The sequence below is a fragment of the Luteimonas mephitis DSM 12574 genome (assembly GCF_000422305.1).
Taxonomy (GTDB): domain Bacteria; phylum Pseudomonadota; class Gammaproteobacteria; order Xanthomonadales; family Xanthomonadaceae; genus Luteimonas; species Luteimonas mephitis.
The window spans coordinates 1-57,201 of the sequence record NZ_KE383817.1 but is presented as its reverse complement, the minus strand read 5'-3'; the positions used below and the strand labels follow the sequence as shown (position 1 = coordinate 57,201).

At 67.5% G+C, this 57,201-nt stretch carries 47 protein-coding genes and 2 tRNA genes (1 of these 49 only partly in view); 26 read left to right on the top strand and 23 right to left on the bottom strand.

The features are described 5' to 3' along the window. The 3 genes from rimM to rplS form a co-directional block, all read left to right on the top strand. Nucleotides 1-467, top strand: the 3' portion of a protein-coding gene (gene rimM / locus H570_RS0113955; RefSeq protein ID WP_051176438.1) for a ribosome maturation factor RimM. Its footprint begins 61 nt before the window's first position; the window shows 467 of its 528 coding nt (coding positions 62-528); the start codon falls outside the window, past its left edge; it ends in the stop codon at nucleotides 465-467. Nucleotides 468-653: 186 nt separating this feature from the next. Further along, nucleotides 654-1,415, top strand: coding sequence for a tRNA (guanosine(37)-N1)-methyltransferase TrmD (gene trmD / locus H570_RS0113950; protein WP_027081278.1), 762 nt, complete (start codon nucleotides 654-656; stop codon nucleotides 1,413-1,415). A gap of 139 nt (nucleotides 1,416-1,554) precedes the next feature. Next, nucleotides 1,555-1,968, top strand: a complete 414-nt coding sequence (rplS, locus tag H570_RS0113945; RefSeq protein ID WP_027081277.1) for a 50S ribosomal protein L19 — start codon at nucleotides 1,555-1,557, stop codon at nucleotides 1,966-1,968. A gap of 186 nt (nucleotides 1,969-2,154) precedes the next feature. Here the strand turns inward: rplS and H570_RS0113940 are convergent, their stop codons facing one another. Beyond that, nucleotides 2,155-3,603 (bottom strand): MATE family efflux transporter, encoded by a 1,449-nt coding sequence (locus H570_RS0113940; protein WP_027081276.1) that lies wholly within the window; start codon nucleotides 3,601-3,603, stop codon nucleotides 2,155-2,157. A gap of 101 nt (nucleotides 3,604-3,704) precedes the next feature. On the opposite strand from H570_RS0113940, the gene H570_RS0113935 reads away from it, so the two are divergent. Next, nucleotides 3,705-4,142, top strand: a complete 438-nt coding sequence (locus H570_RS0113935) for an RNA-binding S4 domain-containing protein (RefSeq protein WP_036136432.1) — start codon at nucleotides 3,705-3,707, stop codon at nucleotides 4,140-4,142. Nucleotides 4,143-4,160: 18 nt separating this feature from the next. On the opposite strand, the gene H570_RS0113930 is transcribed toward H570_RS0113935, so the two are convergent. The 7 genes from H570_RS0113930 to mutS form a co-directional block, all read right to left on the bottom strand. Then, complete coding sequence (locus H570_RS0113930; protein WP_245559620.1) at nucleotides 4,161-5,870, bottom strand: cbb3-type cytochrome c oxidase subunit I; 1,710 nt, start codon at nucleotides 5,868-5,870, stop codon at nucleotides 4,161-4,163. Continuing rightward, nucleotides 5,867-6,841: a c-type cytochrome gene (locus tag H570_RS19525; RefSeq protein WP_027081273.1), complete on the bottom strand. Its 975-nt coding sequence runs from the start codon at nucleotides 6,839-6,841 to the stop codon at nucleotides 5,867-5,869. Before H570_RS19525 ends, H570_RS0113930 begins: the two co-directional genes overlap by 4 nt. Next, a complete protein-coding gene (locus H570_RS17695) occupies nucleotides 6,838-7,110 on the bottom strand; it encodes a hypothetical protein (protein ID WP_036136517.1) in 273 nt (90 codons plus the stop codon). Before H570_RS17695 ends, H570_RS19525 begins: the two co-directional genes overlap by 4 nt. Before the next feature lie 364 nt (nucleotides 7,111-7,474). Further along, a complete protein-coding gene (locus H570_RS0113915; protein ID WP_027081272.1) occupies nucleotides 7,475-8,944 on the bottom strand; it encodes a catalase in 1,470 nt (489 codons plus the stop codon). A gap of 170 nt (nucleotides 8,945-9,114) precedes the next feature. Next, nucleotides 9,115-9,744, bottom strand: coding sequence for a DUF937 domain-containing protein (locus H570_RS0113910; protein WP_027081271.1), 630 nt, complete (start codon nucleotides 9,742-9,744; stop codon nucleotides 9,115-9,117). Nucleotides 9,745-9,800: 56 nt separating this feature from the next. Beyond that, nucleotides 9,801-10,502 carry an MOSC domain-containing protein gene (locus H570_RS0113905; RefSeq protein WP_027081270.1) on the bottom strand — a complete coding sequence of 234 codons (702 nt, stop codon included), beginning with the start codon at nucleotides 10,500-10,502 and terminating at the stop codon, nucleotides 9,801-9,803. Then, a complete protein-coding gene (mutS, locus tag H570_RS0113900) occupies nucleotides 10,499-13,075 on the bottom strand; it encodes a DNA mismatch repair protein MutS (RefSeq protein ID WP_027081269.1) in 2,577 nt (858 codons plus the stop codon). Before mutS ends, H570_RS0113905 begins: the two co-directional genes overlap by 4 nt. Nucleotides 13,076-13,388: 313 nt before the next feature. On the opposite strand from mutS, the gene H570_RS0113895 reads away from it, so the two are divergent. The 11 genes from H570_RS0113895 (at nucleotide 13,389) to H570_RS0113845 (ending at nucleotide 26,854) form a co-directional block, all read left to right on the top strand. After that, nucleotides 13,389-16,013 (top strand): TonB-dependent receptor, encoded by a 2,625-nt coding sequence (locus H570_RS0113895; protein WP_027081268.1) that lies wholly within the window; start codon nucleotides 13,389-13,391, stop codon nucleotides 16,011-16,013. 161 nt (nucleotides 16,014-16,174) lie between these two features. Further along, nucleotides 16,175-16,672 (top strand): CinA family protein, encoded by a 498-nt coding sequence (locus H570_RS0113890; protein WP_027081267.1) that lies wholly within the window; start codon nucleotides 16,175-16,177, stop codon nucleotides 16,670-16,672. Between the two features lie 25 nt (nucleotides 16,673-16,697). Beyond that, a complete protein-coding gene (gene lexA, locus H570_RS0113885; RefSeq protein ID WP_027081266.1) occupies nucleotides 16,698-17,354 on the top strand; it encodes a transcriptional repressor LexA in 657 nt (218 codons plus the stop codon). 181 nt (nucleotides 17,355-17,535) lie between these two features. Continuing rightward, nucleotides 17,536-18,567 (top strand): recombinase RecA, encoded by a 1,032-nt coding sequence (recA, locus tag H570_RS0113880; protein ID WP_027081265.1) that lies wholly within the window; start codon nucleotides 17,536-17,538, stop codon nucleotides 18,565-18,567. 16 nt (nucleotides 18,568-18,583) lie between these two features. Beyond that, on the top strand, nucleotides 18,584-19,111 hold the full coding sequence (locus tag H570_RS0113875; protein ID WP_027081264.1) for a regulatory protein RecX: 528 nt from the start codon (nucleotides 18,584-18,586) through the stop codon (nucleotides 19,109-19,111). A 148-nt stretch (nucleotides 19,112-19,259) separates the two neighbouring features. Next, complete coding sequence (alaS, locus tag H570_RS0113870) at nucleotides 19,260-21,911, top strand: alanine--tRNA ligase (RefSeq protein ID WP_027081263.1); 2,652 nt, start codon at nucleotides 19,260-19,262, stop codon at nucleotides 21,909-21,911. A gap of 150 nt (nucleotides 21,912-22,061) precedes the next feature. Then, entirely contained in the window at nucleotides 22,062-22,286 is a 225-nt protein-coding gene (csrA, locus tag H570_RS0113865) for a carbon storage regulator CsrA (protein ID WP_027081262.1), read from the top strand. A 55-nt stretch (nucleotides 22,287-22,341) separates the two neighbouring features. Beyond that, nucleotides 22,342-22,434, top strand: a tRNA-Ser gene (locus H570_RS0113860). A gap of 142 nt (nucleotides 22,435-22,576) precedes the next feature. Beyond that, nucleotides 22,577-22,653, top strand: a tRNA-Arg gene (locus H570_RS0113855). Nucleotides 22,654-23,447: 794 nt separating this feature from the next. After that, the gene (locus tag H570_RS17690) at nucleotides 23,448-25,052 is read left to right on the top strand and encodes a right-handed parallel beta-helix repeat-containing protein (RefSeq protein WP_051176437.1); all 1,605 of its coding nucleotides are present in this window, start codon (nucleotides 23,448-23,450) and stop codon (nucleotides 25,050-25,052) included. Nucleotides 25,053-25,255: 203 nt separating this feature from the next. After that, a complete protein-coding gene (locus tag H570_RS0113845) occupies nucleotides 25,256-26,854 on the top strand; it encodes a TIGR03013 family XrtA/PEP-CTERM system glycosyltransferase (protein WP_245559619.1) in 1,599 nt (532 codons plus the stop codon). Between the two features lie 44 nt (nucleotides 26,855-26,898). Here H570_RS0113845 and H570_RS17685 read toward each other — a convergent pair whose 3' ends face one another. Further along, nucleotides 26,899-27,813, bottom strand: a complete 915-nt coding sequence (locus H570_RS17685; protein ID WP_084500274.1) for a glycosyltransferase — start codon at nucleotides 27,811-27,813, stop codon at nucleotides 26,899-26,901. On the opposite strand from H570_RS17685, the gene H570_RS0113835 reads away from it, so the two are divergent. After that, on the top strand, nucleotides 27,782-28,846 hold the full coding sequence (locus H570_RS0113835; RefSeq protein ID WP_051176434.1) for a polysaccharide deacetylase family protein: 1,065 nt from the start codon (nucleotides 27,782-27,784) through the stop codon (nucleotides 28,844-28,846). The two genes, H570_RS17685 and H570_RS0113835, sit on opposite strands and share 32 nt — an antisense overlap. Before the next feature lie 42 nt (nucleotides 28,847-28,888). Here the strand turns inward: H570_RS0113835 and H570_RS0113830 are convergent, their stop codons facing one another. Genes H570_RS0113830 through H570_RS0113810 form a run of 5 tightly spaced genes read right to left on the bottom strand, consistent with a single transcriptional unit; the run spans nucleotide 28,889 to nucleotide 33,659 of the window. Further along, a complete protein-coding gene (locus H570_RS0113830) occupies nucleotides 28,889-29,947 on the bottom strand; it encodes a GNAT family N-acetyltransferase (RefSeq protein WP_027081259.1) in 1,059 nt (352 codons plus the stop codon). Nucleotides 29,948-29,949: 2 nt separating this feature from the next. After that, entirely contained in the window at nucleotides 29,950-30,918 is a 969-nt protein-coding gene (gene nadE, locus H570_RS0113825) for an NAD(+) synthase (RefSeq protein ID WP_027081258.1), read from the bottom strand. Between the two features lie 19 nt (nucleotides 30,919-30,937). Next, a complete protein-coding gene (prmC, locus tag H570_RS0113820; RefSeq protein ID WP_027081257.1) occupies nucleotides 30,938-31,831 on the bottom strand; it encodes a peptide chain release factor N(5)-glutamine methyltransferase in 894 nt (297 codons plus the stop codon). Beyond that, nucleotides 31,828-33,396 (bottom strand): class I adenylate-forming enzyme family protein, encoded by a 1,569-nt coding sequence (locus H570_RS0113815; protein ID WP_027081256.1) that lies wholly within the window; start codon nucleotides 33,394-33,396, stop codon nucleotides 31,828-31,830. The genes prmC and H570_RS0113815 overlap by 4 nt, the downstream gene beginning before the upstream one ends. Further along, nucleotides 33,396-33,659, bottom strand: coding sequence for an acyl carrier protein (locus H570_RS0113810; RefSeq protein ID WP_027081255.1), 264 nt, complete (start codon nucleotides 33,657-33,659; stop codon nucleotides 33,396-33,398). The genes H570_RS0113815 and H570_RS0113810 overlap by 1 nt, the downstream gene beginning before the upstream one ends. Before the next feature lie 256 nt (nucleotides 33,660-33,915). Between H570_RS0113810 and H570_RS17680 the strand changes: the two genes are divergently transcribed. After that, nucleotides 33,916-35,097 carry a PQQ-dependent sugar dehydrogenase gene (locus H570_RS17680; protein ID WP_084500269.1) on the top strand — a complete coding sequence of 394 codons (1,182 nt, stop codon included), beginning with the start codon at nucleotides 33,916-33,918 and terminating at the stop codon, nucleotides 35,095-35,097. Nucleotides 35,098-35,172: 75 nt separating this feature from the next. Here H570_RS17680 and asnB read toward each other — a convergent pair whose 3' ends face one another. Together asnB and H570_RS17675 are read right to left on the bottom strand one after the other, a co-directional pair. After that, nucleotides 35,173-37,179, bottom strand: a complete 2,007-nt coding sequence (asnB, locus tag H570_RS0113800) for an asparagine synthase (glutamine-hydrolyzing) (RefSeq protein ID WP_156899994.1) — start codon at nucleotides 37,177-37,179, stop codon at nucleotides 35,173-35,175. 44 nt (nucleotides 37,180-37,223) lie between these two features. Beyond that, a complete protein-coding gene (locus H570_RS17675; RefSeq protein ID WP_051176433.1) occupies nucleotides 37,224-38,378 on the bottom strand; it encodes a glycosyltransferase in 1,155 nt (384 codons plus the stop codon). Between the two features lie 522 nt (nucleotides 38,379-38,900). Between H570_RS17675 and H570_RS0113790 the strand changes: the two genes are divergently transcribed. Then, nucleotides 38,901-39,533, top strand: coding sequence for a hypothetical protein (locus tag H570_RS0113790; protein WP_027081253.1), 633 nt, complete (start codon nucleotides 38,901-38,903; stop codon nucleotides 39,531-39,533). A gap of 7 nt (nucleotides 39,534-39,540) precedes the next feature. Here the strand turns inward: H570_RS0113790 and H570_RS0113785 are convergent, their stop codons facing one another. Genes H570_RS0113785 through H570_RS0113760 form a run of 6 tightly spaced genes read right to left on the bottom strand, consistent with a single transcriptional unit; the run spans nucleotide 39,541 to nucleotide 46,433 of the window. Further along, nucleotides 39,541-40,650, bottom strand: a complete 1,110-nt coding sequence (locus H570_RS0113785) for a GNAT family N-acetyltransferase (protein WP_027081252.1) — start codon at nucleotides 40,648-40,650, stop codon at nucleotides 39,541-39,543. Between the two features lie 2 nt (nucleotides 40,651-40,652). Then, nucleotides 40,653-41,780 (bottom strand): GNAT family N-acetyltransferase, encoded by a 1,128-nt coding sequence (locus tag H570_RS0113780; protein WP_084500265.1) that lies wholly within the window; start codon nucleotides 41,778-41,780, stop codon nucleotides 40,653-40,655. 41 nt (nucleotides 41,781-41,821) lie between these two features. Continuing rightward, nucleotides 41,822-43,885 (bottom strand): NAD-dependent epimerase/dehydratase family protein, encoded by a 2,064-nt coding sequence (locus H570_RS0113775; protein ID WP_027081250.1) that lies wholly within the window; start codon nucleotides 43,883-43,885, stop codon nucleotides 41,822-41,824. Between the two features lie 11 nt (nucleotides 43,886-43,896). Continuing rightward, complete coding sequence (locus H570_RS0113770; RefSeq protein ID WP_169447786.1) at nucleotides 43,897-45,099, bottom strand: glycosyltransferase; 1,203 nt, start codon at nucleotides 45,097-45,099, stop codon at nucleotides 43,897-43,899. Further along, the gene (locus H570_RS18360) at nucleotides 45,092-45,700 is read right to left on the bottom strand and encodes a class I SAM-dependent methyltransferase (RefSeq protein WP_051176432.1); all 609 of its coding nucleotides are present in this window, start codon (nucleotides 45,698-45,700) and stop codon (nucleotides 45,092-45,094) included. The genes H570_RS0113770 and H570_RS18360 overlap by 8 nt, the downstream gene beginning before the upstream one ends. A gap of 19 nt (nucleotides 45,701-45,719) precedes the next feature. Continuing rightward, nucleotides 45,720-46,433, bottom strand: coding sequence for a J domain-containing protein (locus H570_RS0113760; RefSeq protein ID WP_027081248.1), 714 nt, complete (start codon nucleotides 46,431-46,433; stop codon nucleotides 45,720-45,722). Between the two features lie 127 nt (nucleotides 46,434-46,560). On the opposite strand from H570_RS0113760, the gene H570_RS17665 reads away from it, so the two are divergent. The 8 genes from H570_RS17665 (at nucleotide 46,561) to H570_RS0113720 (ending at nucleotide 55,829) form a co-directional block, all read left to right on the top strand. After that, complete coding sequence (locus tag H570_RS17665) at nucleotides 46,561-47,649, top strand: polysaccharide deacetylase family protein (RefSeq protein WP_245559617.1); 1,089 nt, start codon at nucleotides 46,561-46,563, stop codon at nucleotides 47,647-47,649. 16 nt (nucleotides 47,650-47,665) lie between these two features. Further along, nucleotides 47,666-48,979, top strand: a complete 1,314-nt coding sequence (locus H570_RS0113750) for an O-antigen ligase family protein (RefSeq protein ID WP_027081247.1) — start codon at nucleotides 47,666-47,668, stop codon at nucleotides 48,977-48,979. Continuing rightward, a complete protein-coding gene (locus H570_RS0113745; protein WP_027081246.1) occupies nucleotides 48,976-50,529 on the top strand; it encodes an oligosaccharide flippase family protein in 1,554 nt (517 codons plus the stop codon). Before H570_RS0113750 ends, H570_RS0113745 begins: the two co-directional genes overlap by 4 nt. After that, entirely contained in the window at nucleotides 50,526-51,869 is a 1,344-nt protein-coding gene (locus tag H570_RS0113740; protein WP_027081245.1) for a phenylacetate--CoA ligase family protein, read from the top strand. The genes H570_RS0113745 and H570_RS0113740 overlap by 4 nt, the downstream gene beginning before the upstream one ends. A gap of 13 nt (nucleotides 51,870-51,882) precedes the next feature. Next, entirely contained in the window at nucleotides 51,883-52,983 is a 1,101-nt protein-coding gene (locus H570_RS0113735) for a glycosyltransferase (protein WP_027081244.1), read from the top strand. A gap of 67 nt (nucleotides 52,984-53,050) precedes the next feature. Then, entirely contained in the window at nucleotides 53,051-53,701 is a 651-nt protein-coding gene (locus H570_RS0113730; protein ID WP_027081243.1) for a polysaccharide deacetylase family protein, read from the top strand. 179 nt (nucleotides 53,702-53,880) lie between these two features. Further along, complete coding sequence (locus tag H570_RS0113725) at nucleotides 53,881-55,047, top strand: hypothetical protein (protein WP_027081242.1); 1,167 nt, start codon at nucleotides 53,881-53,883, stop codon at nucleotides 55,045-55,047. Nucleotides 55,048-55,049: 2 nt separating this feature from the next. Continuing rightward, nucleotides 55,050-55,829 (top strand): glycosyltransferase family 2 protein, encoded by a 780-nt coding sequence (locus H570_RS0113720; protein WP_051176431.1) that lies wholly within the window; start codon nucleotides 55,050-55,052, stop codon nucleotides 55,827-55,829. A 58-nt stretch (nucleotides 55,830-55,887) separates the two neighbouring features. Here H570_RS0113720 and H570_RS19170 read toward each other — a convergent pair. Then, the coding region (locus tag H570_RS19170; protein ID WP_036136424.1) for a hypothetical protein at nucleotides 55,888-57,201 on the bottom strand (1,314 nt) is incomplete at its 5' end.

Here is a 57,201-nt window from a genome sequence, read left to right as displayed (position 1 = left end):
CGTTTGGCGTGCGTGGCGAACTGAAGCTCGAGTCGTTCACCGAACCGGCCAACGCGATCCTGCGCTACCAGCCATGGATCCTGCGCGATGCGCAGGGTCGGGAACGCGAACTGGCCGGCGCGCGTGGACGCCTGACCGCGAAGGGCATCGTCGCGACGTTCCCGGAAGTCGTTGATCGTGACGCCGCCGAGGCGCTGCGCGGCAGCGAAATCTGGGTGGCGCGTTCGGCGCTGCCGCCGCCGAAGCCCGGCGAGTATTACTGGGTCGACCTGGAAGGACTGCGCGTGGTCAACGTCCAAGGCGTCGACTTCGGCCGCGTTTCGCACCTGTTCTCCACCGGCGCCAACGACGTGCTGGTGGCGGAAGGCGAACGCGAGCGGATGATTCCCTTCCTGCAGCCGGATTACATCGTCTCCATCGATTTCGACGATGGCGTGGTCACCGTCGACTGGGACGCCGAGTTCTGAGGGGTCGGGATTGGTGGCTGAGGATGGGTGATTCGTGATTCGCAAGGGCGGGCTCGACACCAGTTTCTTCTGCCGCCGGCTGTTCACAGATTTTGGCGAGAGATCGCGTCTGCAATCGTCCCGCAAAAGCCGAGTCGGCGTTTGCGAATCCCCAATCCCCAATCCCCAATCCCCAATCCCTGCTCCATGCGCATCGACATCGTCAGCCTGTTCCCCGAATTCGTCGCCCAGGTCGCCGGCCATGGCGTCGTCGGGCGTGCGCAGGAGCGCGGGCTGCTGTCGCTGCACGGCTGGAATCCGCGCGACCACGCCGAGGGCAACTATCGTCGCGTCGATGACCGCCCGTTCGGCGGCGGCCCTGGCATGGTGATGCTGATCGACCCGCTGCGCGCCTGCCTTGCCGCCGCACGCGCGGCCGATCCGGCGCCTGGGCGCGTGGTCTACCTCAGCCCGCAGGGCCGGCCGCTGACCCAGACGAAGGTCCGCGAACTGGCTGCCGAGCCGCGCGTGATCCTGCTGTGCGGTCGCTACGAGGGCGTCGACGAACGCCTGCTGGCGGCCGAAGTGGACGAGGAAATCTCGATCGGCGACTACGTGCTCTCGGGTGGCGAATTGGCCGCCGCGGTGGTGGTCGACGCGGTGGCACGGCTGCAGGAGGGCGCCCTGAACGACGCCGAATCCGCGGTCCAGGACAGCTTCGAGGGCGATGGCCTGCTCGACTGCCCGCACTACACCCGCCCGGTCGAGCACGCCCTGGGCAGGGTCCCGGAGGTGCTGCTGTCCGGCAACCACGCCGAAATCGCCCGCTGGCGCCGCCAGCAGGCGCTGGGCAGGACCTGGCTGCGGCGTCCGGACCTCGTCGACCGCGAGGCCCTGTCCGCGGCGGATCGGCGGCTGCTGGAGGACTTCCTCGGCGCGGCCGGCGATGGCCCCGGCACGCCCACGTAACCCCGTAGCGCGCAAGGGAAAATTGCCGCTATAATTGCGCGCTTAGCTCCACCCATGCCAAGACGCGGGTCCACGTGCACTCGCGCTACAACAACGCCTTCAAGGCATTCCCAACAGGCAAGCAACCCAGGTCATCGTCATGAACAAGCCTTCGCTCAACACGCTGCTGCAGAATTTCGAAACCGAACAGGCCCAGCGCAAGCTGCCCGACTTCGGTCCCGGCGACACGGTCATCGTCAACGTCAAGGTCAAGGAAGGCAACCGCGAGCGCGTGCAGGCCTACGAGGGCGTGGTCATCGGCAAGAAGAACGCCGGCCTCAACTCCGCCTTCACCGTGCGCAAGATTTCGCACGGCTTCGGCGTCGAGCGCGTGTTCCAGAGCCACAGTGCCGCGATCGACTCGGTTGAAGTCAAGCGCCGCGGCGCCGTGCGCGCCGGCAAGCTGTACTACCTGCGCGGGCTGGAAGGCAAGAAGGCGCGCATCAAGGAAGACCTGGCCGGCAACGCCAAGGCGCGTGCCGCCGCGGCTGCCGCCGCTGCCGCTGCCGAGTAATTCCTCCGGCATCGCTGCACGAACGGCCACCCTCGGGTGGCCGTTTTCGTTTGCACTGTTCTCCGCCGTGAAAACGGTGGCAACCGATTCCCGGCTATTCGCAAGAGCGGCGGAAGCCGCTATGCCTTGCACGGGGAAGGCGTCGCGGTTTCCGCCGCCCTTGCGGCCGCATGTCGCCTGCCGCCGTCATGATCGCGGCCCCTGGTCCGCCACCGGCGAAGGCGCCTGCGACGGCACTTCCGAAGGCACTGCGATTGCATCCGGATCCGGCTCGAGCATCTTCGCCTGGCGCCAGTTGCCCCAGCGGTAGTACGCCATCGACATCAGCATCGAGCACAGCGCGCTGACCGGAAAGCTCCACCAGATCGCGTCGATGCCCAGCGCCGGCTGCAGCAGGTCGGCGAACGGGATGCGGATGCCCCACATCGCGATGCCCAGGATCACCAGCGGCGGGATCACCGCCCCGGTGGCGCGAACGACGCCGGAGATGACGAAGCTCACGCCGAAGAACAGGAACGACCACACCGCGATGTGGTTGAGGTGGCGGCCGTGTTCCAGCGCCGCGCTGCCGTCGGGCAGGAACAGTGACAGGGTGGTGTGGTCGAACAGGATCACCGGCGCGATCAGCAAGCCGGTCATCAGGAAGTTGAACGCGGTGCCGGTGCGCGCCGTGGCGTTGACCCGGTCCCAGCGCCCGGCGCCGACGTTCTGCGCCGCCATCGACGAGCACGCCGCGCCGATCGCCATCGCCGGCATCTGGATGTAGGTCCACAGCTGCAGCGCGGCGCCATAAGCGGAGGCGTAGTCGACGCCATGGGCATTGACCATGCTGATCATCATGATCATCGCCAGCGAGATCACGATCATCTGCAGGCCCATCGGCACGCCCTTGATCACCAGTGCGCGGAGAATCGCCGGGTCGGGCCGGTAGACAGCGCTCTCATGCCGGCTGATCCACAGCGGATGGCGGCGATGGCGCAGCCACAGCAGCATCGCAGCCAGGCTGACCAGGTTGGCGACCAGCGTCGACATTGCCGAGCCGGCGATGCCCATCTCCGGCAGCGGGCCGATGCCGAAGATCAGCAGCGGGTTGAACACGATGTCCAGCAGCACCGCCAGCATCAGGAACACGAACGGCGTGCGCGTATCGCCCGCACCGCGCAGGATCGCCGACAGGAATGCGAACATGTACAGGAACGGCACCGCCATGAAGATGATGCGCAGGTAGGCCTCGGCCAGCGGCAGTGCCGCGGCCGGCGTCGCCATCCACACCAGGATATGCCGCGACAGCGGCAGGCCGGCGAAGGCGATCGCCAGCGACACGAGGAAGAAGAACGTCGCGCTGGTGCCGATCACGCGCTTGGCCTGCGCGGTGTTCTTCGCGCCGATCGCCTGCGCGACCAGGATGGTCGCGGCCATGCCGACGCCGAACACCGCGCCGATCAGGAAGAACATGATGTTGTTGGCGTTCGCGGTCGCGGTGAGCGCCTCCTCGCCGAGGAAGCGGCCCACCCAGATCGCGTTGACCGAGCCGTTGAGCGACTGCAGCACGTTGCCGGCCATGATCGGCAGCGCGAACACGAACAGGGTGCGGCCGATGGGGCCCTGGGTGAGGTCACGGGATGGTTTCGTCATCGCAACATCTTGTCAGACTTGCGTGATGCATCCGTGCGCGGATCGGCGATGGGGGCCTGGCCCCGGGGACGACGGCCCGCGGTGGCTATAAGATCGTGCCGATGCCACGTCAAAGCGACCGCGCGCAACGCAAGCCGGGCGATCCCGCCGCGCCACGAGGCGTGCGGCTGGATCTCTGGCTGTGGGCGGCGCGCTTCTTCAAGACCCGAAGCCTGTCCCGGCAGGCGATCGAGACCGGCAAGGTCGAGGTCGACGGGCAGCGCACGAAGGCATCGCGCGAGGTAAAGCCCGGGGATGCGATGACGATCGTGCGCAACGACGGGACCTTTGCCATCGAAGTCGTGGTCGTCAGCGACAGGCGCGGCCCTGCCGCAGCCGCGCAGGCGCTGTACCGCGAATCCGAACAATCCCGGCTTGCACGTGAAGCCCGCCGCGATGAACTGCGCGCGGGGCGCGCCGGCTACAGGGCGCCGGAGGGCAAGCCCGACAAACGCGCCCGGCGATTGATCCGGGCGCTCGGCGACCTTGATGCATCGTAAGGCGATGCAGGCGCCGTACTATCCCGCCTGGCCCAGCGCCTGGCTTGAGGGGCCGTCGAGGATGGTTGCGGGTTCGCTTGCCCGCGATTCCATCGATGCAAGGAAGCGCCACACGAACAGCAACGTGACCAGCAGCAGTCCCGGATAGCCGATCGAAGCCAGCAGGTAGGGCAGCGTCGGATTACCGGCCTGCACGCTGGCGAGGTTGAAGCTGAGCAGTCCAAACGTGATCACGGCGCCGAAGAACCACATGCCCAGCAACCAGATGCCGCTTTCGTAGCCGGTGAGGTAGCGGCCCCAGCCGGTGGCGAACCGCGTGCCGCCCGGGTTGGCGTGGACCGTTTTCGCCGGCGCGCCGGCCGGCGCGCGGTAGCCCATCGTGATCAGGTCGTAGGCAATCAGCAGGCCGCCGATCGTGAACAGCGTGCCGAAGACCGGCACCAGGACCTTGAAGAAGTTCATCGCCGGGAAGATGTCGCCGCCAAACCAGTCCAGGCCCAGCGTACGGTAGGCGAACACCTGCACGGTACCGCCCAATGCGAACGCGAACGCCATCCCGAGCATGCCGGTGAAGACCAGCCAGAACGCGAGCTTGCCCATGCGTTCGTCGTAGTCCTTCAATCCGCGCATCAATGGCACCGCGTAGTACGCAGCGGCGATGCCGAGCATCCCGAAGGTGCCGAACAGCGCCAGGTGAGCGTGGCTGGGCGTGACCCAGGTGCCGTGCGACCAGACGTTGGTCAGCGCGAAGGTCATGGTGAAGCCCAGGATGCCGGCGCCGACCTGCTCGAGGACCACCGAGCCGAGGATGAAGTAGAACGCCGGCGCATTCTTCAGCGGCTTCCGGTCATTGTGCGCGTCCAGGTAGATGTGCCAGAAGCAGAAAATCAGCGGCAGCGGCTCCAGCGCGCTAAACAGCGAGCCCCAGAACTGCCAGAACTCCGGCGTGCCGATCCAGAAGTAGTGGTGCGCGTTGCCGATCAGCCCCGACAGCCAGACCAGCGCCACGCCCCAGAACACCGCGTAGCCCACGCTCTTGACGTTGGCGTCGAACAGCAGCACCAGCAGGAAGCCGATCAGGCTGATGTGGATGACCTCCCACACGCCCTCCACCCAGTAGTGCACGACATACCAGCGGAAATACTCGCTGACGTCCTGGCGCTCGATGAAGAACAGCCCGAAGATCCACACCAGGGTCAGCGCGACCACGCCCAGCGCCAGGCCCCAGTGGATCTCGTTCCACTCCTTGCGCGGCGGGAAGGTGCGCAGCACGACGTAGGCCAGGATCGAGAAGCCGACCAGGATGATGATGTCGGCCACGCGCCCGGCCTCCAGGTATTCCAGGCCCTCCTGTATCCACGGCTGTCCCATCCACCAGCCTGCGATGCCGCTGCTGGCGAAGCTCTGTGCGATCACGTTCCAGATCGTCACCGCCACCAGCGCGTAGAACAGGAACTTGATCAGCCAGGGCGAGGCCAGTTCGCGCTTGGACAGCAGCGGTCCGACGAACAGGATCGTGCCGATGAATCCGGACAGGATCCAGATGATGCCGAGGTTGAGGTGTTCGGCGCGGGCGATGTTGAAATTGAGCGTGCCGGCCAGCAGTGCCGGGTCGATGTGCTGCAGCGCGATGAGCATGCCGAAGCCGACCTGGATGATGAACAGCACCAGCATCAGCATGAAGAAGCGCATGCTCAACCGCTGGGTGTCGTACTGGATCTGGATCATTGTCCTGCTCCCGACAAGGTGCGGAGGTAGGCCACGATGGCGTTCACCTGATCGTCGTCGAGCATGGCCGCGTAGCTCGGCATGAGGCCGGGTGGGTAACCCGATGCGACCTGTGCGTCAGGGGTGCGGATCGATGCGGCCAGGTAGGCGTCGTCGGCCTGGACGGTGCTGCCGTCGGCCAGGGTAACGGTGGAGCCGTACAGGCCGCCCCAGCCCGGTCCGACCAGCCTGGTCGTGTCCGGCGCATGGCAGGCGGTGCAGCCGCTCTGCTTCACCAGCTGCCCGCCGTGCGCGGCAGGATCGATCGCAGCCTGGGCATCCGGGCCTGCCGCCGGGTTGCCGGCGCCCGCATCGGCCGCGGCAAGGCCCGGCATCGGCGTGGCGAGGGCGAAGCCGAGTCCGTCGACCTTGGGCTTGGGCGGCCAGCCTTCGGTGTTCATCTCCGAGGTGTACTTGAGGAAAGCGATCAGCCGAGCGACCTCGTTCGGCCGGAACGACAGGTTCGGCATGTGGGTGGTGCCCCCGCCACGCCGATGCACGCGCTCGGCGGCTCCCGGATACTGCTTGAAATACGCATCCAGGGAATTGGTGCCGCCGGCGGCAGACGGCCCGGATCCCTGCAGGTGGACCTGCACGGCGGTGGCGGTGGGCCAGCCACCGGCCGAAGGCAGGAATGCCTCCAGCCATGCGGGTCCCGCATGCTCGTAGATGTTGGTCAGGTCCGGCCCCAGGTAAGCGCCGTTGCCGAGCAGGGTATGGCAGCCCATGCAGTTGTAGGCCTGGAACACGCGCTTGCCGTCCACGGCCGAGTGCACGCCGTAACTCACGTTGGCGGGGACGGCCTGGTTGCGCGACTTCAGGAAGGACGCGACGGACAGCGCGACAAAAATGAGCGCCATCACCCCCAGTATCCCGAAGGCGCCGCGGCGCTTGCGGCCTTCTTCGCAGGGTTTGCCGGGAGCGCAGGTCATGGCGCGTCCCCCTTGCCGGCGATTCGTTCGCCGCTTTCGCCGGCTGTCGCGGCGCGTTCGAGCGCATCGTGCTCGAACAGGGTGCGCAGGACGCCGATGAAAACATGGAACACGTACACCGCGAGGGCAAGGCCCACGACAAGGTAGGCCAGCCAAGCCAGTTGCGACTCAGGCCAGTACTCGAAGTCGCGCCAGTACGGCCATGACAGGAACAGGGCCGCTACGCTGGCAATGAACGAAAGCCCCAGATCGATGATGCGAGTGCGCATGAACACTCCCCCATGGCTGGCTGGCCCGCGATGCCGATCATCGGCGCGGTTTCCGGATGCTTCTTCGAACCCTGGACCTACGCTGGCAGCATCGCCGGAAGAAGTAATTGACCTGGGTCAAGCGCCGGGCTGAAGGGCTGGAGGCAGCGGCGTTCGTGCCGGGCATTCGCCACGGGAATAAGTGCCCCGTCCGCTCTTCGGGGAGGGGGCTCCGCTGCGCGGGTGCCCGCTTGCTGCCAGCCGGGCGCCTGCAGTGACAAGAACGCCGCGGCGCCATGCGGAGCCGCGGCGAGTTGTTCCTGTCAGCGATGGTGCAGCAGTTGACCGGTGGCAGCTTGCCCAGCGCGTCGTCGCGCAGGGTCGGTCAGGCAAACGCACCCAGTTTGCGCAGCGCCGCTTCCACCCCGGCGCCATAGGCGGGGTCGGCCTTGCTGCAGTTGTCGACGTGGCGCTGCTTGATGAAGTCGGGCGCGTCGCCCATCGCGCGGGCGGTATTGTCGAACAGCGCCTGCTGCTGCTCCGGCGACATCAGGCGGAACAGGTCGCCGGGCTGCTTGTAGTAGTCGGCGTCGTCTTCGCGGTAGTTGAACCAGTCCGCCAGGTTGCCGCTGATCTTCAGCGGTGGCTCGCGGTACTGCGGCTGTTCCTGCCACTGGTGGAAGCTGTTGGGCTCGTAGTGCGGCAGGCCACCGTAGTTGCCGTCCATGCGGCCGGCGCCGTCGCGGTGGTTGCTGTGCACCGGGCAGCGCGCGGCGTTGACCGGGATCTGGTGGTAGTTGACGCCCAGCCGGTAGCGCTGCGCGTCGGCGTAGTTGAACAGGCGCGCCTGCAGCATCCTGTCCGGCGAGGCGCTGATGCCAGGCACCAGGTTGGACGGCGCAAACGCGCTCTGCTCCACGTCGGCGAAGAAGTTCTCCGGGTTGCGGTTGAGCTCGAGCTCGCCGACCTCGATCAGCGGGTAGTCGCCCTTCGGCCACACCTTGGTCAGGTCGAACGGGTGGTAGGGCACTTTCTCGGCGTCGGTCTCGGGCATCACCTGGATGTACATCGTCCACTTCGGGAAATCGCCGCGTTCGATCGCATCGAACAGGTCGCGCTGGTGGCTCTCGCGGTCGTTGCCGACAATTTCGGTGGCCTCGGCGTCGGTGAGGTTCCTGATGCCCTGCTGGGTGCGGAAGTGGAACTTGACCCAGAAGCGCTCGCCGGCGGCGTTCCAGAAGCTGTAGGTGTGCGAGCCGAAGCCGTGCATGTGGCGGTAGCTGGCCGGGATGCCGCGGTCGCTCATGACGATGGTGACCTGGTGCAGTGCCTCGGGCAGCAGTGTCCACCAGTCCCAGTTGTTGGTGGCCGAGCGCATGTTGGTGCGCGGGTCGCGCTTGACCGCCTTGTTGAGGTCGGGGAACTTGCGCGGATCGCGGATGAAGAACACGGGGGTGTTGTTGCCCACCATGTCCCAGTTGCCTTCCTCGGTATAGAACTTCAGCGCGAAGCCGCGGATGTCGCGCTCGGCGTCCGCCGCGCCGCGCTCGCCCGCCACCGTGGTGAAGCGGGCGAACATCTCGGTCTTCTTGCCGACCTTGGAGAAGATCGCCGCACGCGTGTATTTCGTGATGTCGTGGGTCACGGTGAAGGTGCCGAAGGCGCCCGAGCCCTTGGCGTGCATGCGCCGCTCCGGGATCACCTCGCGCACGAAGTTGGCCAGCTTCTCGTTGAGCCACACGTCCTGCGACAGCAGCGGGCCGCGCGGGCCGGCGGTCAGGCTGTTCTGGTTGTCGGGCACCGGGGCGCCGAACTGGGTGGTGAGGTGGGTGGGCTTGTCGGTGGGCTTGCTCACGGTGCGGGCTCCCGGGTTGAGGTGAACGGGAAAGCTAGCCCTGTTTCCGGGAAAGGGGAAATCGAATGAATCAAATCGACTGATAGCCCGGCGCTATCGCGTGGACTTCCGCGTCCGCAACAGGAAACGGCGGGCCAGGCCCGCCGTTCCGGTTCACCGCCCGATGGCCCTCAGCGCCCGCCGCCGAGCAACCCGCCGCCGATCTTCATCAGGTCGCCGATGCCCAGCTGCCCGTCGCCGTCCTGGTCGAGCACGGCGCCGAGCAGGCCGCCGCCGAGGCCCCCCTGCTGGCGGATTTCCTGCTGCTCCTGCCCGAGGATGCCGGCAAGCGCGCCGGGATCGGCGTTTGCCGCGCCGCCCGGCGCCCCGGTGCGCTGCTGGAACATGCGTTTGGCCAGGTAGGCCATCACGATCGGGGCAAGGATCTTCAGCAGTTGCCCGGCCTGACTGCTCTGCAGTCCGGTGGCCTGGGCGACGCCGGCCTGCGCGCGTTCCTGGCTGCCGCCAAAGATGTGGCCGAGGATGCCGGCGCCATCGGCCTGCCGGCCCGACGCGCCGCCGAGCACCGCGCCCAGCACGCTGCCGATGTCACCCCCGGCGTGGTCTTTCTGCAGCGCCCCGAACAGTGCCTGGGCACCTTCGGGCTGGCTGGCGTTGCGGCCAAGCGCGCCCATCAACAGCGGCAGCGCGGCGCTGACCGCGGAAGACGCCTGCGCCGGATCAATGCCCAGCTGCTGCGCGACCTGCTGGAGCGGTGCGCCCTGCAACTGCGATGAGAGGTCGTGGGTGAGGGTGGCCATGGGGTCTTCTTCAGGTGTGGGTGGGAGATCGTACGACGGTTGCGCACGAGTGCGCGTCAAAGCCGGTCCGGGCCGTCGATGCGCCGGCTCCAGTCCTCGACTTCCTGCGACTGCAGCCGGCGCTCCAGGAGCTTTCGCCACGACGGCACCAGCGGCAGTTGCAGCGCCGGTTCCAGCGCCTCGCGCGCAAGCACGCGGCCGAACAGCAGCATGCCGAGCCGCCGCAGCGTCCACGCTGGATACGGGCGCGCGTCGAGCCGCAGCGCGTCGCCTGCGTGCGCGACGCCCGGCTGCAGCACGCGGTAATACCAGCCGGTGCGGCCGCTGGACTGCACGCGGCGCGCCATGTCGGGCACGCCGAAGCGGTCGTTGAGTTTCCAGCACGGCTGCCGCCCCTGGCTGACCTCGACCAGCGCCGTGCCGAGGCGGAAGCGATCGCCGAGGCAGACGCCGTCCTCGTCCAGCCCGCGGGTGCTGATGTTCTCGCCGAACGCGCCGGGCACCTCCAGCAGCGGCGTCGCACCGAGTTCGTCGCGCCACGCGGCGTAGTGGTCGAACGCGTAGTGGTGGATCGCCTTGTCGGGGCCGCCGTGAACGCGCGGGTCGCCCTGCTCGTCGCCGGCGAAACCAAGTTCGCCGATCGACACGGGGCCGGCCAACGGCTGCTTGTCGATCGCGCTGCGGCTGCCCGGGCGCGTGTACGGCTGCGCGCGGCCCGCCAGCAACGCATCGATGCGCACGTCGGCCTGTCCGCTCACGTCAGCGACTTGAGTCGGTACAGCGCCTCGAGCGCCTGCTTCGGCGTCAGCTCGTCCGGGTCGATGCCGGCGAGCGCGTCGAGCGCGGCCGACGAGGGCGCGAACAGCCCGATCTGCTGCGGCGCATCGAGCGTGTCCGGCGACAGCGGCGGCGCGGCGCTGCGCATGTGGCGTTCGAGTTCCGCGAGCCGGCTGCGCGCCTGCGCGATCGCCGCCTTCGGCAAGCCGGCCAGCGCCGCCACCTGCAGGCCGAAGCTGCGGTCGGCGGGGCCGTCCTTGACCGCGTGCATGAACACCAGCGTCTCGTTGCCTGCCTTGTCCCGATGTTCCACCGCGTCCAGGTGCACGTTGGCGATGCCGCTGCCCGGCTCGGCAAGCGAAGTCAGTTCGAAATAGTGCGTGGCGAACAGCGTGAAGCTGCGGTTGATCGCGGCCAGGTGCCGCGCGCAGGAATCAGCCAGGGCGAGGCCGTCGTAGGTCGACGTGCCGCGGCCGATCTCGTCCATCAGCACCAGCGACCGTTCGGTGGCGTGGTGGAGGATGTAGCTGGTCTCGCTCATCTCGACCATGAAGGTCGACTGCCCGCGCGCGAGGTCGTCGCCGGCGCCGATGCGGGTGAGGATGCGGTCGATCGGCCCGATCGTCGCGCGCGCGGCCGGCACGAAGCTGCCGATGTGCGCGAGCAGCACGATCAGCGCGTTCTGGCGCATGTAGGTGCTCTTGCCGCCCATGTTGGGGCCGGTGATGACCAGCATGCGGCGGTTGCCGTCGAGCACCAGGTCGTTGGGCTCGAACGGCTCGTCGCGCACCGCCTCCACCACCGGGTGGCGGCCGCGTTCGACCTGCAGGCAGGCGTCGTCGACGAGATCCGGGCGCGACCAGTCCAGCGCCTGCGCACGTTCGGAGAAGCAGGCCAGCACGTCTAGTTCGCTCAGCGCCGCGGCGCAGCGCTTGAGCGATTCGAGGTGTTCGTTGAGTGCGTCGAGCAGGCCTTCGTAGAGCAGCCGCTCGCGCGCCAGCGAACGCTCGCGCGCCGACAGCACCTTGTCCTCGAACGCCTTGAGCTCCTCGGTGATGTAGCGCTCCGCGCCGGTCAGGGTCTGGCGGCGGGTGTAGTGCGTCGGCGCCCTGGCCGCGTGCGCCTTGCTGATCTCGAGGTAGTAGCCGTGGACGCGGTTGTAGCCGACCTTCAACGTGGCGATGCCGCTGGCCTCGCGCTCGCGCTGCTCCAGGTCGACGAGGAACTGGTCGGCGTGGGTCGAGAGCCGGCGCAGCTCGGCCAGTTCGGCGTCGTAATCGTCGGCGAAGACGCCGCCGTCGCGGGCCAGCACCGGCGGCTGTTCGACCAGGGCCTGCGCCAGCAGCGTCGCCTGGGCATCGTGTTCGCCCAGGCCGGCGACCAGCGCCTGCAGGCGTGGCGAGTCGAGCGCCGACAGCAGCTCGCGCACCCGCGGCAGCATCGCCAGCGCGTCGCGCAGCGTGCCCAGGTCGCGCGGCCGGGCCGAGCGCAGCGCGATGCGGGTGAGGATGCGCTCGACGTCGCCCAGCGCGCGGAACGTTTCGCGCAGGTCCGCGTCGCGTCCGCTTTCGCCCAGCGCGGCGACGGCATGGTGGCGCCGGCCGATGACCTCGCGATCGCGCAGCGGCCGGTGCAGCCAGCGTCGCAGCAGCCGCCCGCCCATCGGCGTGACCGTGCTGTCGAGTACGCCGAGCAGGGTGTGCTTCTGGTCGCCGTCGATGCGGGTGTCCAGTTCCAGGTGGCGGCGGGTGGCGGCATTCATCGCGATCGCGCCGTCGCTCGACTCGACCGCGATCGAGGTCAGGTGCGGCAGGCGCTGCTTCTGGGTTTCCTCGACGTAGCCGAGCAGGGCGCCGGCGGCGGCGATGGCGAGCGGGCGCTCGTCGATGCCGAACGCCGACAGGTCGTGCAGGTTGAAGAACTGCAGCAGCTGGCGGCGTCCGCTGTCGGCGTCGAACAGCCACGGCGCGCGACGGCGCAGGCCGCCGCTTCCGGTGACGAACGGCGGCCAGCCCTCCTCATCGGGAAGCAGCAGTTCGGCCGGTTGCAGGCGCGCAAGTTCGGCTTCCAGCGCATCGTCGCCGACGACTTCGTTGACCAGGAAACGCCCCCCGGCCAGGTCCGCCCAGGCCAAGCCGTAGCCATTCCTCCCGCGGACAACCGCGAGCAGCAGCGTGTCGCGGCGCTCGGACAGCAGCGCCTCGTCGGTCACCGTGCCCGGGGTGACGATGCGCACCACCTTGCGTTCGACCAGGCCCTTGCTCGCGGCCGGGTCGCCGATCTGCTCGCAGATCGCCACCGACTCGCCCAGCGCCACCAGCCGGGCGAGATAGCCTTCGGCGGCGTGGTAGGGCACGCCGGCCATCGGGATCGGCTGGCCGGCGGACGCGCCGCGCTGGGTCAGGGTGATGTCGAGCAGCTTCGCCGCCTTGCGCGCGTCGTCGTAGAACAGCTCGTAGAAATCGCCCATGCGGAAGAACAGCAGCACGTCGGGATGCTCGGCCTTGGCCGCGAAAAACTGGCGCATCAAGGGGGTGTGCTGTTCGTTGGACATCGGATCCGGGGCAGGAACGGAGAGTGGAACGGGTAGTGTGCCCGAAGCACTCGCGCGACCCGAATCCGGGGCGCCCCTTCGCCGGTTTGTGATGGTTGCCAAAGCGCCGCGATCCTGTGCTATACGTTTCCCTGTTCAGGATTTCCGCGGCGCTTGCCGCGGGTGCGCGGCCATTCCCCCACGATGGTCGTGCGAATCCGGTCCGCGAGGCATGCCTTCCGGGGCGTATCCCTCGTCGTGCCGGGCAGGAAGTCGAGTGACCGCATCGCGCGGGACAGGGCACGCTCATCCAAATCCAGACTGGGGGAAACACATGGCTATCCGCCAACCGCAACGCCAGACGCTCGCCGCCGCGGTGTTCGCGGCCTGCTTGACGATGTCAGTCGCCGCGCAGGCGCAGGAGGCCACCGCGGCCGACGCGCCCGCGAAGCCGGCCGCCGAAGCCGACGGGCCGGTCACGCTCGCCACCATGACCGTCACCGCGCAGAAGCGCGAGGAAGTCATGCAGGACGTGCCGATCATGATCACGGCGCTGCCGGAGCAGTTGCTGCAGGACACCGGCGTGACCGACATCAAGGACGTGCAATTGCTGGTGCCCGGCCTGCACGTGAGTTCGACCACCAACGAATCGCAGACCACCGCGCGCATCCGCGGCGTCGGCACCAACGGCGACAACGCCGGCCTGGAGTCGGCAGTGGGCGTGGTGATCGACGGGGTCTACCGGCCGCGCACGGGCGTGGGCTTCGGCGACCTCGGCGAGATCGAGCGCATCGAGGTCATCAAGGGCCCCCAGGGCACGGTGTTCGGCAAGAACACCTCGGCCGGCGTCATCAACGTCGTGACCCGGCGCCCGAGCTTCACCCAGAGCGCCGAGGGCGAGATCACCATCGGCAACTACGGCGAAGTCGGCGTATCGGGCGCCTACAACGACGCGCTGGGCGAGAACTCCGCCTTCCGCATCTACGCCGCCCAGCGCACGCGCGATGGCGTCACCGACGTCAATACCGGCAAGGGTCCGCGCACCGAGACCGAAGACAGCGATCGCAACTTCCACACCGTGCGCGGCCAGCTGCTGTTCGAGCCCACCGAGAACCTCTCGATCAACGTCATCGGCGACTTCACCAGCCGCGAAGAGCACTGCTGCGTCGGCGTGACCACCTCCCGCGACGCCACCGGCGCCGGACCGGCGGCGATCATCAACGCGCTGGCCGGCGGGCCGGGCGTGATCGGCAAGCCGGACCCGGAGCGCAGGCTGGCCTACAGCAACCGCAGCACCGAGCAGGACGTCAAGGACAAGGGCATCTCGGCGCAGGTCGACTGGGAGACGGGCTGGCTGGGCGGCGCCACGCTGACTTCGATCAGCGCGTTCCGCGACTGGCAGACGATCAATGCGCTGGACTTCGACTTCTCCGGCGCCGACCTGCTGTACCGCCGCAACCGGTACGACGACTCGTCCACCGCATTCGAGACCTTCAGCCAGGAGCTGCGCCTGACCGGCAGCACCGACCGCTGGGACTGGATGGTCGGCATGTTCTATTCCGACGAGGACCTGGAGCGCCACGATCAGTACATCATCGGCGCGGACTACGAGCCGTACCTGTCCACGCTGGTGGGCAGCCAGGTGCTCGGCGGGCTGGCGGCGCAGTTGCAGCCGCTGGGCATCACGGTCGACACCAGCAACCCGGCGACGTTCTTCTCCCAGGTCAGCGGCAGGCCGTTCGGCACGAACTTCATCGGCGATGCCGCGCAGGACCTGTACAGGCAGAGTTCGAAGAGCGCCGCGCTGTTCACCAACAACACGTTCCACGCGACCGACAAGCTCGACTTCACCGTCGGCCTGCGGTACACGCACGACAAGAAGGAGCTGGTTTCCAGCTACAGCAACCCCAACGGCAGCGCCGGCTGCGGGATGCTGCTGTCGAACATGGGGCTGCGGGTCGGCTCGGCGCTTGCCGGGCGGATCCCGGCATGGGGATTCCTGTCGCCGGACCAGCAGGCCGCGCTGGTCGGCGCGGTGGCGCCGAGCATCGCCGGCTACATGTGCCTGCCTTGGGCCAACGTGCTGCATAACGGGCGGGTCACCGACCAGAAGATGACCGAGAAGGAGTGGTCCGGCACGGTGAAGGCGGCCTATCGCTGGAACGACGCGGTCATGACCTACGTGTCCGCCGCGCGCGGCTACAAGGGCGGCGGTTTCAACCTCGACCGCGTGCAGTCCAACAATGGCCTGTCGAGCGGTGGCGCCGGCATCACGCCCGTGAATGACACGTCGTTCCCCGGCGAGTTCGTGGACAGCTACGAGCTCGGCGCCAAGACCACGTGGCTGGACGGCAACCTGTTGCTCAACGGCACGCTGTTCTACCAGGAGTTCACCGACTTCCAGCTCAACAGCTTCCTGGGCACCAGCTACGTCGTGCGTTCGCTGCCCGAAGTGGTGTCGCAAGGCGCGGAGATCGAGCTGCTGTGGCAGACCGGTCTCGACGGGCTGAGCCTGCAGGGCGGCCTGACCTATGCCGACACGCGCTACGGCAACCAGACGCCATATGCGGACTTGTTGCCGGGTGGCGCGCTGGAGAACCTGCCCGGCAACCTCATCAGCTTCGCGCCGCTGTGGTCGGCTTCGGCTTCGGCCACGTACCAGTGGCAGATGGGCGGCAACCTGCTGGGGCGCTTCAACATCGGCACCAAGTACATGTCCGAGCACAACACCGGTTCGGACCTGGACCCGGAGAAGGTGCAGGATGGTTTCGCGCTGGTGAACGCCCGTCTGGGCATCGGTTCGCAGGACAAGCGCTGGATGCTCGAGTTCTGGGGCCAGAACCTCACCGACGAAACCTACAAGCAGGTCGGCTTCGACGCGCCGCTGCAGCCGGGTGCATGGAACGCCTTCCTCGGTGCGCCGCGCACCTACGGAGTGACGCTGCGCGTGCAGTACTGATCGCGTTCGCAAGCCCGCGACGGCCCGCCGCGATGGCGGGCCGTTTCGTTTGCGGTCGTCGCTGGCGATGAACCGCGCGCATCGGCGATTGCCGCCGCGGCGCGACATGCGCGGGGATTTGGGCTAAAAGGAAGCCCCGTTCGTCCCCCGAAGCGCCATCGATGCCGACTCCTTCCGATGCCGAACTCCGGGTGCTTGCCGAATCGCTCGGCACGCACCTGCGCGATTCCCGCGACCGCCTGGTCGCTGCCGAGAGCTGCACCGGTGGCTGGATTGCCAAGACCGTCACCGACATCGCCGGTTCTTCGGACTGGTTCGACTGCGGCATGGTTGCCTACAGCTACGAAGCCAAGCAGGCGCTGCTCGGCGTGCGGCCCGAGACGCTGGAAATCCACGGCGCGGTCAGCCGCGAGACCGCGGTGGAAATGGTGTCCGGCGCGCTGGTCAATTCGGGTGCCAGCATCGCGGTGGCCGTGACCGGCATCGCAGGCCCGGGCGGAGGCAGTGACGACAAGCCGGTGGGCACCGTCTGGATCGGCTGGAAACGCCGCGGCGGCTACGCCCGCGCCGAAGTCTTCCATTTCGAAGGCGACCGCGACCGCGTGCGCCGGCAGACGGTGGCGGCGGCGCTGCGGGGGCTGGAGGGCTTGCGGGTTTGATTCGTTAGTAGTATTACTACTAACCATGGACCTGTCCGAAACCCAGCAAGCCATCCTCGCCCTGATCGCCGAGCGCATCGAAGCCGAGGGGATGCCGCCCTCGCAGGCGGAAATCGCCCGCGCCTTCGGCTTCAGCGGGGTGCGCGCGGCGCAGTACCACCTCGATGCGCTCGAAGTCGCTGGCGCGATCGAGCGCGTGCCCGGGCGGGCGCGCGGCATCCGGCTGCTGCGGGCACCCGAGGCTGCACAGCGCGAGTTGCCGTTGCCCGCAGCGGCCAACGGGGACGTGCTGGAACTGCCCGTGCTCGGGCAGGTCGCGGCGGGCATGCCGATCGGGGCGGGCGCCGATGAATTCGGCGGCGCCGACCAGATGGTGCTGATGGACCGCACGTTCTTCTCGCCGGCCCCGGACTACCTGCTCAAGGTCAAGGGCGACTCGATGCGCGACGAAGGCATCTTCGACGGCGACCTGATCGGCGTACACCGCACGGCGGACGCGCGTTCCGGGCAGATCGTCATCGCCCGCGTCGGCGACGAAATTACCGTCAAGCTGCTGAAGATCGGCAAGGACCGCATCCGGCTGCTGCCGCGCAATCCCGATTACTCGCCGATCGACGTGATGCCCGATCAGGATTTCGCCATCGAAGGCCTGTACTGCGGCCTGGTGAGGCCCAACCGGTGAGCCGGGGAAGTCCGGGCTCGATCCGCGGCGTTTTCCGACACGCAGGCGTGGCGTGCGCCGATTCCCCCGGCCTGCAGGCCCGAGTCATCCTGTTTCCCGCCGCCGAGGTCGCAGCCTGTGCGACCCGGCCCGGCCAGACTGCCCCCAACGCCCCAGACACACAATGACGAGGACCACCACGATGGACGAGAACAAGAAGCGCGCGCTGTCCGCCGCCCTGACCCAGATCGAGAAGCAGTACGGCAAGGGCTCGGTCATGCGCATGGGCGACCGCGTCGCCGAAGTGGTGCCGGTGATCCCGACCGGTTCGCTGCTGCTCGATACCGCACTGGGCATCGGCGGCCTGCCGCGCGGCCGCGTGATCGAGATCTACGGCCCGGAGTCCTCCGGCAAGACCACGCTGACCCTGCAGACCGTCGCGGAGTGCCAGAAGCTGGGCGGCGTATGCGCCTTCATCGACGCCGAGCACGCGCTCGATCCCACTTACGCCGCGAGACTCGGCGTCAACGTCGAGGACCTGCTGGTTTCGCAGCCCGACACCGGCGAGCAGGCGCTGGAGATCGCCGACATGCTGGTGCGCTCCAACGCCGTGGACATGGTGGTGATCGACTCGGTCGCCGCACTCACCCCGCGCGCCGAGATCGAGGGCGAGATGGGCGACCAGCTGCCCGGCCTGCAGGCGCGCCTGATGAGCCAGGCCCTGCGCAAGCTGACCGGCAACATCAAGCGCAGCAACTGCATGGTGTTCTTCATCAACCAGCTGCGCCACAAGATCGGCATCATGATGCCGGGCCAGAGCCCGGAAACCACCACAGGCGGCAATGCGCTGAAGTTCTACGCGTCGGTGCGCCTGGACATCCGCCGCATCGGCTCGATCAAGAAGGGTGACGAGATCATCGGCAACCAGACCAAGATCAAGGTGGTCAAGAACAAGATGGCGCCGCCGTTCAAGCAGATCGTCACCGAGATCCTCTACGGCGAGGGCATCAGCCGCGAAGGCGAGCTGATCGACATGGGCGTCGATGCCAAGCTGGTGGAAAAGTCCGGCGCCTGGTACAGCTGCGATGGCGAACGCATCGGCCAGGGCAAGGAGAACGCTCGCCAGTACCTGAAGGACAACCCGGCGGTAGCCGCGAAGATCGAGGCGGCGCTGCGTGCCGATATCCTGCCCGCGGCGGTGGAGCAGGCCACGGAAGAGGACGCGGAAGCCTGATCGCCCCGTGTCTTCCATGGAACGCCAGGGTGCGTCGACAGCCGACGCACCCGCCGAAAGGGGGCCGCGCAAACGGCGCCGGCCCGAGCCAACCCCGGCGCAGCGCGCGCTGGGGCTTCTCGTGCGCCGCGAACATTCGCGCAAGGAGCTGGCGAACAAGCTGACGGCTCGTGGCGTCGGCAGGGAAGAGGCGGAGGCCGCAGTCGAGCGCATGGCCGCCGAAGGCTGGCAGGACGACGCCCGCTTCGCTGCAAGCGTTGCACGCTGGCGCGCGGGTGCCGGCTATGGCCCGCTGCGGATTCGCGCCGAGCTCGGGAGCCACGGCCTCGACGAAGCCCTGATCGTGGGCGCGCTGGCCGGACTGGCCGAGGCAGGTGAGAGCGATTGGCCGCGACGCGCCCGCGAGCTCGCCCGTCGCCGCTTTGGCGATGACTTTGCGGACGACCCGGCACGCAGCCGGAAGGCGGCCGATTTCCTCCTGCGCCGCGGCTTCGATGGCGAGGCCATCCGCAGCGCAATCCGGGGCGGCCCCGATATCGATTGAGCGCGGCCTTCGGGTGGCGGACATGCGCGCGGCGTGGGCGGGCGGCCTGTTAATCTAGAGGCCATTGGGTTGTCCGCCCGGTGCCGCGTCCGCACGTTCCGTGGACACCGCGGTGCCCGGCTGCACCCGCCAGCCCACAGACACCAGCATGCCCACGCCCAAGATTCCGACCACCGCAGACATCCGCCGCGACTTCCTCGAGTTCTTCGCCGCCCGCGGCCACACCATCGTGCCATCGGCATCGCTGGTGCCCGGCAACGACCCCACCTTGCTGTTCACCAACTCGGGCATGGTGCAGTTCAAGGACGTATTCCTCGGCGCCGAGAAGCGCAGCTACGTGCGCGCGGCCGACGTGCAGCGTTGCCTGCGCGCGGGCGGCAAGCACAACGACCTCGACCAGGTCGGCTACACGGCGCGCCACCACACCTTCTTCGAGATGCTGGGCAACTGGTCGTTCGGCGACTACTTCAAGAAGGACGCCATCGCCTGGGCGTGGGAATTGCTGACCGGCGTGTGGAAGATTCCGGCTGAACGCCTGCTGGTCACGGTCTACCACGACGACGACGAGGCCTTCGGCATCTGGCGCGACGGCATCGGCCTGCCGCCCGAGCGCATCATCCGCATCGGTGACAACAAGGGTGCGCCGTACGCGTCCGACAACTTCTGGCAGATGGCCGACACCGGCCCGTGCGGCCCGTGCACCGAGATTTTCTACGACCACGGCGCGCACATTGCCGGCGGCCCGCCGGGTTCGCCCGACGAGGATGGCGACCGCTTCATCGAGATCTGGAACCTGGTGTTCATGCAGTTCGACCGCCAGCCCGACGGCAGCCTGCAGCCGCTGCCCGCACCCTGCGTGGACACCGGCATGGGCCTGGAGCGGCTTGCGGCGGTGTTGCAGCGCGTGCATGGCAACTACGAGATCGACCTGTTCCAGACGCTGATCCGCAGGGCCGCCGAGCTCACCCGCACGCCGGACCTGGCGAACAAGTCGCTGCGCGTGATCGCCGACCACATCCGCGCCTGCAGCTTCCTGATCGTCGACGGCGTGCTGCCGTCCAACGAAGGCCGCGGCTACGTGCTGCGGCGGATCATCCGCCGCGCGCTGCGCCACGGCTGGATGCTGGGCGTGCGCGAACCGTTCTTCCACAAGCTCGTCGCCACCCTGGACGAGCTGATGGGTGGCGCGTATCCGGAGCTCACGCGCAGCCGTGAACTGGTCGAGCGCGCGCTCAAGGCCGAGGAGGAGCGCTTCGCCGAGACCCTGGACTCGGGCATGCGCATCTTCGACGACCTCGCTGCGCGCAGCAGCGGGACGATCGCCGGCGCCGATGCGTTCCGGCTTTACGATACCTACGGCTTCCCGGTCGACCTCACCGCGGACATCGCGCGCGAGCGCGGGCTGTCCGTGGACATGGCCGGCTTCGATGCGGCGATGGAGCACCAGCGCGAAACCGCGCGCGCGGCCGGCAAGTTCTCGTCGAACACCGGCCTGCCTGCCGACCTCGTCGCGAAGCTGCAGCCCACCGGATTCCTCGGCCATGACGGGCTTGCCGCCGGCGGCCTGCAGGTGGTTGCACTGCTGCGCGACGGCCGCCCGGTCGATGCGATCGATGCCGGCGACGAAGCGGTGGTGTTCCTCGATCGCACCCCGTTCTACGCCGAGTCCGGTGGCCAGGTCGGCGACACCGGCGAGTTGGACGAGCAGGGCGTGCGCTTCACCGTGTCCGATACGCAGAAGTACGCCGGTCAGTTCCACGGCCACGTCGGCAAGCTCGTCGCCGGAACGCTGAAGATCGGCGACCACGTTGTTGCGTCGGTGGACGGCGCGCGCCGCGGCGCCACCATCCTCAACCACAGCGCGACCCACCTGCTGCACGCCGCGCTGCGCCAGGTGCTGGGCACGCACGTTACCCAGAAGGGGTCGCTGGTGGCGCCAGACCGCCTGCGCTTCGACTTCTCGCACTTCCAGCCGATGACCGCCGCCGAACTGGCCGAGGTCGAGCGCAGGGTCAATGCCGACATCCGTGCCAACCACGCCGCCGAAGTGCGGCACATGGGCATGCAGGAAGCGCTCGATTTCGGCGCCATGGCGCTGTTCGGCGAAAAGTACGGCGAGCGCGTGCGCGTGCTGCGCATGGGCGAGGCGTCCACCGAGCTGTGCGGTGGCACCCACGTTTCGCGCACCGGCGACATCGGGCTGTTCAAGATCGTGTCCGAAGGCGGCGTCTCGGCCGGCGTGCGCCGGATCGAGGCGGTGACCGGGCAGGGCGCGCTCGACCATGTCGCTGCGGAAGAACGTCATCTGTCCGAAGCCGCGCACCTGCTGGGCGGCACCACCGCCGAGACCGCGGACAAGCTGCGCAGCCTGCTGGAGAAGCAGAAGAAGCTCGAGCGCGAGCTGGAAACCCTGAAAGCCAGGGCCGCCAGCGGCGCGACCGCGGACCTTGCGGCCGGTGCGATCGAGATCGGAGGCATCAAGGTACTCGCGGCGCGGCTGGAGGGTTTCGATGCCAAGGCGCTGCGCGATGCGGTCGATCGCCTCAAGCAGCAGCTTGGCGATACCGTGGTGGTGCTGGCAGGCGCAAGCGACGGCAAGGCGGCGCTGGTCGCCGGCGTTGGTGGCGGGGCGCTGAAGCGGGTGAAAGCGGGGGACCTGCTGGCGCACATCGCCGGACAGATCGGGGGCAAGGGCGGCGGTCGACCGGACCTCGCCCAGGGCGGCGGCGAAGATGGCTCGGCGCTTGCCGCTGCGCTGCAGGGCGTCCCCGCCTGGGTCGAGTCGCGACTGCATGAATGACGCCACAAGCCGTGACTACAGATGCTTGTAGGTGGCCGGCTGCAGCCCTTAACATCGTTCACTTTTCCGACTTGCAAGCGTTTTCCGGGCAATCGGGCCCGAAGCGCTCCAATCCGGCTAGCCCCGGGTTGGTTCATGGAGACAGACATAATGTTGATCCTCACCCGCCGCGTCGGCGAAACCCTGATGATTGGCGACTCGGTCACCGTGACCGTGCTCGGCGTCAAGGGCAACCAGGTGCGTATCGGTATCACGGCGCCGAAAGACGTGGCCGTCCATCGCGAGGAAATCTACGAGCGGATCCAGCGCGGCGATGACGCGGACGCGGGCGCGAAGTCCGCGCGATCGACAGGGGATTTGCCGGACCCGGAATGACCCGGTATTCTTCGCGTCCTGTTCCGGTCCGGCATCGATGGATCGGCACAGGCCCGGAGAGTTGCCCGAGTGGCTGAAGGGGCTCCCCTGCTAAGGGAGTATAGGGTTTATAGCTCTATCGAGGGTTCGAATCCCTCACTCTCCGCCAGTTAAAGGATGCCTCTCCCGCGAATGCGTTCGCAGGAACCTGCCACCACCCGATCGGGTTGCAGCAGGGGTAGCCAGCCGGCGGATGTTGTCGATTGACGAAGCAGCCGCTATTCCGGCAAAATTCCGCTTCTGTTTCATGTGCGCCCGTAGCTCAGCTGGATAGAGCACCAGGCTACGAACTTGGGGGTCGGAGGTTCGAATCCTTCCGGGCGCGCCATAGAAAAAGCACAGGGGTCAACGGGGTAACGCTCGTTGGCCCTTTTGCTTTGCGCGGGATTCTTGCGGCCCGTGCCATATGCGTACCACCAATCGTATTGCCTCGCGAGAAAGGACGATGCTGGTTGGAGGTTGGATGGTAGAGGTCAAGCATTCGATGAATGCCAAGCTGCCCAAGCACAAGCACAAGCGCCAGCTGGCCTGCCCCCATCGAGCTCGGATCACGCATCCAGAATCCAGCCTGTCGAAGCTGGGTGCTTCAGGAAGAGTCGGGTCGACTCAATCTCCACTTGATGATCTGCACGTCAATGGATGACTTGTGTGGGCATGCGGTGATTGAGGAAATCATGTCCGTATCATGTCCTGCGTCAGCTCCGTGCCAAACGGTCCCGTCACAACGAAAGCCGGTACGAACCTGGTTTCAGATGTCTTCTCGGCAATTTATTGGAAATCAACGAGATGCAGGGGTGGTCGAGTGATTCCGATTGGCGCTGGCCTGCTCCGGCCCCAATCGCCGACTACAAGCTTGGGCTTGGGGTGCGGAAGTCCGCAGCCACCACCGTAGAATGAAGGGATCAACGTAGCGTCCTGGTGGCGCTTATTGCGTTTAGATGGTCACCGCAGCTACGTGCGGCGATCGAGGTGTCGCGACGGAATGCGGTTACTCGCGCTCGATTCAATAAGTGAAGCCTGCGTAATGCTGGCGTTCAGGTCGCTGGCCTCGCCGCCTTGCGTGCAGCGTTAAAGTCGGTGATGCACCGTCCGCCCTGCCCGCGATGCGGGCTGGAGAATGTCATGAATCCTGTCACCACCTGCCTGCGGATCGGATGCCTGCTGGCGATCTCCGCGCCCCTGGCTGCGCCTGCCGCCACCTACACGGTCGGGCCCTCGGGCCGGCAATACACCCAGCTTTCGCAGTTGTTCAACAGTCGCGACCTTGCACCGGGCGACATTGTCCTCGTGGACGGCAATGCGACCTACAGCGGCGACATCGTGATGCGCGCGGACGATTCCGGCTCGCCGGGCAGGCCGGTCGTGGTGCGCTGGAATCGCGCCTCGGGGAGCTCCCGGCCGGTACTGCAGGGCGGCACGCACACGATCAAGTTCGAGCGTGCCAACCACGTTGTCTTCGAGGGTTTCGAGGTGCGGGGCGGTTCGCGCACCTGCGTCTTCAGCGAAGCCGACGACATCACCGTGCGCGACAGCGTCATCCACGATTGCCCCTCCCACGGCATCCTCGGCGCGGACAACAACTCCGGCTCGTTCACGCTCGAATACAGCGAGCTCTACAACTCCGGCGCCGGCACGACGCGGCACACGATCTACATGCAGTCCGACGAGGTCGCCTTCCCGAATGCGGAATTCGTCATGCGCTACAACTACGTGCATGACGGTACCGGTGGCGTCCTGGTGCGCGTGCGGCACCAGCGCAGCCAGATCTACTACAACTGGATCGAGAACTCGGTCTACGGCGAACTGGAGCTGATCGGGCCGGACTGCGAGACCCAGACCGCGGGCTGGACCGCGGATCTCAAGCGCGAGGACGCCGATGTGGTCGGCAACGTCATCATCCATCGCAACAACTGGCGCAACGCGATCCGGGCCGGTGGCGACCTCAACGGCCGCAGCCAGGGGCGCGTGCGACTGGTGAACAACACCATCGTGTTCGATCGTGCCGGCGCTGCGAATGCGGTGATGGTGCAGTTGGGACTGCAATCGCTGGAGATGCACAACAACGTGGTCTACCAGACGGCTGCCGGCAGTACGCCGGCGATCGTGCGCGAGAACCCGGCCAGCGAGGTGGGCACGCCATACTGCGGCCCGATGGACAGGAATCCATGGACGACCGGACGCAAGGTCGCCGGTACCAGCAACTGGGTCCAGAGCGGTGCCATGCTCGTGCCGTACGAGTGGACGGGTACGGTGAGTGGTGCCAGTCCGGGGTTCGCCAACGCCGCCCAGAACCAATTGCGCCCGGCGCCGGGGAGCCCGCTGATCGATTCGGGAACCAATTCGCCGCCGTCGCCGAGCGGATTTCCGTATCCATCGCCGCTGTTGATCCCGGACTTCGAACCACCCCTGCGTGCGAAGATGGCGATCGGCGGCGAGGTTCGGCGCACGATCACGGGTGGTCGGATCGACATCGGGGCGCTCGAGGGAAAGTCGTCCGCCAACGCGCCCATTCCGCTTAACGGCGCTCAGCCCCTGAAGCCGCCGCCCAGCAGACCGGCCACCCCCGGCGGTGAGCCTGCGGCGTCGGCGGCGGACGACGGCGGAACCGATGACGGTAGCGAAGATGACGCGCATGCGCCGCCTGTCATCGAACAACCCAAGCAGCAGCCAGTGCACTGGTGGCAGCGCGTGTGGCGCTGGATCGAGCGTTTGCTGCGCCTGGGTTGATCCCGGCGCTGGCGCATGGCCGGCCGGCCGGGAAGGCAGCGTCGCCAATGCCGTGGATGTCGATGGTTCCGCTGACCCGCGAGCGAAGATAGCCGAGCGCATGCCGCCGGCGTTCTGGCGGCAGGCAATGTGCGGCGTTGCCCCCCTTCGGGGCGTGATCCGTACCCGAGGATGTGTCGCGTGTCCGCGGCGGCCCGGACTGCATGGGGGAGCAGCTGGCCGGTCTGTGCCTCAAGCCTCGTTTTTTGAGATTGAGCGCACAGCATTGGTCTGAACAGGGGCAGCATGCACACCCACATCGAAAGCAACCACACCGGGGGCCCAGGCGCCTGCTGCGGGTGCTGCTTCGCGGTCGCCGCGTCCGTGGCGGGTTCCCTCTCGCCACGGGTGGCCGACGGAGGCAGGCCATGAAGTCGGGAACGCCCAGCCGCATGATCCGCGCGATCCGGGTGCTCTGGGTGCTCGAGCTCCTGGTCCTGATGCTTGCAGTGAGCGCGGCGGTCTGGCTGCGCTTCCTCGACGATCCGGGCAGTCGTTCGGCCTTCATCGAAACCGCGCCGTTCAGGACCGCGCTGGTCGCAATCTTCATCACCGGCTCGATGACGGCGTTTGGTCTCTACCAGGCGCATGTCCGGCTCAATCGCACGGATTTCCTGCTGCGATTGCTCCTGTCCTTCGCCTTCGGCGGCATCAGCCTGCTGGTGCTTTACTACGTTCTGCCCATCACCTACATCGGGCGTGGCGTGCTGGCGATCGCGCTGCTGCTCGGAATGCTGGGCGTGCTGTTGACCCGCGCCGTGGTGCATCAGTTGTTTGGTGCGGACGTGTTCAAGCGTCGACTCCTGGTCTACGGAGCGGGCCAGCATGCCGACCTGATCAACAGCCGGCTGCGGCGCAGTTCCGATCGCAGGTCGTTCGTAGTCGTGGGTTTCGTGCCCGTTCCCGGTCACAAGGTGGTGGTCGCCGCGCACATGCTGGTCAGTGGTGATGCGCCGCTCGTGGCGCTCGCCGATACGCTCAACATCCACGAGATCGTCGTGGCCCCGGACGAGCGCCGCGGCGGGCTGCCGATGGAAGACTTGCTGGCCTGTGCGCAGAAGGGGGTGGGCGTGACCGATCTTGCCGCGTTCTTCGAGCGCGAGGCGGGCATGATCAAGCTCAACGTCGTGGATCCGTCGAACCTGGTGTTTTCCGGTGGTTTCGATCATTCCCTGCCGCGCAGGCTCAGCAAGCGCTTCTTCGATCTGCTGGCGGCCTCGATCCTGCTGTTGCTGGCGTGGCCTTTCATGCTGCTGGTGGCCGCATGCGTCTGGCTGGAGTCCGGCGGGCCGGTGTTCTACCGGCAGACCCGCGTGGGTGAAAGCGGGCACGCCTTCGAGCTGACCAAGTTCCGCAGCATGCGCACGGATGCCGAGAAGGATGGCGTCGCACGCTGGGCGAGCACGAACGACGACCGGACCACCCGCGTGGGTCGCTTCATCCGCTCCACGCGACTCGACGAGCTGCCACAGTTGTTCAACGTTCTGCGCGGCGACATGAGCTTTGTCGGGCCGCGGCCCGAGCGCCCCCAGTTCGTCGACCAGCTCAACACCGAGATCCGCTACTACAACGTGCGCCATTCCGTAAAACCCGGCCTGACCGGGTGGGCGCAGCTGCGCTATCCCTACGGCGCTTCGGTGCGTGACGCCGAGGAGAAGCTCAAGTTCGACCTGTTCTACGTCAAGAACCACGGCCTCGTGCTTGACCTGATGATCCTGTTGCAGACGGTGGAAGTGGTGTTGTTCCGCCGCGGTGCGCGCTGACGAGTGGCCGGAAAGCAGCCTGTGCAGTGGCGGGCGGGCTCGACTCAGTGACGATGGAGCAGCGTGTGCAAGCGACGCTTGAGCGCAAACGGAACCAGGCCAAGCACCTGCCTGCGCGTGCCCGCATCGCCGTGTCGCCACGCCTTGGGCATCAGGCGCAGCGCGTCGCGCCAGCGCGAGCGGAGCATCAGGCCCCGCGCGTTGCGTGCGTAGGCCTTGGCCAGTGCCTGGAAGCGCTCGCGATCTTCGACGAAGCCCTGGGCATCCCGTACCGCGCGTTCGAACACCATCAGGTAGTCGTCGTAGGTGCGCGACTGTGCGGAAAGGCCTTCATGCCCGCGCATCGTGCGCACGAGCGTTTCCTCGACCACGCCGATGCGCCATCGGCGCGCGATGCGCAGGTGGTAGTCGATGTCCTCCGCGGTGCGCAGGGATTCGTCGAAGCCGCCGATGTCCTCGTAGACCCCGCGCCGCAGCAGCGTCGAGGCGGGCGCGAGCGCGGGATTGGACAGCGCCCAGCGCAGCGCCCAGCCGTCCTCGCGGATCACGTCGCGGCGGATGTAGTGGCCGATGACCTGCAGGTCGGCGTCGACCATCTCGATGTCGCACACCACCATGCCGTAGTCGGGGTGGGCCTCCAGCCACGCGTGCTGCCGGGCGGTCTTCCCGGGCAGCCACTCGTCATCGCTGTCGAGCCATGCGAAGTAGCGGCCTTGCGCGATCGACATGCCCAGGTTGCGTGCGGCGGAGACGCCCGCGTTGGGCTGCCACGTGTACCGGATCCGGTCGCCGTAGCGGTCGAGCAGCGCCTCGCGCGTGCCGTCGGTGGAGCCGTCGTCGACAACGATGATCTCGTCGACCGGGAATGTCTGTGCCAGCGCGGAGTCGATCGCCCGGCACACCAGATCCCGCCGATTGAACGTCGGTATGATCGCTGAAACCTGGACGATGCCTGCCATGCTCAAGGATCTTTCAAAGAAGGCGCTGTATGCCAGCGGGTTGCTCGGGCTGTATCACCGGCTCCGGAATGGCGACAGCCTGACGGTGGTGATGTTCCACCGCATCCTGCCTCCGGACGACCCGCGTTTCGCGAGCTGTGATCCTGACTATACGTTGACAACGGATCTGTTCGGCCAATGCCTGGCATTCTTCGCGCGGCACTACAACCTGGTGTCCGAAGCGCAGGTGCTGGCATCGCGCAGGTCGGGCGCGCCGTTGCCGCGCAATGCGCTCCTGCTCACCTTCGACGACGGCTGGGCCGACAATGCCGACCACGCCCTGTCGCAGATGCAGCGCTTCGGCTTCCCTGGCCTGCTGTTCGTCGTTTCGGATGCGATCGGCAGGCGCCAGCCGTTCATCCAGGAAGCCGTGGTGGCGGCCTGGCGGCGCGGGGTGTTGAGCGTGTCGGCGCTTGCGCAGGCTATCGATGCCGTTGCTGGTCCGCCGGAGGGCGCACAACCCGCGGACGATGAGTCGCTTGCCGCGCTGCGGAGTCAGATCGCGCGCCTGGAGGCGCTCGACTCCGCCGGGTGCGCGGGCGTCGCGGCTGCACTGGCCGGTGTGCTGGATGATGGCATGCGCCACATGGTCGACCGTGACGACCTGCTGCGCCTCAGGGCGGGCGGAATCGCACTGGGATTGCACGGCAAGACGCACGTCCGCATGACCCGAACGGATGACCTGGATGCGGAGCTGGGCGGCGCACGGGATGCCCTGGTTGCGAAGCTTGCCGCGTCGGTGCCACCGGCCACTTCGATGTCATTTCCCCACGGCGCGCACGATGCGGCGATCGCACAGCGCGCTCGCGACGCGGGATACGAACTCGTGTTCACCAGCAGCCGCCTGCTCAACCGCATCGACCGGGGTGTCGGCTGGCTGCTGGGTAGAACCGGGTTCGAAACAGAGACCGTTACCGATGCCAGCGGACGCTTCAGGCCGGACCTGCTTGCGCTCGAACTGTTCCGCTGCCGGCGCGGGCGGCTTTGTGATTGAGCAGCCGCGCAGGATGCGAGGGCACGGTTGCGCCTGCGGCGCCTACTCGTCTTCGTCCGCGGAGGTGAGCAACAGGTCGAAGCTGTCGTCCCCGGGCCCGATGTCGGCGTGCCAGAAGGCATGGATCGGACGACGCGACCGCTCCACGAACCCGCGCCTGCGCCAGCCCGACAGCTTGTCGTCGCGGCAGGCGATCTCGACCGAGATCGCCGACACGCGGAGCCGGCGCGCGGCGCAGATCAACGCATCCACGCAAGCGGTCGAGACCCCGTTCGCGGCATCGACCGTCCAGAAGTCGCGGACATGCAGCACGTTGTCCACGACCTGCGTGGCAAACCAGCCGAAGAGCGTTTTCCCCGCGTCGGTTGAAAGCAGAAGATAGCGCGTGGTGTTGGTGGGCGCTTCGTCGAAGCGCCAGCGCAGGTGCCGGGCATCGCGTATCGCCAGCAGGCCCGTGCCGGGGGCGGAGCGGGACCAAAGTCCGTCCATGCGTGCGTCAGCGCGGTTGCTCCACGACACGTCGAATCGCTGCGTGCCGATTCGGCGGATACGCTCCCGCAGGCGCAGGCCCAGGCCGAGCACCACCCCGAGGGCGGTCGCCAGCGGCGCAGGCATGCGGCGCTTGAGGTAGGTCTCCGGGCGCAGCACGCAGGCATGGCGGACGATGTCGACCAGTTTGCGCGAACCAAGGCGACGGAAGATCGCGGTCGCGCGCGGGTTCGGGAACCCGTACACGAAGCCGAATTTCTGCAGGCCGCACTGGATCAGCGCCTTCTGCATCATCAGCGCCGGGCCGAGCGAACGATGTTCCGCGCGCACGGCGAGGTCCACCATGACGCCGGCCTCGAGGGCCTGGCCGCGCCACAGCATGTGCCGGCGCCCTGCCGCGCAGGCGCCCGCGATCTCGTTGCTGGGCGCATGGCGCAGCAGCTGCAGCACCGGCGTGCCGAACGGGCAGCGCAGGTAGAACCACTCGTACTTGGCGCACATGTGCGCTTCCTGGCCGAGGTTTCCGCGCCAGATCGACAGCACGGTGTCGCGGTCGCCGTGCACATCGCCCGCCTGCGGCACGTACTGGTCGATGACGGGAGTCGGCTGCATGGTCAACCCGGCTCGACCAGCAAGGGCCGCAGGTGCAGGTACTGCGTCGTCCGCCGCTTGTTGGCGATGTCGTTGTATACCGCCTGGGCGCGTTCCGGCGTGATATCGAGCGCCGCTGCGAGGTGCTCGGCGGGGATGTCATGGTTCAGCGCCCACAAGGCGAGATCCATGTCGCCGTAGGGCAGGGCGAAATAGAACTCGTCCTGGCCTTGCTCGAGGCTGTAGGTGTCGGTGGTGGGTTGGGCTTCGCACAGGCGCGCAGGCAGTCCGAGGTGGCGCGCCATCGCGTAGACCTGTGTCTTGTACAGGTGCGCGATCGGCTTGAGGTCGGCGGCGCCGTCACCGTTCTTCACGAAGAAGCCCTGGTCGTATTCCAGCCGGTTCGGCGTTCCGACCACGGCGTAGTTCAACCGGTCCGCGTGGAAGTACTCGATGGTCTTGCGGATGCGCTGCTTGTAGTTGGTTGCGGCGACCACGGCGAGATATTCGTTTAGGCCAAGATCGGCTTCGTGGCGGCTGCCATCCGGCGCTTCGGCGACGACGCGGAAGCGGTTGATCGCGCCCTGCAGCCCCCCGACGATGACCAGCTTCATTTTCCAGTCGCTGGCGTAGCCGGGAATCGCCTGGCGTACGGCGTCGTCGCGTGCGGTGTAGCAGCCGATCGCGTCCAGGGTCGGGGCGATGTCGACCGCTTCGACTCTGACGCCGAGATGTTCAACCAGCAGCTGTGCGCGCGCGGCGCTGTCGGTGTCCGAGTCGCGCTCCGGCAGGATCAGGCAGAACACGCGCGCTGCGCCGACCGCGCGGACCGCAAGCGCGGCGCACACGGAGCTGTCGATGCCGCCCGAGATCGCAACCACCAGGCCGCGCCGCCGCAGCTGGCCGGCAAGCAGCTCGCGAATCCGCGCGCTGATGCGCGCCTCCTCGGCCGCGTAGTCGATGTCAAGGCAATGGCGTCCAAAATCCTGCATGTGCGGTGTCTTCCCGGGGTCAGATGCGTGCGACGATCACGCGCGTGGCGCCAGCGTCGTCCGCGATCTCGCGGACTTCCTGCCAGGCGCCGGAGGCACGCAGGCGGCGCGCCAGCGAGGGGCCCTGGCCGAGGCCGACCTCGAAGCCCAGCCAGCCGCCAGGACGGAGGAAACGCGGTGCCTCCTGAATCAGGCGCATGAGGATGCCGACGCCGAGCGGGCCGCCGTCGAAGGCCAGCGCGGGTTCGAACCGCGCGATCTCCGCGTCCATCTGCGCGACCTTGCCGCTGCTGATGTACGGCGGGTTGCACACGAGCAGGTCGACGCGGCCGTGGAATTCGGGTGTATCGAGCGGCGTCAGCAGGTCGCCGGCCTGGAAGCGCGCGCGCTCCTGCAGGCCGAGTTGCGCGGCATTGCGTCGCGCCAGAACGAGCGCGTCTTCGGAAATATCCGCGCCGACCACCTGCGCCTGCGGCAGGGCGTCGGCGATGGCCAGCGCGAGGTTGCCGCAGCCGGTGCACAGGTCGACGACGAGCAGAGGATCATCGGCTGTCCGGTCCGGGGCGCCGGCAAGCGCGATCGCGGTGCGCGCGAGCAATTCGGTTTCGCGCCGCGGTACCAGGGCCTCGGGGCCGACCAGCATTTCCAGGCCGAGGAATTCCTGGCGACCGCTCAGGTGCGCCAGTGGTACGCCGGACAGGCGTTGTTCAACCAGTGCCTGCAGGCGCCGCAGGCCGGCCTCATCCAGCGACGGAAGCGGCGCGCGAAGCGCGGCGGATGCCGAAAGCGGCGCGCCGGCGGCGGCATGCCAGAGCGCGTGCAGGGTGCTGTTCGCGGTCTCCTCCGGCTTGTCCGGAAGCAGGCGCAGGCCGCTGGCCAATTGCGCGGAAAGTCGGGCGTACTGGTCGCTCATGTGGCGCTGGTCCGGGTATCGAGCCGGGCAAGGAGCTTACGGCTGACCTTGCCCGTCGTGGTCTTGGGCAGGTCTTCGCAGAACACCACGTCGCGCGGGACCATGAAATTTTCCAGTCGCGCGGCGCAGTACGCACGCACCTGGCGCTCGCTCAGGTCGGCACCCGGATTGAGCACCACGTAGGCGCGGATCGCCTGCCCGAGCAGCTCGTCGTGGACGCCGAGGATCGCGGCTTCGCGCACGCCCGCGATGCCGTGCAGCACGTTTTCGACCTCGATCGGGCTGACTTTCTCACCGCGGGTCTTGATGATGTCGTCGCTGCGGCCGACGAAGTAGAGGAAGCCGTCGGCATCCATGCGGAAGATGTCCTGGGAGCACAGGACGCGCTCGCCCGGCAGTTTGCCTGGCCGGAGCATGTGTTCGCTGAGGTCGGGGCGGTTCCAGTAACCGAGCATCACGTGCGGGCCGCGCACGTGCAGGATCCCGCTCTCTCCAGGCGCGACCGGCCCGCCGTCGGCCGAGAGCAGGTAGACCTCGGTGCCCGGGATCGCCTTGCCCACCGAACCGGGCTTCACGTCGGCCAGCTCGGGTTCCAGGTAGCTCACCCGCTTGCACTCGGTCAGGCCGTACATGCGGTAGATCAATGCGGAGGGGAACACTTCGCGCAGCCGGCTGCTGAAATCATCGGGCAGGGCGGCGGCGGTGTTGGTGACGCGGCGCACGCTGTCGAACAGGAGGGGTTCGCGCGAATGGAACGACAGCAGCATCGCGAACATCGTCGGCACGGCGGGAAAGACCGTGACCCCGAACTCGCGTATCCGCGCGAAAACCTGCGCGGGGAAGGTGAACGAGCGTTCCAGCACCAGCGTCGCGCCCATCTGGACGCTCATCAGCAACTGGTAGAGCCCGTAGTCGAAGGCCAGCGGCAGCGCGCAGAGGATCCTGTCGGTCTCGTCCATGCGCAGGTATTCGATCAGGCTGCCGGCCGCGAACACCATGGACTGGTGGGTCTGCATCACGCCCTTCGGGTTGCCGGTGCTGCCGGAGGTGTAGATCAGCGCGGCCAGGTCGAGCGGGATCGTCGGCGCCGTGGGCGGCTGCGATGCGCCGCCCTCGAGCAGCGCGTCGAATGCGATGGCGCCCGGCAGCGTGGAAGTGTCGCCGGAACATGCGAGCAGCGGAGGATTCGCGAGCAGGACCAGCGCGGCGGACAGCTCACGGCCCAGGTGTGCGTCGCTGAGCAGGACGCGCGCGCCGCTGTCTTCGAGGATGAAGGCGAGCTTGTCTGCCTTCGTCTGCGGATTGACGACGAGGAAGGCGCCGCCGGCCATGAGTGTGGCGAAGATCGACACCACGCAAGGCCAGGTGTTGTCCATGTAGATCGCCACGCGGTCGCCGCGCGCAACGCCACGGGCCTGGAGCGTATTGGCCAGCCTTGCTGCGTCGTCGTGCAACCGGGCGTAGCTGTAGGCCCGGCCCTCGACGATGACCGCGGTCTTGCCGCCGTCCATGGCCGCTGCGCGCGGCAGGGCCTCGTGCAGCAGCCTCGGGCAACCCAGCGACATCAGCCCGCCTGCAGGCGCGACACGAAGCCGACGATGTTGTCGACCGTGTCGAAATTGGAAGGCAGCATGTCGCTGTCCTTGACCTTCACCTGGAACTGCTCCTCCAGGTACATCACGATCTCCAGCACGCCGGTCGAATCGATGATCCCCCGGTCAAGCAGGGACGCGCCGTCGGCGAGGTCACTGTCGTTGCTGCTGAACATCAGGTTCTCGAGGATATAGCCGCGGATCTTCGCGCGGGTCTGGATATCATCGGCGGACATGCATCACTCCAAGGTCGGTGTTCCGGGCCATTTTCCGGCAGGGCATTTGATGGGGTGGACGATCGAAGCCCACCGGAAGGCAGCGGCCGAAAGGCGATGCCGGAGCCGTGGTCGCCCGCATGGATAAGAACGTCGAGAGGTGCGCGCTCCGGCCAGTGCAAGGGGCAACGCAATTGGCGTGGGCTTTTCGCCGAGCGATCATTGCCGATGCAGCGGGGCTGCTATCCTTGCGGCCTGTCGGGCGGTGCGTACGGACATGTCTTCGATCAGGTTCCTGTTGTGCGTGTTCGCGTTGGCGCTGGCCGGTTGCACGGCCCAGCCGGACTCCGCGAAACGTGCCGAGCCGCATGCGTCGGTCGATGCGAAGCCGACGGTCCACGCGTCCGAACGCCTGCGCTACTCCGTCACCGAACTGGTCACCGGCCTGGTGCATCCCTGGGGCCTGGCCTTCCTGCCGGACGGCAGCATGCTGGTGACCGAACGCCCCGGCAGGCTGCGGAGAATTGGCCGCGACCGCAGCGTGTCGAGGCCGATCGGGGGGCTGCCGGCAATCTTCACCGAAGGGCAGGCCGGGCTGTTCGACGTGGCGCTGTCGCCCGGTTTCGCCGACGACAAGCTCGTTTACCTGGCGTATGCCGAACCGAACTGGCGCGGCAACCTTGCCGGCACCGCGGTTGCGCGCGGGCGCCTGGCCGGCGACCTGCTGCGCGACGTCAAGGTGGTTTTCCGCCAGTCGCCGAAGCGCTCGGCCGGGACCAACCTCGGCACGCGCCTGGTGTTCGACGACCAGGGCCACCTGTTCATCGGCCTGGGCGATGGGCGCGTGGCGGCCGCGGAAGCGCAACAGCTCGATTCGCTGCAGGGCAAGCTCGTGCGGATCTGGCCGGACGGCAGCATCCCGGAAGACAACCCCTTCGTGGGACAGGCCGCCGCCCGCCCGGAGATCTGGTCCTACGGACACCGCAACATGCAGGGCGCCGCTCTCGACCCGCGCACGCGGCAGCTGTGGACGAGCGAGCACGGCCCGATGGGTGGCGACGAACTCAACATCCCACAGGCGGGGCGCAACTACGGCTGGCCGGTCATCACCTACGGCCTGGATTACGACGGGCAGCCCGTGCCGGGCTCGATCGGAACCCAGGCGCCCGGCATGGAACAGCCGCTGCACTACTGGAAAAAATCACCGGCGTTGAGCGGCATGGCGTTCTATACCGGCGAACTGTTCGGGCCCTGGCAAGGCAACCTGTTTCTCGGTGCCCTCGCGGGGCAGGCGTTGATCCGGCTGGAGCTTGAAGGCCATGCCGTGGTCCACGAAGAGCGCCTGCTGTCCGATCGCGGCCAGCGCATCCGCGACGTCCGGCAAGCGCCGGATGGTGCCCTGTACGTGCTGGTGGATGCCGACGACGGCAAGCTGCTGCGCCTCGCGCCCGCACCTTGAGCACCACGGCCATCGCCCTCGCGGCGGACCGCCGGGTGCCTGTCCCCCGCGTGCCGCAGGCTTCCTGTCACCTGGCTATGCGGCCTGCGCCCAGGACCTGGTCTGGTCGTGCAGCAGCATCGTGGAAAGCACCCCGACGAATGCCTGGTTGTCGGCAAACCCGATCGCCCGGCTCGCGCGGCACTTTTCGAACAGGCGGCTTACCGACTGCGGGTTGAAGTACCCGGCGGCGCGCACGCGGTCGGCGGACAGCAGGTCTTCCACGTAGTCCAGTGGTTTTCCGTCGAAGAAGAAGCTCTGGCTGTCCGGTGCCCGGTAAGGCTGCTTGGTGCGGTTGCGGATGTCCTCGGGCAGCAGGCCGTCGAGCGCGAGGCGCAGGACGTGCTTCTCGGTCATGCCGCGGATCTTGTAGCTGGGCGGCAGCCGGTTGGCGAACTCGATGACGCGGTGGTCCAGGAAGGGAACCCGTGTCTCTATGGAGTTGGCCATGGCCACGCGGTCGCCCTGTGACGAAAGCAGGTAGCCGGCGAGCAGCGATTTGGCTTCGACGTACTGGTCGCGTGCCAGCGGGCTCCAGCGCATGATGCCGGGCGGCAGCGTGCGCTCGTAGGCGGAAAACGGCTCCCAGTCGCCGAGACCGTCTCGCATCCCGGGCGACAGCATCGAAAGCGCGCGCGCCGAGGTCGTCCAGCGCGGCAAGTGCGCGAACACCGGGCGGTCGATGTACTCCATGCCCTGGCCGAAGAACGATTGCGCGAAGGCCGGGTTGCCCACCGGCGAGTTCTTCAGGTAGCCATACAGGCGCTGCAGCAGGCGCGGGCGCATCGTCGAGTTCGGCTGCCGGGCCCAGAAGCGGCGCACCTTGGCTTCCTTGAACAGGTCGTAGCCGCCGAACACTTCGTCGGCGCCTTCACCGGTCAGCACGACCTTGTAGCCGTGCGCGCGCACGCAGCCGGCCAGCAACATCATCGGCACCGGCGCGGTGCGCAGGATCGGCGTTTCCGCGTGCCGGACCAGGCGCGGGAAGGCCTCGCCGATGTCGCGGCGGGTGCAGCGCAGGGTGGTGTGGTCGGTGCCCAGGTGGCGGATCATCGCCTGCTGGTACGGGCTCTCGTCGAACTCGCCGTCGTCGAAGGCGACCGAGAACGTGCGCACCGGCGTGTCGGTGAATCCGCGGATCAGCGCAACGATTCCGGACGAGTCCAGCCCGCCGCTCAGGTACGCGCCGACCGGAACGTCGGCGCGGAGCTGCAGGCGAATGGCATCGATGAGCAACTCCCGAAGTTCCCCCGCCACCTGGCCGACGCTGCGGGTCTCGCCCAGGGGGCGGCAGTCGGCGGCATCGGGAAACGTCCAGTCCCAGTAGCAGGTGAGCTGGCGGCTGCCGTCGCTTTCAATGGCCATCAGATGGCCCGGCGGCAGGCTCTCGATGCCCGCGTAGATCGTGCCCGGATCGACAGCCGACCAGTAGGTCAACGTTTGCGCCAGCGCCTTCGGGTCGAACTGGCCGAGTTGCGGCAGCACCGACAGCAGCGCCTTGGGCTCGGAGGCGAACCAGGTGCGTCCATGGGCGCGGGCGTGGAACAGCGGCCGGATGCCGGCCCGGTCGCGTGCCAGGACGAGGCGCTGGCGTTCCCCGTCCCACAGGGCGATGGCGAACTGGCCATTGAGGTACTCGACGAAGCGATCGCCGTGGCGGTCGTACAGGTGCACGATCACTTCGGTGTCGGACTGCGTGTAGAAGCGGTGCCCCGCGGCTTCGAGTTCGGCCCTGAGTTCAACGTAGTTGAAGATCTCGCCGTTGAATACCGTCCACACGTTGCGGCGCGGGTTGTGGATGGGCTGCGCGCCGGTGGACAGGTCGATGATCGACAGGCGCGCATGCGCCAGCCCGACGCCGGGCTCGGCATGGAAGCCGAAGCCGTCGGGGCCCCGGTGCGCGAGCGTCCGGATCATTCGATCCAGCAGCGGCATGGCCTGCTCTGGCATGACGTCGGGACCTGTGAAGCCTGCAATTCCACACACGCGCTGTCGGATCCTTGTCTGCTTGGGCCGCGCGGATGCGCGCCGCCGGGATTGCATGGCCAGCGGCGCTGGCGCTGCGAGGGGTGCGAGCCTTGCCCGTCTCAGGTGTGCAGCGAAACAGTCCGTCGCCGGGCATCCGCTCGATTGCCGGCAGCGATCGGAGCCGGGTGCGATTCCTCGAGCGCCTCCATGCATGCCTGCAGCGTATCGTTGGCCACCGCGTTCCAGTCGCGGGAAAAGCGGCGCGACAGCGCCTTCTCCTCCCAGTCGCGATCCAGTGCCTGGGCAAGCGCATGCCTCAGCGCGTTGGCGTCGCGTGGCTGCACCAGGAGCCCGCAGCCGTCGTCCACCACTTCCGGGATGCCGCCCACGTCGGTCGCCACCACGGCGCGACCACAGGCGAGGGCTTCGACCAGCACGTTGGGATGGCCTTCGGAATAACTGGGCAGGGTCACCAGGTCCGCCGCGGCCATCCAGCGCGCGACGTCGGCTGGCGGCCGTGCGCCCGGCATGTGCATGCGCAGTTGCGGACTGGCCTTGATGCGCGCCTCGATCTCCGCCTTCATCGGCCCTTCGCCGACCAGGGCCAGCTCCAGTTGCGGACAGGTGGCGGAAAGCGCCTGAGCGGCGTCGAGCAACTCCCTGATGCCCTTCTCCGGAACCAGTCGCCCGACGTACGCGACCAGCTTCGAGTCCGCCGCGAGTCCGAGCTCGCTGCGCGCCACCGACCGCGGCGCGGGGCGGAAGATCGATGCGTCGCAGCCGTTCTGGACGACGCGAATGCGTTCCGGATCCATGCCGTAGCGGTCCACCGCAACGCTGCCCAGGTCATCGCTGACCACCAGCAGGCGGCGCGAAGAGGAGAGCACCGGGCGAGTCAGTCGGCGGCTGATCCGGTCGCGCACGCGCAGGTCCGAGCCGCGTGCGCCACTGACCAGTGGAATGCCTGCATCGCGGGCAACAAGCATCGCTCCGTAGGCATCCGGGTAGAGCCAGTAGGACAGCACCACGTCCGGATCGAACCCGGCGATGGCCTGTTCGATCGCGCGCGCGCAGAGCCAGCCGTTGAACGGCCGCGTCAGCAGCGGCAGTGCGGAGTAGGGCGCGTACACCACATCCAGGTTGTCGACCGTGTGGCTCTCGACGGGAGGCCTGAACAGGTAGCTGCGCGGCCTGGCCCATGATGGATAGGTTGCGACCGGGCTGACCACGCGCACGGTCGCCAGCCTCGACAGCGCGCTGATCGTCTGCAGCAACGGCCGTCCCCGGTTGGGTTCGCCTGCGATTGGGAACTGCGAGGTGACGACCGCGATGCGCAATTTGCCATCGCGGCCGCACGCGGGAACGATCGTGTCCGGCGCGGTGCGCGGATTGCGGACAGTCCCGATGGCGGAATCTCCGGGAGCCTCCCGTCGCGACGGACTGGCTGGAAGGCGAACGGTCGCCGATGCTGCGTTTTCCGGGACTGGATACATTGCGTGGGTTGGCTGCGCCGGCAGTCGTGCTCTATCACTACAGCACGCAGTACGGAGGCAATATCGGCCACCATGCCCGCTTGGCGCTCAGCTTCCGGAAGGGCACTCTTGGCGTGGATTCGTGCTTCATGGTCGACAACTTCGGCACACTGTCGGGTCTTGGACGCAACGATGTCGCCGGTGTCGTTGCCTCCTGCCTCGGTGCCGGTCACACGCGCCGGGCCGGAGCGCCATGTACTACGTTGCCTGCGACATTCGTGACATTGGTAACACCCGTGAACCCCGTGACCGGAAGGGCGACCCATGATCGAACTGCATACCCGCGTCGTGTTCTGGCGCCCCCCGAAGTCGCTGGACGCGACCGCGCTTGCGGACGGGGAGAGGCTCGTCGAACTTCGGCACGACGCCATCGAACGCATTTCGCGCAACTACCGGCAGCAGGGGATGCGAGGGGACGTTGCACGCATCGCGCGCAGATTCGAGCTGGGCGCCCGTTTTTTCGCGATCGAGGGTGACGATGGCGGCTTGGTCGCGTGGACCTGGGTGCTGGTGGGCGTGCCGCGTTACCTCGACGAGTTCGGCTGGCTGTTCGAGCTGGAGGAGGACCAGGCCTGGGGGCGGGATGCGTTCGTCATCCCGTCGCGCCGCGGCAGCCGCCTGCTGCTGGCCCTCGCCGATGCCGCGGCAGTGATGGAAGCGCGTCCGCTGCAGCTGTTCTCGGACGTCGATCCGGCGAACACCGCGTCGATGCGGGCGCACCTGGCGCTTGGCCTGCGGCCGCTGGCGAAGATCCGCGCGCTGGCCATCGGTGACCGCCTGGTCATCAGGCAGCGGCCGTCATCGGCGCTGCCCCGGATCGAACAGGTGCGGCCGCACAGGCGCCTGCTCTGGCGCAGCGACCGGGAGCTGGGCTGGCATCGGGCGAACATCGCCTGAAACGCGCTCAGGGATCGTCATCGATGCGATAGGCCAGCGGGCGCAGCAGGCGTGCGGCCTTTAACGCCCGGGCGGCCAGACGGGTCAGTGGCAGGAAGCCGGCCAGCATGGTCCTGCTGTCGGGCAGCATCGCGCCGATGAACGAGCCCTCGCGCGAACTGCTGTCGAACATCGCCACTTCCGGCAAGGCCGCCGGGATCGCGGCCAGAAGCGACAGGATGTTCGCCTTGCCCGGACTGGCGCCGGAAAACTCCGGATCGTGCGCGGTCTTGAAGGCGTTCATGGTGGCGGCGACCCGGAACCCGCTGGCCGATGCGATCACGCGCCCGTCGAGCAGCGTCTCGCAGAACACCGTGCTGCCGATTGCCCTGAACCGCCGGCACATGTCTTCGAAGAATGCGGTCTCGGTGGCGGAACTGCGCATCGAACTGTGCGAGTTGCCCTTCCATCCCATGTGCTCGATGTCGAGATGGCGTGCGATGGCCTCGTCGGTGACATCCGCGCCAAGCAGCAAGCGGAAGGAAAGCCTGCCCGACGCTGCCAGCCGGCGCTGCCTGCGCTCGATGTCGCCGGCGACGCGGCGGGGAATTCGCGAGCGGGCATCGGGCGCCGCATCGTAGCGGAGCACGGGGCGCTGGAGCGCGCGCAGCGGGTACCAGCGTTGCCCTGCTGCGTCGGCGCGTCCGCGCAATGCCTGCAGCACCGGGTCGTCATCGGCGACGTTGCGGAATGCGATCGCCTGCGGCCCGCGCACGCCGCGATCCAGGTGCCCGAGCAGGGCGTCGGCCACCTCCTGCGCCGCGCCGGGGGCGCACAGCAGGCCGTCCTGGAACGTGTGCCGCGTGCGGAAGCAGCGCAGGTGGGGGAGCGGCGCGAACAGCGTGGGCCGGTGGTGGGTGAAGCAGCCCACCCCGAGCAGTTCGCTGCCGCCGGCATTCCTGCGTTCGATCACCGCGATCCGCGCGGGGTTGCCCGGGTCGAGCAGGCGCGATGCGGGGAGCACGAACTGCGGCATGGCGTAGAGGTTGGTATGCGCGGTCTGCATGCCCAGCTGCGTCCAGGCCTGGTACAGGCGGTCATCCACCTCGTCGACAGTGCGCCAGTGAAACTCGAGCATGGCTAGGCCCGTTTGCCCTTGAGTCGCCACCAGATGCGGCGCAGTCGTGCAGCCGTTCCGATGCGATCCAGCGACACCCAGGCCATCGAACCGGCCTGTGCGCCCATGCGGCGCTTGTAGGGCGAATCCCCGGCCATCAGCTCGAACCGGGTCATACCATCGTCCAGCTGCTGCTGGATCAGGTGCGAGAGCAGCAGCAAGCCGGGGCTGTCGTGGAATGTCGCGGCGTCGTAGCAGATGCCGGACTGGTAGAAATACGCGGTGCCGTTCGACACGATGCTGTAGGCGTAGCCGATCGGAACTTCGCCCGCCGAGAGCCTGGACAGCTGCGCCCCGCTGCTGCTGTCGGATTGCAGCAGAAGTTGCTCGTGGAACCGCAGCACTCGCGGGTTTCCGAACGCGCCGTCGGTGCCGTTCTTTCGTTGCCAGTAGCGCCGATGCTGGACGACGAGCGCGCGGAAGAATGCCAGTCGCTGTGCGGGCGAGTCGGCCGTCTCCAGGGTGACCGGCCCCAGGCTCTGCTCGAACCTGCGTTGGGTGCGTCGCACCGAGGCGCGGGTCTTGCTGCCGAGGCTGGGCAGGTACTGCTGACCGGCCGCGCTCAGGGCGGCCAGGTCGACGTAATGCGTGGGCCGGGAGAGCAGGCGTATCTCCACGGGCAGCGCGCGCAGCGACGCCATCGGGATGCCGGCGGCGTCGAGGCCGGGCAGGGCGATCGTCAGCCAGTGACGCTCGTGTTCGAGCAGGTGCGACACCACCGCGACGAGGGCGTGCTCGTGATGCCCGGTTTCGCACAGCAGGCCGTTGTATTCGATGGTCAGGCTGTCGAGTTCGCGGCTGCCTGTTTCATGCAGCCGCAGGCTGGCCGGGGCCAGTCCGAACAGGCGGCCGCGCCGCGTGATGATGCCCATCGCCACGAGCCGGCCATCGTGGTGCACCGACAACAGCCGGGCCAGGCGCCGGGGGCAGATGGTCTCCAGCCACGTGCCGATCCACTGCCACGACACGAAGGCGCTGCCGCCGGCCCGTGCCTGCAGCGCCAGCCACCGCTCGCGCAGGACATCGTTTGCCGGCAATGGCGCAAGCGTGACCTGGTAATCGCGCGGCAACGGGCCTGCTTCAAGGTGCATCGTGTCCTGCTCCCCCCGGGGCAGTGGTACGGGCAGCCGGCTTACTGGCCGAACGTCAGATCCATTCCGCGCTCGACCCCGACCTTCGGCGACCAGTCCAGCGTATCGCGTGCCGCGCTGGTGTCGAAATTGGCCAGGGGCCGGAGCGATCGCACCCGGTAACGGGTCAGCGGAACGTCGCGCCGCAGCAGCTTGCCCAGCAGCTCCACACCGAACCCGAGGCAGAGGAACATCCACACCGGGACGCGCACGATGCGCAGCTCGTCGCCGAGCCGCGCCTTGCAGCGCTGCAGGTAGCGCTGTTGGGCGATCTCGTCGGGATCCACCACGTTGAACAGCTGCCCCGCCGCGGCGGGCAGCCGGGCTGCCTGGAGCAGGGCGTCGATGAGGTCGTCGAGGTACACCAGCGGCAGCGTCTGCGTGCCGCTGCCGACCGCAACCCAGCGGCCGGCCAGTGCGATCGTCCCGTTCGGGGTGACGTGCTCGGCACCGGGGCCGAAGATCTGTCCCGGCCGGATGATCACGGCGGGCAAGCCCTGCTCGCGGATCGCGGCACTGACGACCTGCTCGGCTGCCAGCTTGGTCTGGGTGTAAGCGCCGCGCAGCTGCGGGTGCGGCTCGAACGCGGAGGCTTCGTTGACGGTGCGGGACGGGTCGCGGCCGGCGTGGTCAAGCACGCTGAGCGAGCTCACGTACACCAGCCGCGGCGTGGCGCAGGCCAGGCAGGCGTCGACGATGTTGCGCGTGCCCCAGGTGGTTCCGGCCTCGAAGTCGCGCGGGCCGCCGCGCATCGCGGCGCCGACGTGGTAGACGATGCCGGCATCGGTGACGGCGTGGCGCACGATCCGCGGATCGCCCAGGTCGCCGATCACCATCTGGATGCCAGGGTCTTCCAGGTAGGCGGCCAGCGGCCGCCTGACCAGCACGCGCACGGTCTGGCCGCTGGCGCGCAGCCGCTTGACCAACGCGCGCCCCACGAAACCGGCCGCACCCGTGACCAGCGCATCTGCGGGCTGCAGCGCGGCGTAGCGCGCTTCCAGCATCTCTAGGCGCTGCCGGTCCGGCGCGGCGCAGACCGGATCGAGCAGGCGGGCGATGCGCAACGCGTCTTCCGCGTCGAAGGGCGGCGCGGCGCCATCGCGCGCGGCGTGCGCGAATTCGATCGCGCCGCGCTGGATCCCGGGCGAGGGTTTCAGCTGCCCGGTGGCGAAGCGCAGCACGTTCCACGGCACCTGGAAAAGATCGCGCGCGGCACGGGTCACGGCGTTGACCACGATGCCGATGAACTTCGGCCCCGGGAGCACGCGCTGGATCCGGCAGGTCTGCAGGAAGCGGTCGACCTCGATGATGCCGCGGGTGCCGCGGACGAAGAGCCGGTTCTCCATCGGCCGCGCATTCCATGACAGCAGCAACCGGCCCAGGCCTTGCTCGGCCTGGACGTGCGCCTGCCATTCGTCGAAATGCACGTTGGGATCGGTGCCGCGCGACTGGTAGTCGACGCGTACTTCCGACACCGCTCCGAGAAAGGCTTCGAGCGTGTACAGTCCGTGCACGCCGAGATCGCGGAACGGGTAGCTGCCCTGGCTGACGCTGGACGGCAACGGCCCGCCGGCGTACGGCGGGTACTCGGAATTTCGGATGATGTCGACCGACACGACCTCGCCGATGCGCCCGCTGCGCGCGGCATCCAGTGCGCGCATCAACACCGGGTCGAACAGGTCCGAATGGTTGACGCCCAGCAGCCGTTTCGCGGACCGGGCCTTCGCCAACATGGCTTCGCAGTCGGCGACCGAATCGGCCATGGGCTTCTCGACCAGCACGTGGCAGCCCATGTCCAGCGCCTGCATGGCCAGGGCGCGGTGCGAGGCGGGCGGGGTGAGGATGTAGGCGGCGTCCGGCGCGGCATCTGCCAGTTCCGGAAGACCGGCGGCGATGCGGGCGATCCCGAAGCGGCTGGCCAGCGCCTGAGCGGCGGCCGTGTTCGGGTCGCAGATGCCGACGATGTCGACATGGTTCAGCCGCTTCAGGGCGGCGATGTGGTGGCCGGCGACGTAGCCCGCGCCAACGATGGCGACGCGCAGTTTGCTGGAGTCCGGTGGTGTCATGGAAAGTCTGGTCAGGTACGGGAAAGAGGAGGCGGTGGGTCGCGCCTGGCGGTGAAAGCCGCGGAAACTACGCGCAGGATTTCATCGACGCGACTGTCCCAGGACTGATCAACCACGGCGGCCATGCGCTGCGCCGCGGCGTCGGCGGGCTCGCCCGCCAGCACGTCGTCCAGCGCGGACAGGAACGCCTCGCGATCGTCCACCACCCGGACCCAGCGCGAGAACTTCTCGATCTCCGGATTGCGGGTGCTGACGACCGGCTTGCCGGTCGCGAGGTATTCGCGAAGCTTCAACGGATTCGCATTGGCGACCTGGCGCGTCTGGCGGTACGGGATGATCGCCACGTCGAACGCCTTCGCCCAGTGCGGCAGGCTCCGGTAGGGCTGCGCGCCGACCATGCGGACATTGGGCATCGCACGCAGCGCCGCCACGTCGGTGGCCGCGTGGCCTACCAGCAGGAAGGTCCAGCCCGGGCGCTGCTGCGCGAGCCAGTGCAGCAGCGGCACGTCGATCCACTCGTGGATCGAGCCGTGGTAGCCGACCACCGGCGAGGGCAAGTCGCGCGCGCCTTCGGCCACGGTGGTGGCGGGGTCGGCGGCCATTGCGAACAGGTCGACGTCCACGCCGTGGGGCGAGAACACGACGCGGTCGTTGAGTGCGCGCTTGGCGTCGAGCAGTGCCGGCGGGGCGACGAACAGGACATCCGCGCACCGGCTCAGTTCGCGGTCGCGCAGTTCGATCAGCTCTGCGTCCACGCCCGGATGCGCGGCGTAGTCGTCGATGCAGTAGTAGACGCAGAGTTCTTCGCCCAGGGCGCGGGCGAGAAAGCCGGGGTGGGGCACGACAAACCACGAGATCGCCCGCCGGATGCCGGCAAGGCGCATCGCCCGGCGCACCGCCCAGCGGCCGAACAGGCGGTTGCACAGGTCGATGCCGGGGATGCGCCGGAACGGCAGCTGCGGGACGGTGCAGTGCCAGAGGCCTTCCGAGACCCGCGTGGGCGGGCGCAGGGTGGCGGCCAGTTTGCGCAGAGCGCGCTTGACGTCGCGTCCCGAGGCGCTGGGAGCGCGCATCCCGGGTGAGTCGACGTACAGCAGCGGCGCCACCTTCGAAAGTCGTTCGGCGATGTGGTGGCTGCTCGTGCGATTCTCCGCATGCCAGTCGTTGCCGAAATAGACGATGCCGAGGCCATGCGGCAAGGCAGGGTCAGGCATCGTGCCACCAACCCACCAGCCAGGCCGTCTTGCCATGGTGGAACCAGCCCTTGTGCAGGCCCGGGACGCGATCCAGCTGCTCTCCAAGCTTTCCGCAGGCGGGCGCAAAGAACGTGACCAGCCCGTTGCGTCCCAGCGCACGCATGCGTTCGATGGTCGCTCCCGGGTCGCGGAGGTAATAGAGCATCTCGCACGCGGTGACCAGGTCGAAGCGCTTGCCTTCGGCGGTCCATGGCTGGGTAAACACGTCGGCGACGGCGAACTGGACGCCGGGCAGGCGCTGCCGGGCCCGCTCGATCGCCTGCGGGCTGATGTCGATGGCGTATTGGCATTTGCACACCCGCGCCAGGTATTCGGTCTGGTGGCCTTCGCCGCATCCCAGTTCGAGCACCGAGTCGAGCTGCCCGAAGGCCTTCCGGATGATGTCGTTCGTCGCCCGGAAGCGCGCCTGTTCCATCTCGGACTGCATGTTCCACGGGTCTTCCATGCGGTACGCGAGGTCGAGCCGCGCCGCATTGTCGTTGCCGGCGCCACGCAGGGCGTATTTCATCCACAGGCGGCGCGGCACCTTCTTTACCAGTGCGGCGGCCTTGTTCAGCATGTGACCGGCCTGCGCCGGATCAACAGCGCGGCTGTGCCTGTTGCCTGGCCGCGCTGGCGTCGACGTCGCCGGCATCCGGGCTGGCCTTGCGCGCGCGCAGCGGATGCAGCGGCGAGCTGTACCAGTTGCTCACCTTGCCGCATCGGAATTCGATCCAGGACGGGCCGTAACTCCACAGTGCATCGTCGTCATTGAATGGCGCTCCTTGCAATCGCCGCACCGTGGTGCGATCGGTACCCAGTTCGAATGTCGGATCCACCGCAGCGTGGGCTCCGCTTGGTTGGATCGAAGCGGCGGTGTGCAGGACCGGCTCCGCCTCATGCCGGGGTGCTAGCCAGAACAGCACGATCCCGCTCAATCCCAGCACAAGCACATAACGCAGCCAGGGGCGCGAAGCGGACATGATTTCCGGGTCGGCCTGTGGCGCATCGAGGTGGCTCGGTGAGACCGTCGCCGCGGGTGTTGCCATCGCCGCGGCAAGTGGAGCCCCTCGCCGTACGGACGGCGCGCGCGGCGCGCCGGGAAGGCGACCGTGCCGGCGCTCGAAATCCAGCGCGGCGGTGTACAGCCGGTTGAGGCGCTGCAGCTGTTCGACGCTGCCCGTTGCACCCGGGAGATCCGGATGCAGGTCGCGAACCCGTCGCCGGTAGGCTTGTTTCAGGGTTGCGATCGAGCAGTCCGCGGTCAAGCCCAGGGCGTTGTAGAGTGCGGCGAAATCGATATCGTCCTTCATTGCACTCCCCGTGGACGGTTTGACTCGCTGATTGCGTTCCTATGCAAGTGTGCATCCCGCGGCGGATGCTGTCACGGCCGCGCGCCGGCAATGACTTGGACGATCAGGACAGGAGTGGATGGGAAGGATGGCGGGCGTGGTGGAGTCGAAGCAGGGGCAGGAGGCCATCGGAGGCCATCGCGAGCGAGTCGCGGGCCTGAGCCAGCGTCTTGGCCTGATGCCGCTGGCACGGGCGCTCCGGCAGGTGCTGAAACAGGATGTCCGCATCCTTGCCTATCATCGCGTCCTCGACAGCGTCGAGCCGGAAGGATTCGCATTCGATGCCGAACTGATCAGCGCATCGGCAGACATGTTCCGGCAGCAGATGGCGTTGCTCAGGCGCCGCTTCCATCCATTGCGCTTCAGCGAACTGCTCGATTGCATCGACGCGGGCCGCGCCGTGCCGCCGCGCTCGGTGCTGGTCACGTTCGATGATGGCTACGATGACAACTACCGAGTTGCATGGCCGATCCTGCGGGATCTCGACATGTCGGCGATGTTCTTCGTCTCCACGGGGCATATCGATACCGGCCTGCCTTATGCCTACGACTGGCTGGCCCACATGCTGTGCTCGATGCCTGCCGGCGAGCTGTCGCTCCCGGAGATCGGCTTGCAGACCCAGCTCGCAGGCCCCGGTCCGTCGCGACGCGCGCTGGTAGCCGCGGTGCTCGACCGGGCCAAGGCGCTGGACGCGGCCACGCAGGAGGCATTGATCACGCGGCTGGAGGAGCAACTGGCCATGCCGCGCGAGGGGGGAGACGACAACTGCCGTCCCATGACCTGGGAGCAGCTGCGGCAGATGCGGGAATCCGGCATGGAAGTGGGTTCGCATGGCGTCAGCCATCGCATGCTGGCAAAGCTGCCGCGGGCGCAGATGCGGGCGGAGCTTGTCGATTCGCGCCAGGCCCTGGCGCGTGAGCTCGGCATCCAGGCGCAGGTGCTGTCGTTCCCGGTGGGCGGTCGCGACGCGTTCAACGACGAGGTCATCGAGGCGGCGCGCGACGCGGGCTACCGGATGGCCTGCAGCTACCTTGCAGGAACCAGCACCCTCGCGCAGGCGCATCATTTCCGCATGGCCAGGCTTCCCGTCGAACGGCAGATGGGCATGGCGTGGTTCGAGGCGATGCTGTCGGTGCCGGAGGTCTTCTCGTACACGTCCCGCAGTCGCAAAGCCTGACGGACGCCCGGCGCACATGTTCATTTTCATGGCGATCTACCTGGCCCTGGTGCTGCTGCGGCCGCAGGATTACCCGGTCTGGGTGGACCAGATGGCCGGCGTGCCCTTGCTTCCGATCAGCCTGGTGATGGCCGCGCTGTTCTGGGCGCTGTCCCCGCAGAAGTCCTTCGACGCGCCGCAGTACATCCTGATGCCCGTGTTCCTGGTCTTCGCGATGCTGACCAAGGTCGCCAATGGCTGGATGGGCGGCACGATCATGATCCTGGCCTACTTCGGTCCGGTGGTCATGGCCTTCTTCCTCATGGCCAACGCGGTCAACACCCGCCGACGATTGCTCGGCATGATGGCGGTATTCACCGTGTGCGCGGGCATCATGTCCCTGCACGGCATCGAGCAGGTCCAGCTTGGCGTGGGCTGGACCGGGATCGGCCTGTCGCAGGCAACCCGGATCCAGTACGTGGGCATCTTCAATGACCCCAACGACCTGGGCATGGTGTTCATCATGTGCCTGCCGATGGCCATGCTGCTCGCCGGGCGCGGCGGTTTGTTCGGCCTCAGGCGGCTGTTCTGGCTGGTGGTGGCCGCGATCCTGGTGTACGGCGTTTACCTGACCGATTCGCGCGGCACGCTGCTGGCGCTGGTGGTGATGCTGGGCGTGTATGCATGGCGGCGGCACGGGCTGGTGCCCGCGGGCGTCCTGGGCGTGGCGGCACTGGCGGGCCTGATGCTGCTGCCATCGCGCCTGCAGGACATGGAGGTCAGCGAGGACTCGGCCATGGGCCGGGTGGATGCGTGGTACGAGGGCCTGCAGATGTTCTTCGCCGACCCGGTGTTCGGCATCGGCGCCGGCGGTTACTCCGACCTCAATCAGCTGACTGCGCACAATTCCTTCGTGCTGGTGCTGACCGAAACGGGCTTCATCGGGTTCATGCTCTGGATCGCCTTCGTCGGCTATGGCTTCCGGATGCTGCTGGCCGTCCTCGACGAGCCCCGCGACATCGGCCTGACCGGCTGGGTTCCCGACGAGGCCAGCGACGCGGATCTGCTCGAGCTGCAGCGCGAATGGACGTTCGACCGCAAGCTGGCGCTCGCGCTTTTCCTGTCGATGTGCGGGTTCTTCGCCTGCGCCTTCTTCCTGAGCCGCGGTTACGTGGTGATCCTCTACCTGCAGGCGGCGTTGGTGGTGGCGTACTACACCATGATGCGTGCCCGCTATCCGGATCTGCCCGAGTTCAAGCTGGGCAACGACATCCTTCGCTGGCCGATCTACGCTGCGATCGGCGTTGTACTACTGATCATCGTGGTCAAAGTCCTGTTTGCACTTTCATGAGCATGCGCTCGAAAACCCTGCGCAACACCCTGTTCTCCTCGGTGGGACTCTATACCGAGTACGTGCTGGGAATGTTGACGGCTATCGTGATCGCCCGGCACCTGGGACCGGATCACTACGGTGTCTACAGCCTGGCGATCTGGCTGGTGGCTGTCGGCGTGGCATTCACCAACTCCGGCACGGCGGGCGGCGCAATCAAGTTCGTGGCCGAACTGCGCGGCGCGGAGCGGGAGGACCTCATCCCCTGCTTGCTGCGCTACCTGCGGCATGCGCAGCGACTGTTCCTGCTGATCGTGCTGGTGGCCGGCGCGCTGCTGTTCGTCTTCGCCGGCGACAAGCTGATGCCGGGCCTGAATCACTGGATGCTGCTCGGGTTCCTCGTCGTCGCAGTGGCGACGCGGGCGTCGTACATGTTCAACATCGGCGTGGCAAAGGGATTCGAGAACTTCCGCGCGACCGCGATCGTCGCGATGATCGCCACGCCGCTGAACCTGGCGATGGTGCTGGCGGTGATGTGGTTGGATGGTTCTATCACCTGGCTGCTTGCCGTCTTCGTGGTGTCCGGGCTGGTCTTCTACGAAACCTCGCGCCGCCAGATCGGGAGCCTGGTCCCGGCGACCGTTCCCGGCGCCGCCATGGGCAGCGGCCTGATCGCGCGCGTCAACCGGCACATGAAGTTCACCGCCTGCATCGTGACGGTCGGCTTCTTCGCCGCGAGCGAGGTCGAGGTGCTGTTTCTCAACCTGTACGCAGAGCCGGCGGCAGCGGGGCAGTTCAAGGTGGCCTACCAGCTCGCCACGGGCGCGGCGCTGCTGGTGCCGGGAGTATTCGCGGCCCTCCTGTTGCCAATGATGGCCAATGCGCTGAGCCGAGGACATGAGGTCGCTGGTCGCCGGTTCGTGGCGTCCACGTTTTACCTGACGTTCCTCGCCGCGCCGCTGGTGGCGTTCGGGATCGTGTTTTCCGATTCGGTGATCGGCGTGCTGTACGGACCGGCGTATGCGGCGGCAGGGCCGGTCTTCGCGGTCTGTCTGGCCATGGCCGCGCTCGTGACCACCACCCAGGGCGCTTCGAGCTTGCTGATCAGCGCCGACCACCAGGGGCAGATCCTGGTGGTCTCACTGGTCTGTGGCGTGCTGAAGGTAGTTCTCGATGCGGTTCTGATCTCGCGCCATGGCCTGGATGGTGCGGTGGTTGCCTTTGCGCTGGTCGCGGTGATCGGTGCGATTGCCGTCGTGTGGCTGGCGATCCGCACCAGCGGAGTGGCACCGCATTGGTGGCGCCTGCTCCGGATCTGGGCGGCAGCACTGCTGGCGGGGCTGTTGGCCTTGCCGCTACGCGACCACATGCCGGCAATCGCACAGATCATCGCCGGCACGTTGGTGGTCTCGCTTGTCTACGGCATGCTGACCGTGCTGTTCGGCTGCTGGAGCCGCGATGACATCGGGTACGTGCAGCAGATCCACCAGCGCCTGGCTGGGAGCCGGCCGCGTCTGGGCGCGAAGCTTCTGGCATGGGCCCACGCCAGGGCAAGGCCGGAGCCGACGTGAGCGTGGCCTACGAGAACCTGTTTCGGGGGTTGCTGTTCCCGGTCTACGAGTCGGGGATGCGGCGACGCCGGACGCTGCAGTACCTGCACGAGTACGAGCGCAACCAGTGGCTCGACCCGGAGCAGATACGGGCGATGCAGTGGAGCAAGCTGAAAGTGCTCATCGACCACTGCTGGGAGAACGTGCCCTATTACCGCGAGCGTTGGCAGCAGCTGGGTGTGGAGCCCGGCGACATCCGCTCGATGGACGACTACGCCTTGCTGCCGGTGCTGGAGAAGGCCGATATCCGCGCGAATTTCGAGCGCATGGTCGCACGCGGCTGGCGCAGGAAGATCCTGTTCAAGACCACGGGCGGCTCCACCGGAGAGCCGTTGCGCTTCGGCTACACGCGTGAAAGTTACGAACGCAGGGTGGCGGTCATGTTCCGGGGCTATGGCTGGGCCGGCGCCCGCCTCGGGCAGCGGACGCTGTACCTGTGGGGGCAATCGTCAGGGCGCCGGTCGATGAAGGATTTACTGCACCAGGTCGCCTTCCACCGGCGCACCCTCAATGCATTCGCGATGAGTGAATCGCGAATGCCGGAGTATGCCGCGTTCATCGATCGCTACAGGCCGGAAGTGATCGTGTCGTATATCGCTCCCATCGTGAAGCTCGCCGAATGGGTCATGGCGACCGGCCACCGGATCCACCGGCCGTCGCTGGTGCTGGGCGCAGCGGAAAGCCTGCACGAGGCGCAGCGGGAGGTGATCGAGCGGGCTTTCGGCTGCCCGGCCTACAACACCTACGGCTGCCGGGAATTCATGCTCGTGGCGGCGGAATGCAAGCACCGCAACGGCCTGCACGTCAATGCCGATCACCTGGCGGTCGAGCTGGGTGCCGGCTTGACCGGTGCAGCCTCGGACGGCGCGCGCGACGTGATCGTGACCGACCTGCACAACTTTGGCATGCCGTTGCTGCGCTACGCCAACGGCGACCTCGCAACCGAAGGTGCGGGACGCTGTGACTGCGGTCGTGGCTTGCCCCTGCTGTCAAGGATCGATGGCCGCAAGCTGGACGCCCTGCGTACGCCGGACGGCAGGTTTCTGCCCGGCGAGTTCATCGTGTACGCCTTCCTCAAGATCAGCGGCGTCGATCGTTATCAGGTCGTGCAACGCGAGTTGGGCGTGCTCGACGTCAACGTGGTGCGCGCGCCGGGGTTCGACGAATCGGAAATGGAAGGTGTCGTGCGGGAGCTGGAGTCGCGTTTCGGCCAGGCCACGGCGATTCGCGTCCACTATGTCGACGAAATCAAGCTCACCCCCACAGGCAAGCATCGCGTGACCATCTCGGAGCTCCAATGAAAGGCCGTTCTTCATGAGGATCACGCATTTCGTCGAGAACCTGGCGCGTGGCGGACTTGAGCGCGTAGTAATCAACCTCGTCCAGGCACAGGTGGAGGAGGGCCACGAATGCCAGGTCATCTGCCTGTTCGAGCATGGCGCGCTGGCGAAGGAACTGATCGACGCCGGTATTCCCGTGATGGCCTGCAGGAAGCGCCGGGGGCCGGACTTGCTCGCCCTGGCCAGGGCGCGCCGCGCGCTGGCCAAGAGCAGATGCGAAGTGCTGCACAGCCACAACGACCTCGCGCACTACTACGCGGTGGCTGCATCGCGGGGGCTCGGGATCAGCCGGATAGTGAATACCCGGCACGGCATGCCGGCGACTGCGAAGTCCAGTCGCCGCGCGTGGCTCTATCGCAAGGCCATGCGCTTCACCGACACGGTGGTGGCCGTCGGCGAAACCGTCCGCGGTTTCTTCGTGGGCCTGGGGATCGAGCCGCGGCGTGGAATCGTCTCCATTCCCAACGGCATCCACGTGCAGGAGTTCTCGCCAGCGAACGCCGATGCGCACGCGCGGCTGACCGCCGAGCTGGGGCTGCCAGGCACGACCCGGCTGCTGGGGAACGTAGGCAGGTTGAGTCCGGTCAAGAACCAGACAAGCCTGCTGCGCGCCTTCTCCATGGTCAGGGCGTCAATTCCGGAAAGCGCGCTGCTTGTCGTCGGGGATGGCGAACTGCGGGCTGAACTGGAGGCGCTGGCGGCCAGCGAGGGGCTGGCGGATGCGGTGTTCTTCCTTGGCGCCCGCGGTGACGTGGCCAGGTTGCTCGAGGCCCTGGACCTGTTCGTCCTGTCGTCGCTGAGCGAAGGCTATTCGATGGCGCTGCTCGAGGCTTGCGCGGCAGGCCTGCCGATCGTGGCCACCGACGTCGGCGGCAACGCCGAGATCGTCCGCGCGGGCGTCAACGGGCTGTTGGTGCCGCCGGCTGAGCCGGAGGCGATGGCCGCGGCCATCCGCGACCTGCTGAGAACCCCGGTGCGTGCGGCACAGTTCGGCAGGGCCGGGCGCGAATGGGTACTGGAGGAAGGCTCCTTCCGCATGATGGCCGAACGCTATGCCCGGATCTACGCAGCATGATCGAGCTTTTCCTGTTGCGTCAGGGCAGGCCGCGTGCGGCCGAGCAAGACATGCGCGGTCGCCGCACATGACGATTACGCCACGACCAAGGCGCCTGCTGCTTCTCGGCCTGTTTCCCAACGCCTGGGTGGAAACATCCGGTGACCGGGCGCAGCCGACGCTGTACCTGACTTTCGACGACGGGCCGCATCCACAGTACACCCCGCCCTTGCTGGAACTGCTGGCCGAGCATGATGCGAAGGCGACATTCTTCCTCGTCGGCAACCAGGTCGAACGCCACCCCGAGCTGGCGAAACGCATCGCGCAGGCGGGTCACTTGCTGGGCAACCATTCCTACTCGCACCCCGCCTTCGAATCCCTGTCCTTGCGACAGCAAGTCGAGGAGATCGAGCGTACCGACCGCTTGCTCCATGCCATCGACGGCAGGCTGCACCATCCGTTCCGGCCACCCCGGGGGGTGCTGTCGCCTGCGATGCTGCTGCACATCCTGTGGCGTCGGCGCCGAATTGGCTACTGGTCCTACGACAGTCTCGACTACAGTCGCCGGCCCGCGCCGGAACTGATCGAACTGGCAGACCGCCACCCACCACGCAACGGCGATATCGTCCTGATGCACGACGACAGCGATATCTCGCTCGATGTCCTGCGCACGATGCTGCCGCAGTGGAAGCGTGATGGCTTCCGGTTTCGCGCGATTCGCCCCGAAGGAAATCCGTAGCGTCGTCATCAATGATCGTAGCCCCGTGAGGGTGCGGTGGCTTCGTGCTTTCCAGGGGGCGATGTTCCGGGCTGCATGCCTGTCCTCGAACGGTGCGGGTTTGCGTTGAAGGGGAAGGGGCTTTTCATGGCCCGTTCCCAATGGAGCCGCGTGTGAGTGTTCTTGTCGTTGCGGGGTTCATGGCCATCGTTCTGGCAGCTGCAGCGGCGGCGTTCTGGTTGCTGCTGCGCGCGCGCAACATGCAGAACTGGATCGGTTCTTACGTCTTCAGCAAGCGCACGCCGAGACCGGCGGGCCCGATCCATGTGATGTTCTGCTTCGTCGATCATTTCGAGCCCATGTGGCATGGAGCCGACCTTGCGACCCAGCGCGCGCGCGTGGATCGCTGGTGCCGCGACTACCGCGCACTGGCCTCGCGCCACCGCGACGCCGACGGGCGCCCGCCGCAGCACACGTTCTTCTATCCGGAAGAGGAATACGCCGCGGAGCACCTGGAGAAGATCGCCGCGCTGTGCGCGGACGGCTATGGCGAGATCGAGGTGCACCTGCACCACGACAACGATACCGAGGCGAACTTCCGCGAATCGATCACGCGCTTCTGCCGTGTGCTGCACGAGCGCCACGGAGCGCTTCCGGTCGACCCGGTCTCCGGCGAGATCCAGTTCGGCTTCATCCACGGCAACTGGTGCCTGGACAACTCGCGCGCGGACGGCCGCTGGTGCGGCATCGACAACGAACTGATCCTGCTGCGTGACCTGGGGTGCTACGCGGATTTCACCCTGCCGTCGGCGCCCAGCGACACCCAAACCAGCACCATCAACTCCATTTACTACGCCACCGACGACCCGTTGCGGCCGAAATCCCATGACAAGGGCGTGGCAGTGCGGGCAGGAGGCGAGCCCAGCGGGGACCTGATGATCGTGCAGGGGCCGCTGCGGCTGAACTGGCGCGAGCGCCGGATGGGCATCGTGCCGCGGATCGAAGCCTCCGACGTCAGGCGGGGCTGCCCTCCGACGCCGGCGCGCGTGGACGCGTGGGTCGATACAGGCATCCACGTGGAAGGGCGGCCGGAGTGGGTTTTCGTCAAGGTGCATACCCACGGCACCCAGGAGCAGGACATGGACACCCTGCTGGGGCCTGCCTCGGACGCCATGCATGCCTACCTCGAGAGTGCCTACAACGACGGCAGCCGCTACGTGCTGCATTACGTGAGCTCGCGCGAGGTCTACAACATCATCAAGGCGGCCGAAGCCGGCAAGTGCGGGAATCCCGGTGACTATCGCGACTTCGTGCTGCCGCCGCCGCCGTCGTCCTGGGCGGGCGGGCGGCTGCGCACGGGGGCGTGACGATGCCGCTGCAAGCGTCCTCGGGGCAGCCGCGGGTGAGCGTGATCATGCCGGTATTCAATGCCGAGCGGACCATGCGCAGGTCGATCGAATCCGTGCTCGGCCAGAGCTTTCGCGAGCTGGAGCTGGTCGCCGTCGACGATGGCTCCAGTGACGGTTCCCTGGGCATCCTCCGGGAGTACGCGGCCGGCGATGCGCGGGTGCAGGTCATCGCGCAACCCCGCAATGCGGGCGTGGCGGAGGCGCGCAACGCCGGAGTGCGCAACGCGAGCGGCACCTATATCGCGTTCCTGGACAGCGACGACTGGTGGCATCCGCGCAAGCTTGAACTGCAGATCCGGCAGATGGCCGCGGCGGGCGCGCTGGTGTCCTATTCAGGGTACCGGCGCGTGGCCGAGGATGGGCGCGAGCTGTCCGTGGTGCGGCCTCCCGGCATGGTGCGCTACGCCGACATGCTGAGAGGCAACCACATCGGCAACCTCACCGGCGTCTATGACCGGAAGATGGGCGATGGCAGTTTCCGGCGGATCGGGCACGAGGACTACGTTTTCTGGCTCGAGCGGGTTCGCCAGGCGGGCAGCGCACTGTGCGTCGAGCACGACGAGCCGCTGGCGTACTACCTAGTGCGGGACGGTTCGGTCTCGGCGAACAAGCTGCGCGCCGCAGGCTGGCAATGGCGGATCTATCGCGACGTCGAGGGGCTCGGCCTCGTGCGGGCGTCGTGGTACTTCCTGCATTACGCCGGCAACGCGCTGCTGAAACGCAGGCAGGCGCTTGCCTGAGGACGCCACCGAACCCGCGCGGCATTGGCCGCGCGTGCGCCGTTACGCCTGTCGGGCTTCAGTTCTCGTAGAGTTCAACGACATATCCGCTGCTGCTGCCGTTGACATCGATGCGCCAGCCTTTCCCGTACTCGCCCGAGTTCACCGCGTTCCAGTTGCGCACACTCAGGGTGGCATTGGCGGGTTGCAACACGCGCATGCGGAGATTCCCGGCGCGGGCCTCGCGGCCGTTGATGGTGGGCTGGACAGGGACGTTGAGCTGGAAGGTGGCGGTGGTGCCGGTGCCGAGGCTGAAGGTGTCGCTGACGGTGAGCTTGCGGTTGCCGAAGTCGAGCTTGCGTTTCCAGCTGCGTACCGCGGTGCTGCCACAGTAGGCAGGGGTGAGGTTGGCGGTGGCCGAGAAAGCACCACCGTTGCCGGGGGTGACGGCCATGGTCGAGGTACTGGGCTCGCACTGGCTGATGATCCGGCCGCCATTCTCGAACCGGACCACGTTGTGGGTGTCGGTGCCCTGCTGGATGCCGCTGTGGCTCCAGATGTTCTCGGTCACGGCCAGCCAGTCGTTGGCGAACAGGGTGAAGCCGCCCTGGTCCTGGGCGGCATGGCTTTCGTTGTAGGGGCCGGCGTTGAAGGCCACCCACATGGCGGACCGGGACCAGTCGGTGCGGGCAAACAGGTTGCCGGTGCCCTTGGCGTGGTAGATCAGCTCGGTGGGAGGATTGCCGGCGGAACCGGCCGGGAGCAGGTCGTAGCGGCGGTTGAAGCCGTTGCTCATGCGCGCCACGGAGATGTGCGACAGCCACCACGATGCACGATCGCGGGCGACGGTGTCGTTGCTGACGTAGCGGGCCTCGAGTACCAGGCGGCGGTGGTAGTCATAGAGTTCGGGGATCGAATTGCGCGCCTGGTCGCCGAGCGGGGCGAAGCGGTCGAGGGTGGGGACGGTGGCGTGGATCCAGTAGTAGATGCTGTCGGTGGCGTGGGAATTGGTATTGGCCAGGTCGACGCCGGTGGCGTCGTGCCAGGTGCGGTACAGCGAGAACAGGCGCATGTGCGAGGTGCCGTAGCCGGTGCCTTCGAGGCTGCCGCCGCCGGGGAGTTTGGCGAAGTAGGCCTGCAGGGCGGGCAGCTTGTCGTTGCGCAGCAGGTTCATCCAGGTGCTGTTGCCGCTGGCCAGGGCCCAGTACATCGTGGCCTCGATGAAGCTGTAGTAGTAGTTGTTGCCGGGATTGCTGGTGGACCAGCCCGACCAAGGGAAACTGCGTCCGCCCCAGGTGGCGGCGCTCGGATTCCAGACGTTCCACACGGCCTGCTGGGCGTAGTTCGACCAGCGGGTCTTCTGTGCGGATGACACGCGCGCGGCGCAGACCTG

What these genes read in the sequence shown, in the direction of transcription:
- csrA (WP_027081262.1), top strand. Translation starts at nt 22,062, where the DNA reads ATGTTGATCCTCACCCGCCGCGTCGGCGAAACCCTGATGATTGGCGAC.
- H570_RS17665 (WP_245559617.1), top strand. Translation starts at nt 46,561, where the DNA reads ATGGCGGGCGTGGTGGAGTCGAAGCAGGGGCAGGAGGCCATCGGAGGC.
- H570_RS19525 (WP_027081273.1), bottom strand. Translation starts at nt 6,841, where the DNA reads ATGACCTGCGCTCCCGGCAAACCCTGCGAAGAAGGCCGCAAGCGCCGC.
- asnB (WP_156899994.1), bottom strand. Translation starts at nt 37,179, where the DNA reads ATGCAATCCCGGCGGCGCGCATCCGCGCGGCCCAAGCAGACAAGGATC.
- H570_RS0113730 (WP_027081243.1), top strand. Translation starts at nt 53,051, where the DNA reads ATGACGATTACGCCACGACCAAGGCGCCTGCTGCTTCTCGGCCTGTTT.
- mutS (WP_027081269.1), bottom strand. Translation starts at nt 13,075, where the DNA reads ATGTCCAACGAACAGCACACCCCCTTGATGCGCCAGTTTTTCGCGGCC.
- H570_RS0113785 (WP_027081252.1), bottom strand. Translation starts at nt 40,650, where the DNA reads ATGCTCGAGTTTCACTGGCGCACTGTCGACGAGGTGGATGACCGCCTG.
- recA (WP_027081265.1), top strand. Translation starts at nt 17,536, where the DNA reads ATGGACGAGAACAAGAAGCGCGCGCTGTCCGCCGCCCTGACCCAGATC.
- H570_RS0113760 (WP_027081248.1), bottom strand. Translation starts at nt 46,433, where the DNA reads ATGAAGGACGATATCGATTTCGCCGCACTCTACAACGCCCTGGGCTTG.
- H570_RS0113845 (WP_245559619.1), top strand. Translation starts at nt 25,256, where the DNA reads ATGGGGGAGCAGCTGGCCGGTCTGTGCCTCAAGCCTCGTTTTTTGAGA.
- H570_RS0113910 (WP_027081271.1), bottom strand. Translation starts at nt 9,744, where the DNA reads ATGGCCACCCTCACCCACGACCTCTCATCGCAGTTGCAGGGCGCACCG.
- H570_RS17690 (WP_051176437.1), top strand. Translation starts at nt 23,448, where the DNA reads ATGAATCCTGTCACCACCTGCCTGCGGATCGGATGCCTGCTGGCGATC.
- H570_RS17695 (WP_036136517.1), bottom strand. Translation starts at nt 7,110, where the DNA reads ATGCGCACTCGCATCATCGATCTGGGGCTTTCGTTCATTGCCAGCGTA.
- H570_RS0113810 (WP_027081255.1), bottom strand. Translation starts at nt 33,659, where the DNA reads ATGTCCGCCGATGATATCCAGACCCGCGCGAAGATCCGCGGCTATATC.
- lexA (WP_027081266.1), top strand. Translation starts at nt 16,698, where the DNA reads ATGGACCTGTCCGAAACCCAGCAAGCCATCCTCGCCCTGATCGCCGAG.
- H570_RS0113835 (WP_051176434.1), top strand. Translation starts at nt 27,782, where the DNA reads ATGATCGCTGAAACCTGGACGATGCCTGCCATGCTCAAGGATCTTTCA.
- H570_RS0113790 (WP_027081253.1), top strand. Translation starts at nt 38,901, where the DNA reads ATGATCGAACTGCATACCCGCGTCGTGTTCTGGCGCCCCCCGAAGTCG.
- H570_RS0113750 (WP_027081247.1), top strand. Translation starts at nt 47,666, where the DNA reads ATGTTCATTTTCATGGCGATCTACCTGGCCCTGGTGCTGCTGCGGCCG.
- H570_RS0113745 (WP_027081246.1), top strand. Translation starts at nt 48,976, where the DNA reads ATGAGCATGCGCTCGAAAACCCTGCGCAACACCCTGTTCTCCTCGGTG.
- H570_RS0113725 (WP_027081242.1), top strand. Translation starts at nt 53,881, where the DNA reads ATGGCCATCGTTCTGGCAGCTGCAGCGGCGGCGTTCTGGTTGCTGCTG.
- H570_RS0113940 (WP_027081276.1), bottom strand. Translation starts at nt 3,603, where the DNA reads ATGACGAAACCATCCCGTGACCTCACCCAGGGCCCCATCGGCCGCACC.
- trmD (WP_027081278.1), top strand. Translation starts at nt 654, where the DNA reads ATGCGCATCGACATCGTCAGCCTGTTCCCCGAATTCGTCGCCCAGGTC.
- H570_RS0113770 (WP_169447786.1), bottom strand. Translation starts at nt 45,099, where the DNA reads ATGCCTGACCCTGCCTTGCCGCATGGCCTCGGCATCGTCTATTTCGGC.
- H570_RS0113930 (WP_245559620.1), bottom strand. Translation starts at nt 5,870, where the DNA reads ATGATCCAGATCCAGTACGACACCCAGCGGTTGAGCATGCGCTTCTTC.
- rplS (WP_027081277.1), top strand. Translation starts at nt 1,555, where the DNA reads ATGAACAAGCCTTCGCTCAACACGCTGCTGCAGAATTTCGAAACCGAA.
- H570_RS0113875 (WP_027081264.1), top strand. Translation starts at nt 18,584, where the DNA reads ATGGAACGCCAGGGTGCGTCGACAGCCGACGCACCCGCCGAAAGGGGG.
- H570_RS17685 (WP_084500274.1), bottom strand. Translation starts at nt 27,813, where the DNA reads ATGGCAGGCATCGTCCAGGTTTCAGCGATCATACCGACGTTCAATCGG.
- nadE (WP_027081258.1), bottom strand. Translation starts at nt 30,918, where the DNA reads ATGCAGGATTTTGGACGCCATTGCCTTGACATCGACTACGCGGCCGAG.
- H570_RS0113720 (WP_051176431.1), top strand. Translation starts at nt 55,050, where the DNA reads ATGCCGCTGCAAGCGTCCTCGGGGCAGCCGCGGGTGAGCGTGATCATG.
- alaS (WP_027081263.1), top strand. Translation starts at nt 19,260, where the DNA reads ATGCCCACGCCCAAGATTCCGACCACCGCAGACATCCGCCGCGACTTC.
- H570_RS0113895 (WP_027081268.1), top strand. Translation starts at nt 13,389, where the DNA reads ATGGCTATCCGCCAACCGCAACGCCAGACGCTCGCCGCCGCGGTGTTC.
- H570_RS0113890 (WP_027081267.1), top strand. Translation starts at nt 16,175, where the DNA reads ATGCCGACTCCTTCCGATGCCGAACTCCGGGTGCTTGCCGAATCGCTC.
- H570_RS0113830 (WP_027081259.1), bottom strand. Translation starts at nt 29,947, where the DNA reads ATGCAGCCGACTCCCGTCATCGACCAGTACGTGCCGCAGGCGGGCGAT.
- H570_RS0113735 (WP_027081244.1), top strand. Translation starts at nt 51,883, where the DNA reads ATGAGGATCACGCATTTCGTCGAGAACCTGGCGCGTGGCGGACTTGAG.
- H570_RS0113935 (WP_036136432.1), top strand. Translation starts at nt 3,705, where the DNA reads ATGCCACGTCAAAGCGACCGCGCGCAACGCAAGCCGGGCGATCCCGCC.
- H570_RS0113775 (WP_027081250.1), bottom strand. Translation starts at nt 43,885, where the DNA reads ATGACACCACCGGACTCCAGCAAACTGCGCGTCGCCATCGTTGGCGCG.
- H570_RS0113780 (WP_084500265.1), bottom strand. Translation starts at nt 41,780, where the DNA reads ATGCACCTTGAAGCAGGCCCGTTGCCGCGCGATTACCAGGTCACGCTT.
- H570_RS18360 (WP_051176432.1), bottom strand. Translation starts at nt 45,700, where the DNA reads ATGCTGAACAAGGCCGCCGCACTGGTAAAGAAGGTGCCGCGCCGCCTG.
- prmC (WP_027081257.1), bottom strand. Translation starts at nt 31,831, where the DNA reads ATGAGCGACCAGTACGCCCGACTTTCCGCGCAATTGGCCAGCGGCCTG.
- H570_RS17680 (WP_084500269.1), top strand. Translation starts at nt 33,916, where the DNA reads ATGTCTTCGATCAGGTTCCTGTTGTGCGTGTTCGCGTTGGCGCTGGCC.
- H570_RS0113815 (WP_027081256.1), bottom strand. Translation starts at nt 33,396, where the DNA reads ATGTCGCTGGGTTGCCCGAGGCTGCTGCACGAGGCCCTGCCGCGCGCA.